The sequence below is a fragment of the Gaetbulibacter sp. PBL-D1 genome, assembly GCF_050509525.1.
Lineage (GTDB): Bacteria > Bacteroidota > Bacteroidia > Flavobacteriales > Flavobacteriaceae > Gaetbulibacter_B > Gaetbulibacter_B jejuensis.
Window position 1 is genome coordinate 2,501 of the sequence record NZ_JBNWKB010000016.1, and the last position, 57,671, is coordinate 60,171.

Annotated in this window: 47 protein-coding genes, 2 tRNA genes and 2 rRNA genes (2 of these 51 running past the window's edge); 21 read left to right on the forward strand and 30 right to left on the reverse strand. The window is 34.2% G+C overall.

Going from position 1 to position 57,671, the window contains the following annotated elements:
- From ACQ0RB_RS12930 to ACQ0RB_RS12970, 9 genes are all read right to left on the reverse strand, one after another.
- Positions 1 to 482 (reverse strand): 23S ribosomal RNA (locus tag ACQ0RB_RS12930); it reaches 2,334 nt to the left of the window's first position.
- Between the two features lie 127 nt (positions 483 to 609).
- Positions 610 to 683: transfer RNA gene (locus ACQ0RB_RS12935), tRNA-Ala, on the reverse strand.
- 80 nt (positions 684 to 763) lie between these two features.
- Positions 764 to 837, reverse strand: a tRNA-Ile gene (locus ACQ0RB_RS12940).
- A gap of 83 nt (positions 838 to 920) precedes the next feature.
- Positions 921 to 2,446, reverse strand: a 16S ribosomal RNA gene (locus ACQ0RB_RS12945).
- The 16S and 23S rRNA genes sit together here with 2 tRNA genes alongside, the layout of an rRNA operon.
- A gap of 561 nt (positions 2,447 to 3,007) precedes the next feature.
- On the reverse strand, positions 3,008 to 4,972 hold the full coding sequence (locus tag ACQ0RB_RS12950; RefSeq protein ID WP_430498940.1) for a putative porin: 1,965 nt from the start codon (positions 4,970 to 4,972) through the stop codon (positions 3,008 to 3,010).
- A gap of 121 nt (positions 4,973 to 5,093) precedes the next feature.
- Positions 5,094 to 5,960 (reverse strand): hypothetical protein, encoded by an 867-nt coding sequence (locus tag ACQ0RB_RS12955; RefSeq protein ID WP_430498942.1) that lies wholly within the window; start codon positions 5,958 to 5,960, stop codon positions 5,094 to 5,096.
- A 22-nt stretch (positions 5,961 to 5,982) separates the two neighbouring features.
- Positions 5,983 to 6,798, reverse strand: coding sequence for a hypothetical protein (locus ACQ0RB_RS12960; protein ID WP_430498944.1), 816 nt, complete (start codon positions 6,796 to 6,798; stop codon positions 5,983 to 5,985).
- Positions 6,799 to 6,815: 17 nt separating this feature from the next.
- A complete protein-coding gene (locus ACQ0RB_RS12965; protein WP_430498946.1) occupies positions 6,816 to 8,234 on the reverse strand; it encodes a RagB/SusD family nutrient uptake outer membrane protein in 1,419 nt (472 codons plus the stop codon).
- Between the two features lie 12 nt (positions 8,235 to 8,246).
- The gene (locus ACQ0RB_RS12970; RefSeq protein ID WP_430498948.1) at positions 8,247 to 11,279 is read right to left on the reverse strand and encodes a SusC/RagA family TonB-linked outer membrane protein; all 3,033 of its coding nucleotides are present in this window, start codon (positions 11,277 to 11,279) and stop codon (positions 8,247 to 8,249) included.
- Positions 11,280 to 11,476: 197 nt separating this feature from the next.
- On the opposite strand from ACQ0RB_RS12970, the gene ACQ0RB_RS12975 reads away from it, so the two are divergent.
- The 6 genes from ACQ0RB_RS12975 to ACQ0RB_RS13000 all read left to right on the forward strand — a co-directional run bounded on the left by ACQ0RB_RS12975 (position 11,477) and on the right by ACQ0RB_RS13000 (position 17,836).
- Entirely contained in the window at positions 11,477 to 12,079 is a 603-nt protein-coding gene (locus tag ACQ0RB_RS12975) for a ribonuclease HII (RefSeq protein ID WP_430498950.1), read from the forward strand.
- 27 nt (positions 12,080 to 12,106) lie between these two features.
- Positions 12,107 to 14,545 carry a DUF3352 domain-containing protein gene (locus ACQ0RB_RS12980; RefSeq protein ID WP_430498952.1) on the forward strand — a complete coding sequence of 813 codons (2,439 nt, stop codon included), beginning with the start codon at positions 12,107 to 12,109 and terminating at the stop codon, positions 14,543 to 14,545.
- A gap of 258 nt (positions 14,546 to 14,803) precedes the next feature.
- Complete coding sequence (locus ACQ0RB_RS12985) at positions 14,804 to 15,853, forward strand: nucleoid-associated protein (RefSeq protein WP_129761007.1); 1,050 nt, start codon at positions 14,804 to 14,806, stop codon at positions 15,851 to 15,853.
- Between the two features lie 103 nt (positions 15,854 to 15,956).
- Positions 15,957 to 16,493, forward strand: a complete 537-nt coding sequence (locus ACQ0RB_RS12990; protein WP_430498954.1) for a hypothetical protein — start codon at positions 15,957 to 15,959, stop codon at positions 16,491 to 16,493.
- Positions 16,494 to 16,862: 369 nt separating this feature from the next.
- A complete protein-coding gene (locus tag ACQ0RB_RS12995) occupies positions 16,863 to 17,213 on the forward strand; it encodes a hypothetical protein (RefSeq protein ID WP_430498956.1) in 351 nt (116 codons plus the stop codon).
- A 128-nt stretch (positions 17,214 to 17,341) separates the two neighbouring features.
- Complete coding sequence (locus ACQ0RB_RS13000) at positions 17,342 to 17,836, forward strand: hypothetical protein (RefSeq protein WP_430498958.1); 495 nt, start codon at positions 17,342 to 17,344, stop codon at positions 17,834 to 17,836.
- A 55-nt stretch (positions 17,837 to 17,891) separates the two neighbouring features.
- Here ACQ0RB_RS13000 and lipB read toward each other — a convergent pair whose 3' ends face one another.
- The 3 genes from lipB to ACQ0RB_RS13015 all read right to left on the reverse strand — a co-directional run bounded on the left by lipB (position 17,892) and on the right by ACQ0RB_RS13015 (position 19,588).
- Positions 17,892 to 18,605, reverse strand: a complete 714-nt coding sequence (gene lipB / locus ACQ0RB_RS13005) for a lipoyl(octanoyl) transferase LipB (protein WP_430498960.1) — start codon at positions 18,603 to 18,605, stop codon at positions 17,892 to 17,894.
- Positions 18,606 to 18,609: 4 nt separating this feature from the next.
- Complete coding sequence (locus ACQ0RB_RS13010) at positions 18,610 to 19,365, reverse strand: hypothetical protein (protein ID WP_430498962.1); 756 nt, start codon at positions 19,363 to 19,365, stop codon at positions 18,610 to 18,612.
- Between the two features lie 64 nt (positions 19,366 to 19,429).
- On the reverse strand, positions 19,430 to 19,588 hold the full coding sequence (locus tag ACQ0RB_RS13015; protein ID WP_129761015.1) for a YqaE/Pmp3 family membrane protein: 159 nt from the start codon (positions 19,586 to 19,588) through the stop codon (positions 19,430 to 19,432).
- A 276-nt stretch (positions 19,589 to 19,864) separates the two neighbouring features.
- Between ACQ0RB_RS13015 and ACQ0RB_RS13020 the strand changes: the two genes are divergently transcribed.
- The 6 genes from ACQ0RB_RS13020 (at position 19,865) to ACQ0RB_RS13045 (ending at position 28,356) form a co-directional block, all read left to right on the forward strand.
- Complete coding sequence (locus tag ACQ0RB_RS13020) at positions 19,865 to 20,923, forward strand: helix-turn-helix domain-containing protein (protein ID WP_430498964.1); 1,059 nt, start codon at positions 19,865 to 19,867, stop codon at positions 20,921 to 20,923.
- Between the two features lie 107 nt (positions 20,924 to 21,030).
- Positions 21,031 to 21,462: a DUF1573 domain-containing protein gene (locus ACQ0RB_RS13025; protein WP_430498966.1), complete on the forward strand. Its 432-nt coding sequence runs from the start codon at positions 21,031 to 21,033 to the stop codon at positions 21,460 to 21,462.
- A gap of 109 nt (positions 21,463 to 21,571) precedes the next feature.
- Complete coding sequence (gene lysS / locus ACQ0RB_RS13030; protein ID WP_430498968.1) at positions 21,572 to 23,263, forward strand: lysine--tRNA ligase; 1,692 nt, start codon at positions 21,572 to 21,574, stop codon at positions 23,261 to 23,263.
- A gap of 187 nt (positions 23,264 to 23,450) precedes the next feature.
- On the forward strand, positions 23,451 to 24,713 hold the full coding sequence (locus ACQ0RB_RS13035) for a hypothetical protein (protein ID WP_430498970.1): 1,263 nt from the start codon (positions 23,451 to 23,453) through the stop codon (positions 24,711 to 24,713).
- A gap of 157 nt (positions 24,714 to 24,870) precedes the next feature.
- A complete protein-coding gene (locus ACQ0RB_RS13040) occupies positions 24,871 to 27,366 on the forward strand; it encodes a zinc-dependent metalloprotease (RefSeq protein ID WP_430499024.1) in 2,496 nt (831 codons plus the stop codon).
- Between the two features lie 90 nt (positions 27,367 to 27,456).
- The gene (locus ACQ0RB_RS13045) at positions 27,457 to 28,356 is read left to right on the forward strand and encodes an endonuclease/exonuclease/phosphatase family protein (RefSeq protein ID WP_430498972.1); all 900 of its coding nucleotides are present in this window, start codon (positions 27,457 to 27,459) and stop codon (positions 28,354 to 28,356) included.
- Positions 28,357 to 28,429: 73 nt separating this feature from the next.
- Here ACQ0RB_RS13045 and ACQ0RB_RS13050 read toward each other — a convergent pair whose 3' ends face one another.
- The 7 genes from ACQ0RB_RS13050 to ACQ0RB_RS13080 all read right to left on the reverse strand — a co-directional run bounded on the left by ACQ0RB_RS13050 (position 28,430) and on the right by ACQ0RB_RS13080 (position 33,471).
- Positions 28,430 to 30,067 carry a dipeptidyl-peptidase 3 family protein gene (locus ACQ0RB_RS13050; protein ID WP_430498974.1) on the reverse strand — a complete coding sequence of 546 codons (1,638 nt, stop codon included), beginning with the start codon at positions 30,065 to 30,067 and terminating at the stop codon, positions 28,430 to 28,432.
- A gap of 52 nt (positions 30,068 to 30,119) precedes the next feature.
- The gene (locus ACQ0RB_RS13055; protein ID WP_430498976.1) at positions 30,120 to 30,671 is read right to left on the reverse strand and encodes a GDYXXLXY domain-containing protein; all 552 of its coding nucleotides are present in this window, start codon (positions 30,669 to 30,671) and stop codon (positions 30,120 to 30,122) included.
- Between the two features lie 3 nt (positions 30,672 to 30,674).
- Positions 30,675 to 31,964, reverse strand: coding sequence for a DUF2157 domain-containing protein (locus tag ACQ0RB_RS13060; RefSeq protein ID WP_430498977.1), 1,290 nt, complete (start codon positions 31,962 to 31,964; stop codon positions 30,675 to 30,677).
- Between the two features lie 31 nt (positions 31,965 to 31,995).
- Positions 31,996 to 32,259, reverse strand: a complete 264-nt coding sequence (locus tag ACQ0RB_RS13065; RefSeq protein WP_430498979.1) for a hypothetical protein — start codon at positions 32,257 to 32,259, stop codon at positions 31,996 to 31,998.
- A gap of 68 nt (positions 32,260 to 32,327) precedes the next feature.
- The gene (locus ACQ0RB_RS13070) at positions 32,328 to 32,810 is read right to left on the reverse strand and encodes a hypothetical protein (RefSeq protein WP_343799308.1); all 483 of its coding nucleotides are present in this window, start codon (positions 32,808 to 32,810) and stop codon (positions 32,328 to 32,330) included.
- Between the two features lie 35 nt (positions 32,811 to 32,845).
- Complete coding sequence (locus ACQ0RB_RS13075; RefSeq protein ID WP_430498981.1) at positions 32,846 to 33,313, reverse strand: hypothetical protein; 468 nt, start codon at positions 33,311 to 33,313, stop codon at positions 32,846 to 32,848.
- 8 nt (positions 33,314 to 33,321) lie between these two features.
- On the reverse strand, positions 33,322 to 33,471 hold the full coding sequence (locus ACQ0RB_RS13080) for a hypothetical protein (protein ID WP_161566759.1): 150 nt from the start codon (positions 33,469 to 33,471) through the stop codon (positions 33,322 to 33,324).
- A 151-nt stretch (positions 33,472 to 33,622) separates the two neighbouring features.
- Between ACQ0RB_RS13080 and ACQ0RB_RS13085 the strand changes: the two genes are divergently transcribed.
- The 3 genes from ACQ0RB_RS13085 to ACQ0RB_RS13095 all read left to right on the forward strand — a co-directional run bounded on the left by ACQ0RB_RS13085 (position 33,623) and on the right by ACQ0RB_RS13095 (position 36,161).
- Positions 33,623 to 35,134 (forward strand): hypothetical protein, encoded by a 1,512-nt coding sequence (locus ACQ0RB_RS13085; protein WP_430498983.1) that lies wholly within the window; start codon positions 33,623 to 33,625, stop codon positions 35,132 to 35,134.
- Positions 35,135 to 35,213: 79 nt separating this feature from the next.
- A complete protein-coding gene (locus tag ACQ0RB_RS13090; RefSeq protein ID WP_430498985.1) occupies positions 35,214 to 35,684 on the forward strand; it encodes a hypothetical protein in 471 nt (156 codons plus the stop codon).
- Positions 35,685 to 35,822: 138 nt separating this feature from the next.
- Entirely contained in the window at positions 35,823 to 36,161 is a 339-nt protein-coding gene (locus ACQ0RB_RS13095; protein ID WP_131508973.1) for a hypothetical protein, read from the forward strand.
- Between the two features lie 33 nt (positions 36,162 to 36,194).
- Here ACQ0RB_RS13095 and hemL read toward each other — a convergent pair whose 3' ends face one another.
- The 3 genes from hemL to ACQ0RB_RS13110 are packed head-to-tail and all read right to left on the reverse strand — an operon-like array spanning position 36,195 to position 39,197.
- Positions 36,195 to 37,481 carry a glutamate-1-semialdehyde 2,1-aminomutase gene (gene hemL / locus ACQ0RB_RS13100; RefSeq protein WP_134200982.1) on the reverse strand — a complete coding sequence of 429 codons (1,287 nt, stop codon included), beginning with the start codon at positions 37,479 to 37,481 and terminating at the stop codon, positions 36,195 to 36,197.
- A 3-nt stretch (positions 37,482 to 37,484) separates the two neighbouring features.
- Positions 37,485 to 38,300, reverse strand: coding sequence for a glucosaminidase domain-containing protein (locus ACQ0RB_RS13105; RefSeq protein WP_262733770.1), 816 nt, complete (start codon positions 38,298 to 38,300; stop codon positions 37,485 to 37,487).
- 6 nt (positions 38,301 to 38,306) lie between these two features.
- Complete coding sequence (locus ACQ0RB_RS13110) at positions 38,307 to 39,197, reverse strand: 1-aminocyclopropane-1-carboxylate deaminase/D-cysteine desulfhydrase (protein ID WP_430498987.1); 891 nt, start codon at positions 39,195 to 39,197, stop codon at positions 38,307 to 38,309.
- A 155-nt stretch (positions 39,198 to 39,352) separates the two neighbouring features.
- Between ACQ0RB_RS13110 and ACQ0RB_RS13115 the strand changes: the two genes are divergently transcribed.
- Positions 39,353 to 43,414: a T9SS sorting signal type C domain-containing protein gene (locus ACQ0RB_RS13115; protein ID WP_430498989.1), complete on the forward strand. Its 4,062-nt coding sequence runs from the start codon at positions 39,353 to 39,355 to the stop codon at positions 43,412 to 43,414.
- Positions 43,415 to 43,494: 80 nt separating this feature from the next.
- Here the strand turns inward: ACQ0RB_RS13115 and ACQ0RB_RS13120 are convergent, their stop codons facing one another.
- Complete coding sequence (locus ACQ0RB_RS13120; protein ID WP_430498991.1) at positions 43,495 to 43,818, reverse strand: hypothetical protein; 324 nt, start codon at positions 43,816 to 43,818, stop codon at positions 43,495 to 43,497.
- Between the two features lie 50 nt (positions 43,819 to 43,868).
- On the opposite strand from ACQ0RB_RS13120, the gene ACQ0RB_RS13125 reads away from it, so the two are divergent.
- From ACQ0RB_RS13125 to ACQ0RB_RS13140, 4 genes are all read left to right on the forward strand, one after another.
- Positions 43,869 to 44,030: a DUF5522 domain-containing protein gene (locus tag ACQ0RB_RS13125; protein WP_161566758.1), complete on the forward strand. Its 162-nt coding sequence runs from the start codon at positions 43,869 to 43,871 to the stop codon at positions 44,028 to 44,030.
- Positions 44,031 to 44,047: 17 nt separating this feature from the next.
- Entirely contained in the window at positions 44,048 to 46,042 is a 1,995-nt protein-coding gene (locus ACQ0RB_RS13130; RefSeq protein WP_430499026.1) for a urocanate hydratase, read from the forward strand.
- A 26-nt stretch (positions 46,043 to 46,068) separates the two neighbouring features.
- Positions 46,069 to 46,614 (forward strand): DUF4136 domain-containing protein, encoded by a 546-nt coding sequence (locus ACQ0RB_RS13135; protein ID WP_129761035.1) that lies wholly within the window; start codon positions 46,069 to 46,071, stop codon positions 46,612 to 46,614.
- 125 nt (positions 46,615 to 46,739) lie between these two features.
- On the forward strand, positions 46,740 to 48,416 hold the full coding sequence (locus tag ACQ0RB_RS13140) for a SulP family inorganic anion transporter (protein WP_430498993.1): 1,677 nt from the start codon (positions 46,740 to 46,742) through the stop codon (positions 48,414 to 48,416).
- A 33-nt stretch (positions 48,417 to 48,449) separates the two neighbouring features.
- On the opposite strand, the gene ACQ0RB_RS13145 is transcribed toward ACQ0RB_RS13140, so the two are convergent.
- The 3 genes from ACQ0RB_RS13145 to ACQ0RB_RS13155 form a co-directional block, all read right to left on the reverse strand.
- Positions 48,450 to 50,525 (reverse strand): alpha-ketoacid dehydrogenase subunit alpha/beta, encoded by a 2,076-nt coding sequence (locus tag ACQ0RB_RS13145; protein ID WP_430498995.1) that lies wholly within the window; start codon positions 50,523 to 50,525, stop codon positions 48,450 to 48,452.
- Between the two features lie 324 nt (positions 50,526 to 50,849).
- Positions 50,850 to 51,917, reverse strand: coding sequence for a branched-chain amino acid aminotransferase (locus tag ACQ0RB_RS13150; RefSeq protein WP_430499028.1), 1,068 nt, complete (start codon positions 51,915 to 51,917; stop codon positions 50,850 to 50,852).
- Positions 51,918 to 52,032: 115 nt separating this feature from the next.
- Positions 52,033 to 53,313 (reverse strand): dihydrolipoamide acetyltransferase family protein, encoded by a 1,281-nt coding sequence (locus tag ACQ0RB_RS13155; RefSeq protein WP_430498997.1) that lies wholly within the window; start codon positions 53,311 to 53,313, stop codon positions 52,033 to 52,035.
- Positions 53,314 to 53,510: 197 nt separating this feature from the next.
- Here ACQ0RB_RS13155 and ACQ0RB_RS13160 point away from each other — a divergent pair, with 197 nt between their 5' ends.
- Positions 53,511 to 53,984 (forward strand): Lrp/AsnC family transcriptional regulator, encoded by a 474-nt coding sequence (locus ACQ0RB_RS13160; RefSeq protein WP_299097417.1) that lies wholly within the window; start codon positions 53,511 to 53,513, stop codon positions 53,982 to 53,984.
- Positions 53,985 to 54,063: 79 nt separating this feature from the next.
- On the opposite strand, the gene ACQ0RB_RS13165 is transcribed toward ACQ0RB_RS13160, so the two are convergent.
- From ACQ0RB_RS13165 to ACQ0RB_RS13180, 4 genes are all read right to left on the reverse strand, one after another.
- A complete protein-coding gene (locus tag ACQ0RB_RS13165; RefSeq protein WP_299097416.1) occupies positions 54,064 to 54,657 on the reverse strand; it encodes a transferase hexapeptide repeat family protein in 594 nt (197 codons plus the stop codon).
- A gap of 39 nt (positions 54,658 to 54,696) precedes the next feature.
- Complete coding sequence (locus tag ACQ0RB_RS13170; protein WP_278006163.1) at positions 54,697 to 55,071, reverse strand: four helix bundle protein; 375 nt, start codon at positions 55,069 to 55,071, stop codon at positions 54,697 to 54,699.
- A 57-nt stretch (positions 55,072 to 55,128) separates the two neighbouring features.
- Complete coding sequence (locus ACQ0RB_RS13175; RefSeq protein WP_430499000.1) at positions 55,129 to 55,881, reverse strand: enoyl-CoA hydratase/isomerase family protein; 753 nt, start codon at positions 55,879 to 55,881, stop codon at positions 55,129 to 55,131.
- Between the two features lie 102 nt (positions 55,882 to 55,983).
- Positions 55,984 to 57,671: the 3' portion of a CHAT domain-containing protein gene (locus tag ACQ0RB_RS13180; RefSeq protein WP_430499002.1), read on the reverse strand. The gene runs 1,129 nt beyond the window's last position; 1,688 of the gene's 2,817 nt are visible here — the last part of the coding sequence; the start codon falls outside the window, past its right edge; it ends in the stop codon at positions 55,984 to 55,986.

The following is a 57,671-nucleotide window of genomic DNA, read 5'->3' on the forward strand; positions in this document are numbered from 1 at the left end:
ACTAGTTCACTATCGGTCTCTCAGGAGTATTTAGCCTTAACGGATGGTCCCGCCAAATTCATACAGGATTACACGTGTCCCGCACTACTCAGGATACCACTATCAATAACGTTTTTTACCTATACGGGATTATCACCCTCTATGATTGCTCTTTCCAAAGCATTCTAGTTCATTACGCATTAAATATCGTGGTCCTACAACCCCAGCATTGCCTTAACAATGCTGGTTTGGGCTGTTCCGCGTTCGCTCGCCACTACTAACGGAATCACTTTTGTTTTCTTCTCCTCCGGGTACTTAGATGTTTCAGTTCTCCGGGTTCGCCTCCTTACGGATAACATGTCTTCAACATGCTGGGTTGCCCCATTCGGATATCTGCGGATCAATTTGTATGTGCCAATCCCCGCAGCTTTTCGCAGCTTATCACGTCCTTCATCGCCTCTGAGAGCCTAGGCATTCCCCATACGCTCTTATTTAGCTTATTGTACTTTTTGTCTTTTTAATGAGTTACAATTATTGCTCGTTACAATAATTTAATTTTATTAAATATTTCTATCTAATTTTCATGTATCTTTTTCAATATGTCAATGAACTTTTTAGCTTTCGCTATCGTGGAGAATATCGGAGTCGAACCGATGACCTCCTGCGTGCAAGGCAGGCGCTCTAGCCAGCTGAGCTAATCCCCCATATACTAGTCGTTAGTACATAGTAGTTAGTAGTTAGACTATAACCACTACTCAACTTCCAGAATTTCCTATTAATTTAGTAGTCTCAGGCAGACTCGAACTGCCGACCTCTACATTATCAGTGTAGCGCTCTAACCAGCTGAGCTATGAGACTCTACTATAATAGATCATTTAAATTAACAGCAAAAGAACAGACTATTCCTTTTTTGAACTTCCTTATTAGTCGTCTTTCTCTAGAAAGGAGGTGTTCCAGCCGCACCTTCCGGTACGGCTACCTTGTTACGACTTAGCCCTAGTTACTAATTTTACCCTAGGCCGCTCCTTGCGGTGACGGACTTCAGGCACTCCCAGCTTCCATGGCTTGACGGGCGGTGTGTACAAGGCCCGGGAACGTATTCACCGGATCATGGCTGATATCCGATTACTAGCGATTCCAGCTTCACGGAGTCGAGTTGCAGACTCCGATCCGAACTGTGATAGGTTTTTAGGATTCGCTCCTGCTCACGCAGTGGCTGCCCTCTGTACCTACCATTGTAGCACGTGTGTAGCCCAGGACGTAAGGGCCGTGATGATTTGACGTCATCCCCACCTTCCTCACGGTTTGCACCGGCAGTCTTGCTAGAGTTCCCGACATTACTCGCTGGCAACTAACAACAGGGGTTGCGCTCGTTATAGGACTTAACCTGACACCTCACGGCACGAGCTGACGACAACCATGCAGCACCTTGTAAGTAGTCCGAAGAAAGATCTATCTCTAAATCATGCAACTTACATTTAAGCCCTGGTAAGGTTCCTCGCGTATCATCGAATTAAACCACATGCTCCACCGCTTGTGCGGGCCCCCGTCAATTCCTTTGAGTTTCATTCTTGCGAACGTACTCCCCAGGTGGGTCACTTATCACTTTCGCTTAGCCACTCAGACCGAAATCCGAACAGCTAGTGACCATCGTTTACGGCGTGGACTACCAGGGTATCTAATCCTGTTCGCTCCCCACGCTTTCGTCCATCAGTGTCAGTACATTATTAGTGATCTGCCTTCGCAATTGGTATTCTATGTAATATCTATGCATTTCACCGCTACACTACATATTCTAACCACTTCATAATGACTCAAGATAACCAGTATCAAAGGCAATTCTACAGTTGAGCTGCAGGATTTCACCTCTGACTTAATTATCCACCTACGGACCCTTTAAACCCAATGATTCCGGATAACGCTTGGATCCTCCGTATTACCGCGGCTGCTGGCACGGAGTTAGCCGATCCTTATTCTTACGGTACCGTCAAGCTCCCTCACGAGGGAGTGTTTCTTCCCGTATAAAAGCAGTTTACAACCCATAGGGCAGTCTTCCTGCACGCGGCATGGCTGGATCAGGCTTGCGCCCATTGTCCAATATTCCTCACTGCTGCCTCCCGTAGGAGTCTGGTCCGTGTCTCAGTACCAGTGTGGGGGATCCCCCTCTCAGGGCCCCTACCTATCGTTGCCATGGTGTGCCGTTACCACACCATCTAGCTAATAGGACGCATGCTCATCTTTTACCGATAAATCTTTAATCAAATGCCGATGCCGACTCTTGATACTATGGGATATTAATCCAAATTTCTCTGGGCTATCCCCCTGTAAAAGGTAGATTGCATACGCGTTACGCACCCGTGCGCCACTCGTCATCAGAAAAGCAAGCTTTTCTATGTTACCGTTCGACTTGCATGTGTTAGGCCTGCCGCTAGCGTTCATCCTGAGCCAGGATCAAACTCTTCATCGTTAAATCTTAAATATTATTTAACAACTAATATGGAATTTTATTCAGTACTCAAAATGGTCTATTCTTTTGTTTAATTAACATCGTTTCCAATGCTAATTTTACGCTGTCAATTCAATATGTTAATGAACTTTTATCTTCTCTTCTAAACCGTCTTATCGGTTAAGCGGGTGCAAATATAAAACCCTTTTTTTTATCCCACAATCTTTTTTGATTTTTTTTTGAAAATTTTTTCGAAACAATTCAAAACCCTTTTCTTAATCAGTATTTCTTGTGAACTTTTTGCCTCAACGTTCCCGTTTTTAGCGGCTGCAAATATACAACCTATTTTTTCTTTATCGCAAACTTTTTTTTACTTTTTTTTTAATGTTTTTCTCGAAAAATTTCGCCCACTCTATAAACCAATACTTTACATGTAATATTCTTATCATTTATACTTCCTGAAAAACTACATTAAACAATAATACACACTTTAAACATATATACATAAACTTAAAACATACCAAATAACACAACACTATTAATCACTATTAACTTTATGTATAGTATAGGTGTAATAAAAGTTTATAAAAAGAAGTTCCACACAATACCAAATCTTACTGTGAAGTCTCGGTATGGATAGTTGGGAGCCGAGTAATAATTATAACCTGTCAAAGCTGAGTTAAAATGTTCTGCTTTTAAATAGATTCTTGTTTGACGAACTTTTGCATTGATAAAAAAGTCTAGCCTTGGAAAGTTTCCTATTTTAGTATTGTTTTGAACGTAAAATTCAGCAAGTACTGGATCGTAAGCATTCATATTATATTCGGAGAAATAATTAAATATGACTCCTGTTTGTAAATAGAGTGCTTTTTTAAAGAAGTGATTAGAATAGTATAATGTATTCCTAGTTATTATTTTTGGTACATTTAATATGTTTTCTCCATTTAGTACTTCTTGATACATGATGGTGTTGTCTAATGCAAATTTCCCATACTTAATTTCTTTATTAAGTTTTAATCTAAAATAATTAATTGAGGAATTAGCTTGATATGGTTTTACAAACGTAGTGTCAGTTTCTTTTTGAAAATAGGTGTAATTATCAATTATAGTATAATCAAAAGAAAGGTTTGCAATTTTTTTAGACTGTAATTGAAAAGCTATTTGTTGTGTATTAATATTTTTAAATAAGCTAGTGTTATCCCAATTATAGTTTAAATAGTCGCTTTGGTATAATTGAAAGTTATAATTTGGTGCTCTAGAACTTGAATTGAATGTTGCTAAAGCTTTAGTATTGTCATTAATTTTATAGGAGGCTTTAGCTTTAAAAAAGTTTCCCTCAAAATCTCCAGAAACGTTAACCCCTAGTTCTCCTTCTATACTAAACTTGTTGAAAGATTTATTATATGCTCCTCCTACAGATAAAACATCTCCCTTTATTCTATTAGTGATACTATTGTCATCTAAAAACACAACTGTATCATATCCATAGTTAAAATTATTGTAATCGAGATTTAATCTTAAATGACCAATATCTTTATTATGATAACTTGCATAAAACCTATTGTAGAAATCTTCTAAAGTTACTTTGTCATTAATACTACTGCTTAAAAAAGCGTCACCAAAATAATCGTTTTGGGCAGTTTGTGTAAATTGGTAATATTTATCTTCAAAAGAAATATTGTTACCGATTATTAGGGTATTATTTGCTAATGAGTCTTGAACTTTGGTGATTTGGTATTGGTGCTCTAGATGAAACCTCTTACCTTCTAGTATGCTTTCAGCATTTTCAAAATTTGGATCAAATACAGAACGGTCTAAAAACTCTTCATCTCCAGTTTCAAAATTTACTAAGTCTTCATCTTGCAAACCTCCATTTTCTTGGTTCATTAAATCTTGCATGACAATGTGAGCTCTAACCTTGTATCTTCTATTTTTTGTAGTGTAATTGGTAGTAAACCTAAAATTACCAGTACTTGTTAATATGTGCTGGTATTTTCCTAACGAACGAAGTCCTTTGTATGCAATAGAAAAATTTAGTTGTTCAGAAGTATTAACTGTAAAGAAGGCGTCTAATAGTTGACCTTGTTCAAAAGCAGATTTATAAAGAAGTTCTGTAAAAGGGGTTGGAACGTGATAATAATTAATATCTTCAATTTCCATATAATTAAAATGTCTTGCTCTTGCTCCAAAAAGAGGCATTGTTCTCTCGGAGTAAAAATTAGAACTTAATGTATTATATGTCTGTCCAAGATTTGAAAAGTTAAGTAACTCAAAGTTATCCTTTCTTAAATAGTTAAATTTATACTCCTTTTTTATTGTTAAACTAGTATCAACAATAGTGGTGTCGTTTTCAAAAGATATTATTTTATATAAGTCAATTGTAGCATCTTGGTTTTTTATATTTTTATTTGAAGTACTCTTATTTGAACTTCGCATTGTATCATTGACAACTTGATTTCTCTTTAATGCAGCTTTATCAACAGAAATTTCTTGAGCTAATCCTTTTAAACTAAAAAAAAATAATACAATACAAAGAAAGTTTTTCATATGCTTTTGATATACTTGATGCAAAAGTAAATATTTAAAACGAGAATTATGGGTGAATATTATGTATAAAAAAACCCACTTTAAAAGTGGGTTTTTTTATACATAATATAATAATTTATTATTACAATTTTGTTAAGCTAAACGATGATTCAAATGGACCTCCACAAGAACTATCTGGATCTTCAATATAGGAAATAACAAAACTCTGATCATCATCCAAATCATAAGTAGATATGTTATCTGGATCAGTAGAGAATATGTAAGCAGGATTTGCTCCTCCAGGTTGACATGAGAGCCCTGGAAGCACATCTGACATTGAAAAACTTCCACAAGATAAATATAAAGTGACTGTTTCGATTTCAGAATTAAAAGCAGGTAATACAGAAGCACTGAAAACTCTAGCTGTAGGATCTGTCGCACTTGTTGAAATTGTAACTGTACTACTTGAAAAGTTTTCGGTTCCGTTTCCTGGTCCTACCGTAGCTGCCACATCTGAAATGGCATACTCACCTACCATATATGTTTCAGGTATAGGACAGTAACGAATTACAACTAAACTATAAGTGATTCTTGGACCAATCACACTTGTATCTTCTACTTCTACTAAATTTATTTTAACAGTTTTACCTGATAAACTTGAAGCTTCATAATCACCAGATGTTACATTAAAAGATCCTACAAGTGAATTTGCCGGAATTTGAAAAGTTGTATTTGGTAATAAAAAGTCTTCTCCCTCTATTGCACTTGAAGTTGGGTCTATAGAGACAGTAAAACTTCTATCATACGGTCTTGATTCAGACACACCTACAGTTATTTGAGCATTCCTAGTAACACCTTCTTCAACTAAAAGTGTTCCACTATTTCCTGGCACAAAATATGCCACAGGAGTTCTATCATTTAAATAACTTGTATCATCATCTGTACTATCACAAGATACAAACCCAATAAATGTTAATAGAACTAAACTTATTTTTAATATTTTCTTCATAATAATAGTGTTAAATTAAATGTTATTGAGGAGTATATACTGAAACTCCATTTTCTCCATAACCTGTGCAATACCAAGAAATTGTAATGACACCTGTTTCTTCATCAACAGAATTAGTTCCACCATCTAATGGAATAATATCACCCCAAGGATCAGTTTGACCTTCCCAACTTATGTTTCCACAGAAATCTGTAAAAACTAATGTGTTATCTGCAGTATCTGTTAAATATTCATCGGCATAAGGACCTTCGCTATACAATCCACCAGAGAAATCAGATACAGAATAAACACCAGCATCAACTTCAGTAATATCAGCATCTATTGTATTTGGGTTATAATCTGGTAAAAAGTCATGATAACCGTAAGTAGTAGTTACAGAATAAGAACCTGATAAATCAGACTCACATTGCTTAAAGATGTCTAAGTTATAAGAATTACTAAAACCTGCTACTTCAGCATTTTCTGAATCTAAGTTTAATATCAGACGTGTTCCGTCAGGATCAGCACCATCATAAAGACCTTCTATAACTAGTGTCCCAGAGTATTCTCCAGCAGCAATAGTAATTGAGTTAGTCACTAAATTGAAATCAACACCTTCTTGCGCAGTTGATTCTGCGTCAACAGATACAGAGAAAGATCTTGCTGCATCACTTAAACTAGTTGCAACTAATACAACTTCTTTAGTTGCTCCTGCAGTAGGAACTAATAATGAAGAAGTAGTTGCTCCATCAAAATATACAATACTGTTACCAGTATATTGGTGTACGTTATCATCTTCATCACATGATACTAATACCATTGACAAAAGAATGACTGATAAATAAAATATTTTTTTCATTGCTTTGATTTTTATAATTAGTATCCTGGGTTTTGCTCCATATTAGAATTAACATCTATCTCAGCTTTAGGGATAGGCAATTGAAATCTATGATCAGAAGCAGTAAGCGTTAGGAATAATGGAGGTGTTCCTGTTCCGTCAAAAAACTCACCAGCATTAGTTCTATTGATAGGTAAACCTTGTCTCTTAATGTCAAAGAAACGGTGACCTTCAAAAGCTAACTCAAGTCTTCTTTCTAACTGAATAGCATCTTTAAGTGCTTGTCCAGTTTCTCCACCACTAACAAAACCAGCATATCTATTAGATCTTACTAAATCTAATGCAGCCAAAGCAGCAGCATCTTGTCCTGTCATTGACGCTAAAGCTTCTGCTTTGTTTAATTGAACTTCAGCAGCTCTAATTACCTTAGAATCTACTACACCAGAACCAGTGTTAACAGAGCTAGATAAATACTTAGCTACGTGGTTGTAAATACCAGCAGAACCATATGGACTAGTATCAATATAGGCAAATCTACGGATGTCAGATGGCTGATATAAGTTGTTTAATCCAAATTCAACTACGTACTCAGAGTAAATTCCGTCAGTTAATGTTTGACTGTAAGGTACACCAGTTGATACATTAGTATCGGTATCAAAGTTTTTTAATTCGAAAAGTACACCGTCATCACTTGAGTCATCCCAAATACCTGGAAAGTTTGCAGTTGTACTAACACTTGCACTAACTTGGTTAGCTGCAGTTACAACATCTGGCATATTTCCTGCATATAAATGAACTCTAGATAATAATCCATAAACAGCATCTTTATTGAATCTTTCAATTCCATTAGAAGAGCTTATTAAATTAGCAGCTGTTTGTAAATCTGTTATGACGTTAGCATAAACTTCATCAACAGTATTTCTAGATGGATACTGACGAACATCTGAAGATGTCATATAAGGCATCCCTAAGGCTGAACCAGAATCAGCTGACTGTGTTGGTATCTCACCAAATAAATTACATAAATTAAAGTGAGATAACGCTCTTGCTGCTAGAGCTTGAGCTCTTACATTATTTTTCTCTTCGCTTTCTTCAATGCGATCAAGATTCTCTAATATAAAATTAGCTTGTTGAATCACTCTGTATGCTTGAGCCATAAAAGCTCCTTGTGTAGCATTTGCATTATATCTCCATTCAAAAGTAGTTCTTTGTGTTTGTCTACCACCTGGGTTATAAATCAAATTATCAGCTAGAACATCAGGGAATGACATATAATTAGCACCATAATAGTTTGCTGACTCCATCATAGTATACATACCATTAATGGCATTCTCAAAATCCCCTAGAGTAACTAATGCTTCACTAGCACCTACTGCATTGTGTGGATTTAGGTCTAATCTTTCATCACAAGAGAAAAAGATTAAACTTAATGTTAATAAATAAATATATTTTTTCATATCAAATATTTTTTAAAATTTTAAATCGATTCCTAAAGATAGGTTTCTTGTTGTTGGGTAACTATAAAGAGAGAACTCTCCAGGAATTACATCAGTTCCTTGTGTTTCACCTGAACCAATACCAACTTCTGGGTCACCTTTAAAGTGAGGTGCATATGTCCATAAGTTAGTTCCAGAAACATAAATTCTTAAACCATCGATTGACATTTTTTCTGTAAACTTACTAGGTAAATTATATCCTAATTGTAAACTTCTTAATCTTATATAATCTCCTTTTTGTAAGAATCTATCAGATGTTTGATTAGTGTCATTATTTGGTCTAGGAAGTACGTTAGTATCGCCAGGAGTTGTCCAATAGTTAAATGCATCTACTCTTTGGTTTGAATTAGCATTATCACCATCGCTTAACATGTTCATTTCCATTATATTATAAATGTAATTACCTTGCTTAAAGTAAAAGTTAGCAGATAAATCCCATCCTTTATAATCTAATGTTGTACTAATGCTTCCGTCTAATTCTGCAAATGGAGACTTACCAGACAATGCTACTTCATTACCTGCAGCTTCATTAGTAATATTACCATCAGTATCATAATATAAAGCATCACCATTTGCTGGATTCACTCCTGCATATCTAGGAATGTAGAATGTGTTAACTTCTTCTCCAACTCTAAGAATTGTGTAATAGTTTGAAGTCGTAAATAAATCTTCTCCAGAATTTGTTAACTTAGTAATTTCATTATCATAAAGGTTTAAGTTACCAGATACTGTCCATCTAAAGTCTTGGTTACGGATAATATCAGCTGATAATTCAAATTCCCAACCTTTATTAACCATTTCTCCAAGGTTTCCTGTTACAGAATAACCTCCTGTAGTATAGGATAATTGCTCGTCTAGTAATAGCTCTGAGGTAGTTCTATTATAATAATCGATTAAACCTCTTACTCTATTTTTAAACAATCCAAACTCAATACCAACGCCGTAGTTAAAGTTCTCCTCCCAACTTAAGTTTGGATCACCAACGTTATATGGCACTATACCTGTTGACGCGTTATATGGAGAAGACCCATAAGTTGTAATAGATTCATAACGTCCAATTTGGTCGTTACCAGAAGTACCTGCAGAAGCCCTAACTTTTAAGTTACTTATAACATTATTATTTGCTAAGAACTCTTCGTTAGATACGTTCCAAGCAACACTACCACTAAAGAAAGTACCGTATTTTGTGTTCTTACCAAATCGAGATGAACCATCACGTCTAATAGTACCTGTAACGATATATCTATCATCGTAGTTATAGTCAACGTTACCTGCTACAGAAAATATAGAATACTCTGATCTAAATCCACCAACAGCATCTGGAGTAGCCGCAGCGTCTAATACAGAAGGACCTCCAACTGTAAACCCATCACCTGAGGCAGAATAAGATCTATAATTGTTAGCAATATATTCAGTTAATGCAGTAACTTCTAAATTGTGTACTTCATTAAATGTATTGTTATATGTTAACTTGTTTAACCAAGTATATGTGAAGTCAAAACTTCCATTATCTGTTTTACTACCAGTTGGCTCACCACCATTAACAATTAAATCTAAAACAGATCCTGGTTGTAAATAATTTTCTCTTCTGTATTGCTCATAAACACCTGAACCTTGAGTTCTAAATGTTAAGTTATCGTGTAATCTTAAATCTAAGAATAAGTTACCAATCACACGATTGTAGAATCTTGAAGATATATTTTGAGTAAGCTCAGCAAGAACAGGATAACCTGCAGAAGTTGCGTTAAACTGTGGCTGACCATTAGCATCTAAAATTAAATTACCTTCATCATCCTGTACATATACAGTTTCATAAGGATTATAATCATACATAGCTCTAAATGGGTTTTGAGCATTGTTTCTATCTCTAGGATCTGTTGTTTCTATAGATGAGAAAGATAAGCTTGTTCCAATAGTTGCCCATTCTTTTGCGTCGTAATCAACATTTAAACGACCAGAAAGTCTGTTGTAGGCATCTAAAGTTTCAATAATACCAGTATCTTCATCATATCCTAACGAGAAAAAATATCTAGTTTTGTCTTCTCCACCTTGTGCAGAAAAACTAATAGATTGTACAACACCATCTTGTAATAAATCATCTTGCCAATCATGTCCTAAAGCTACTAAGCGATTGTACTCTGCATTAGAACTAATAGAAGAACCTTCACCCACGTTTAAACCGTAAGCTCCTAATTCTCTTTCATACTGAAGTTTTTGAGCTGCATTCATCATTTCGAAATTGTCTTTTAACTTTCTGTTAAATCCAATTCTTGAGTTAATTCTAAAAACAGCATCTTTGTCTTTACCACCTCTTTTAGTTGTGATAAGTACAACACCATTACCACCACGAGCACCATAAATAGATGTAGAAGCAGCATCTTTAAGAACACTGATACTTTCAATCTCGTTAGGGTTAATAGCATTTACATCTTCTTCGTTAATCTGAGCACCATCCACAATATATAATGGTTGGTTACCAGCGTTAATTGATCCAATACCACGAACACGTATAAATGCCGTTTGACCAGGCTTACCGTTCTGAGCTGTTACTTGAACACCAGATGCCTGACCCTGAAGCATATTATCAATACTTACAGAAGGTGCAATTCTTTCAAGGTCTTCAGAAGTTACGTTTGATACTGCTGAAGTTAATTGATCTCTAGATTTCGTATTGAAACCTACAACAACAACTTCTTGTAATACCGCAACATCTTCTTCCATTGATAAATTAATAGTATTACTTGCTCCTACTTTTAATTCGGTAGTTTTCATACTTACAAAAGAAAAGACTAAAGTTTCTCCAACATTAGCTTGAATAGAATAATTTCCATCAAAATCTGTTTGAACTCCTCTAGTAGTTCCTTTTACAATTACATTTACACCAGGCAATGGCAAGCCATCTGCTGCTGATGTAACTGTTCCAGTGATAGTCTTCTCTTGTGCAAAAGAAAACTGCATCACAAACGCCATAAATAGCGTCATTAACCATGTTAACTTTAATTTCATAAAACAATTATTTGAGTTAGTCTAGCGCAAACATCTTAATAATATATTAAATATCCAAGTGTTTCTCACAAAAAAATGTTAACAAAACCACCATGAAACTTAATGTTTCAGCAATTTTAACATTTGTATTAAGTTTTTAGCATTTTTAATTTTATTGGATTTCTTTCTAATGTTTTATTTTTAACAAAAATTTACTTTTGAGTCTTATACACACCTTTTCAAAACATACTCTTGAATGTGGAACTGACGAAGCAGGCAGAGGCTGTCTAGCTGGTCCTGTTACAGCTGCTGCTGTTATACTTCCTAAATCATTTAAAAACTCATTACTTAACGATTCTAAACAGCTATCGCATAAAAACCGATTTAAACTCAAGTCCATTATAGAGCAAGAAGCTCTTGCTTTATGCTATACTCACGTTTGGCAAGATGAGATTGATAAAATCAATATATTAAATGCATCTATTTTAGCAATGCACAAATCTATTGAAGGACTAAGTGTTGAACCAGAATTTATAATTGTTGATGGCAACAAGTTTAAACCTTATAATAGTATTCCGCACGAAACTATTATAAAAGGAGATAGTAAATACCTTAGTATTGCTGCTGCTTCAATAATTGCTAAAACCGAAAGAGACTTGTACATGGAGCAAATACACGAAGAATTCCCAGAGTACAATTGGGCACAAAACAAAGGGTACCCAACAAAACAACATAGAGAAGCTTTAAAAAAATATGGTATAACAAAGTACCATAGAACCTCGTTTAGATTATTACCTGAACAATTAAAATTAGACTTATAACTTTTTATATTTGCAAAAACCCTCTTAATGAAACACCTATTTGCATTTTTTATGTTTGCTGTATTATTTTCAAGTTGTGACAACAACAGTAATAAAGCAAAGAAACTTGTTGATCTTATTCCTAGCAATGCTACTCTTGTTATAAAATCAAAAAACATTGAAGGTTTAAAAAGCGGACTAAAAAGCAATACGTTAATTGATAAGCTCTCAAGTTATTCTGAATTTAAAAATTTAGAGCAAAACTTCAAACCGCTGGATTATTTCAATCCAAACAGCGATGTTTTAATTTGCCTTAATAAAGATGCTAACGATAGTTTAGAATTTTCTGTTATTAGCAGATTTCATAAAGATATTTTTAAAACCGACTCTATTCCTAATATAATTTCAGAAACGGTTTCATCAAAAACTAAATCTATAACTAAGTCTACTATTTACAATAAGGTTATTTACAGTACAATTGTTGATAGTACTTTTATTGCATCCAACAGACTTAAGATTTTAGAGTCTTCTATTGAAAACAACAATACTGTTGATGACGAGTTTAAAAAAATTTACTCAACAACCGACAACTCTAAAACCTTTTCAATAATTTCAAAATCTAAAGGGCAACACTACTTCCCAAAAGCTTTTGTTTCTGACTCCTTAAACAATTTGCAGTTTAGCAATTATTTAATGTTAGATGTTGATGTATTGCAAGACGATATTTTAAGCAACGGAATTACAAAAGCAACCGACTCATCACAAAGTTTAATAAACAGTTTTAAAGGCACATTTCCGCAAGAAAATTTGATTAGTAAAATTAGTCCAAAAGATACTGATGCTTTTGTGAGCTACACGTTTAATGATATTAAAATTTTTAAAGAGAATTTAGATAAATTCTACCCTAAAGATTCCACTGAAATTGAAACCGAAATTTTTGACAATATTATAGAGGTTGGTACACTATATTCTAACAATAAAACAGCAGTGTTTTTCAACTCACTGGATCCAACCACAACTGCTGCTAATTTAGATACATCTATTCCTATTGAAACCTATAGAGACATTGATGTTTACGAGTTTAAATCACCAGAATTAATTAGCAATTATTTCTCGCCTTTAATCACCAATTCTTCGGCTTCAAATTATGTAAAAATTGAGGACTTTTTTGTGTTTTCAAATGACATTGATTTTTTAAAAGAAATCATTTCAAATTATCAAAATAACACTACGCTTTTTGAACAGGATCATTACAGTCGTATTATGCAAAATTTAAGCGACGAAGCTTCTATTTTAATCTACGGAAATGCTTCAAGACTTAACACTGTTTTGAACACCAATTTTTCGGAAGAAAAAACCCTTGACTTATCAGGTTATCAATCGTCTGCAATTCAATATATTTATGACACCGATTTTGCGCATGTAAACGCCATCATTAAAAAGCATAAAGCAAAGCGTATTTCCAATAGTATTTCTGAAGAAACCACGATTACTTTAGAAGATGATTTACTTACCAATCCGCAATTAGTTACCAACCATACCAACAATCAAAAAGACATTGTTGTACAAGATGTAAAAAACAATCTTTACCTCATTTCTAACGACGGTAAAATTTATTGGAAAAAGCAGCTTGAAGGAAAAATACTTGGTACTATTGAGCAAATTGATAGTTATAAAAACGGTAGACTTCAACTGGTATTTGCTACCTCAAACAGAGTTTATGTTTTAGATAGAAATGGTAAAGACGTTTCTGGTTTTCCGTTGAAGTTTAATGACCAAATAACGCAACCGCTTTCTGTATTTGACTATGATAAAAAGAAAAACTACCGTTTGCTGGTTACACAAGGCAAATCGCTTTTAATGTATGATAAAGACGGAAAAATAGTTAAAGGCTTTACGTATAAAAAAGCACCAAGCACTATCAATACACAACCGCAACATTTTAGAATTGGAAACAAAGATTATATTGTGTTTTCGCAAGGTAAAAAACTCGAAATCCTAGACAGAACAGGAAAAACAAGAGTTAAAGCAAGTACTGATATCGATTTTTCAAACAACAAAATTTACCTATACAACAACAAGTTTACCACTACAACAAACAATGGTGTTTTAGTACAAATTGACCAAAACGGTAAATTTAGTAGTGCCAATCTTAACTTAAAAGAAAACCATAAGCTTACCACAACCAGTAAGACCTTAGTTACTTTGTCTGAAAATAAACTGGATATAAAATCTAAAACGGTTGAGCTAGATTATGGCGAATACACTGAACCACAAATTTTCTACATTTACGATAAGATTTATGTCACCACTACCGATCTTCAATCCAAGAAAATTTACTTGTTTGACAGTCAAGCAAAGTCCATAGCCAATTTCCCTATTTATGGTAATTCAGCTATTGTATTGGATAATATTGATAAAGACCGAAATCTTGAAGTGGTAACCAAAGGCGACACCAACAGCATTATTTTGTATCAAATCAATTAATTAGCGTCATTTTCTTTGTATATAAAAATCAATTTTGTACTTTTAAAAACGCTATTAATCAACCAATTACAATACAATTTTTTCAAACACCTTTTATTAACTATACAGCGGACAATCCTCATGTAGGTGATGATTTGTTATGAGATTATAGCAACCAAATCTCAAGTCCCTGAGTCTTCATTGCGCCAAAGGAAACTTTGGCGCTTTTTGTTTAAAATAGCTCTAATTTTAGTACTATTGTATCCTTAAAAAAATACTATGATAAAGCGCAACAAAGCATCTATTTCAAAATGCATCTTACATAAAGTCGGTAATAAGTTCAACAGCACAAAAAATGCGTTTTCTGAGCAACTTATAGATTTTGACGAAGTCAGCTACGACCTTATTGTACCTTATCTTTTAAGACCTTTTACTAGCGTAGCCGAAACCTATAGGTTCAATCATCATTCTAATATTGAGCTTAACGAAATCAACACCTACTCGTCTCAATTACTTAACGATGACAGCAACTTTATTGAAGTATCAAAACACATTGTTACACATTTGTTTGAGCAAAGTAATTCTGCACAAATAAAAACAGGAGATGTTATTGTGTGCATGCTTCATGATATACAATATGAAGACTATGTGTGTGACGCTGTTGGTATTTTTAAAATTGAAAACAAAGCGCATTTTTTTCAAACCTATTTAGAAAACAATAGCTACGATATTATTGTACAAAAAGGAATAGCCACCAAAAAGGTTGATAAAGGCTGCATAATACTTAATACTGCTGATACCGAAGGCAAAATTGTGCTAAGTGTGGACAATAACAACTACGACACGCAATACTGGATTAAAAGCTTTTTAAACGTTAAATATCCTGACGACTCTAACCAGCATACTAAAAACTATATCGAAATGTGTCGTGAGTTCTCTAAAGATGTGATGCAACCACAGTTTGGAGGTCAAGAGCAAAGTAACTTTTTAGCTAAAACGGTTGACTTTTTTAAGGAAAACGAAATTATAAACGTTGAAACCTTTAAAGAAGATGTCTTTGATGACGAAGATAGAATACAGCTTTTTGAAGACTACAAGAAAACCTATGAAAGTGACCACAACCTTGTACTGAGAAACCAGTTTGATGTCTCTGAAGTCGTACTTAAAAAGCAAAAACAAAAAATAAAAACCGAAATAAAGCTAGACACCAACATACAAATAAAACTAGATGTTGATGCACCTGATGCTTCTGCCGAATATTTAGAAAGAGGCTATGACGAAGCTAAAAAAATGCACTATTACAAAGTATTTTTTAACGAAGAAGGCTAAGCTTGGCTTTGTGAAAATTTTCAGCTAACTTCGTCTAACGGTCGATATAGTTTATTAAAACAATCCATATCTTTATGAAGTTGCAAAACATTTGAAACATACTATGGGAATAAAATTAGGAGCACACGGACAAAAGCCTGAATATAATACAGACGAATATCTAAAAAAGTTTATTCCTTTAGTTATTAAACACGCATCTGAATTTGATAATTTTTCTTTAAGAGATTTGACTGATAAAATGAAATTATCAGATAAAGATAAATTAGTATATAACGACAATGATTTTATATATGATTTAAAAACAAAATTAAAAGAAATTGGACTAGCTAATGTATTACCAAATGGTTCACTTTCATTAACCGACAAAGGGAGAGACAAAAAAAACGGAACTGAACCACACAATAGACTAACTAAATATCAGAAAATATATCTACCTCTATTCATAGTTTTTGGATTATCTACTTTTTGTTTAGGTTGGTCAAATTATCTCTCAAATAAAGAAGTTAATTTTCAGAAAGAGAAAAACAGTCGTTTAGAATCTGACTTTGCTCATTATAAAGATTCAGTAAATGAATATATAAAAACAATAAAATCAAAAACAAAACTAAACGTAAATGACTCTTTACAAACCAGAAATTAGAACGATTTAAAAAAAAGTGTACCAAAAACGTATATAAAAATTGCTTAGTTCTGTTTATTACTTTAAATTTTCCAATTATTTTTAGTTATTAATCGGAAAGTAAATGCACTTTAACAAGCAACTAATCTTACATAAACACGTTAGACCAAACTTCTAAAAAACACTGTTTTATTGTCTTCTTCATTAACAACAAGCAAGTAACCCTTTTTAACTTCTATTTCAACACTAAAAACCACTATTACCCTGAAAACATTAGTGTTATATTAACAAAAAATAATAGCACTTTTTAGTATATTCGTATTTCAAATTGTATATTTTAAGAAATCAATAAAAAAAACAATAAATAACACTAATTCAATACTTTACATTATGAAATCAATTCTTATTTTAGTTTTAGCACTTTTTTCGTTTAGTATTCAAGCTCAAGACACTGTTAAAGAAGGCGACGTTTTACGTATTGGTAAAGCTAGTGGCGAAACCTACTCACATGTAGATTTTCCACGTCTAAACACTTTAGTAAAAAGAGGTAGTGTAGCGTCTTACAAAAATGTAGTTGGTGAATTGGCAGTAGTGGAATCTGTAACTAAAGACAAAGACAACACTGTAAAAATCACTTTGAAATTAAAAAGCGGAAAGAAGTTTTTTAACTATTTAAACTCAGTTTCTGCCGATTATGATAAAGCTATAGCTTCAGGCGAGCTTAAGCAAGCAGCATATTAAACTAAAAGTAAATCAAGAACATTACACGCTAACAAAAACAACTTAAACAACATGTTTTCAGATAATTAATTTGCAAAAAAAAAAAAAAAAAGAAGTACATTTGATTAAACATTAATAAACTCTCTATTATGAAAAAAAGTGTATTTGTTCTATTATTATTTATTCTAGTGGGTTATTCCTGTAATGATTCAGAAACTAACGACAACATGTCAAATGATGACCTTCCGAATACAATTGCAAGAATTAGTTCTAATAATGATATAGTTTTTGTCAATAAAAGCAGTTTAAAATCTCAATTGGAAAATGCTCAAAAAAAATCTGGTTTAGCTACAATTAAAATTGAGCAGTTATATATTGACGTTAGTAAAGCCGTAGACGACGAAAATGTAGAAATCAAACAATTAATAGCAAGTAATGCAGATGGAAGCATTAAAATCGCTTATTTTCTAAAAGAAAACAATGGTAGTTATTCTTTGGACAGTTCATCTACAATATTAAAATGTGAAGGTTGTAGAGATGGCTGTAGCCCAAGAAGACACGCTAATGGTGACGGTTACTGTACAAAATGTGTAGGAGATTATCAAACATGTACTAAAACAGAAACATTAGAACCAGTTGAGTAAACCAACTAAAAGAATATTTTCTCCTTAAGTTTTCCCTAGTCAGACTCTTGCGTTTTCAATTAATTTTTTGAAGCTTAAATTCTGCCTCAAATAGAGTTGAAAAATGTTTTAACAGTTTCTCCTTTACTTGAGGCATACTTATACGCTCTACGCCCAACTCTACATTAAGCGACGTTACAGCCTTTCCTCTTATACCACATGGTATAATGTTATCAAAATAGCCTAAATCAGCATTGACGTTAAGTGCAAAACCATGCATAGTTACCCAACGACTCGCTCTTACTCCCATTGCGCAAATTTTTCTTGCAAATGGCGTACCTACATCCAACCAAACACCTGTTTCACCTGGACTACGCTCTGCTTTTAAACCATATTCGGCAAGCGTAAGAATAATCATTTCTTCTAGTAATCTCAGGTATTTATGAATATCGGTAAAAAAGTTGTCTAAATCCAAAATAGGATAGCCTACAATTTGACCTGGTCCATGATAGGTAATATCTCCTCCTCTGTTTATTTTATAAAACGTAGCTCCTTTGTCTTTTAGCTGCTCCTCGTTTAAAAGCAGATTAGACATATCACCACTTTTTCCTAAGGTGTACACATGAGGATGCTCTACAAACAAAAAATAATTACTTGTAGGCTCATTAGTAGCTTCTCTTCTATTGCGAATCTTTAGGTCTAAAATGCTTTTAAAAAGCTCTTCTTGGTAATCCCAAGTGTCTTTATAGTCTTTTAAACCTAAGTCTTGTATGTCTATTGTTTTGTTCAAAAAATTAGTCTTCTAAAATTACTTCAACATCTAAAAGTGCAGGGTTTTTTAACGACTCCATAAAGTTAACTTCTAGAGTAAAACTTTTACGGTCATCACTAAACATTGCTGCTTCGTTTGATACTGATTTTATAGGTTTAGGGAAATGATAATTCAATGTATAGTTTGAAGTTGCAAACATCATTTCCATTGAGCTTAAACTATCCATAGCTTGTTGGTGAAGTTCTGTATCAATAATTTTAGCAGAACGCTTAAAAACACCTTTCTTGAAAGTATATTTAATATCTGTAGCACTATTACTTCCTAAGCTAGAAAACGGATTTGAAGCATCGGCAGGTTTCATTCCACCTTCACCTTGCATGTTACTAACACTGTTCATAGCTTGAAACATATCTTGCAGCTCACCAGCATCTTTAAAATCGGTTAGTAAATCAAACTTCATAACGCTAGTTTCAGTATCCATAAGCATGTGCATTTTAAAGTTCTCTAAAGCCTTAAGCTTATCTTGGTCTTCTTGCGGAAGCTTAGAAATACTATCTCTTTTTTCGTCTAAAAAGTCTTTAAACACAATGGTAGAATCCATTCGTTCAGTACCATCTTCTTTCATTTTTTCACCAGCCATTTGCATCAACTCTGAAGCATCCATTGAAAACTCCATTTTACCGCTTCCGTCTTCATTAATGTAAATGTTTTCAGAAAATTGACAACTTGTAAGGCAAACCATTGCCAGAGATACCACTAGTAGGAAAATTCTATTCATTGTATTGAATTTAGATTATGATTAGTGATACAAAGATAGGTTTATTCTGCTTTAGAAAAAAGGCTTATCGATCAGGATTATTTAAGATAACCAAAGCTGCTATAACTCCAGGAACCCAGCCACAAAGCCATAATAAAAACACGATAATTATTGAGCCACAACCTTTGTCTAAAACTGCCAAAGGCGGACAGATTATGGATAAAATTACTCTCCAAATACTCATTGATGATTAGTTTTAATGATTGATGTACTTATTTGACGTGCTATTTCAGCATTTGTTACAAATCAGTTATCCTTCATTCTTAATTTTAAGAAAAATATAAAGAAGTGTCAGTTCGAGTAATTTTTAGTTTATAAAAATTGTATCGAGAACTATTTATTAGTACAAATTCTAATTCTCGATACAAATTTTACAATTTATTATTGCAAAATTCACTCGAATTGACAAATTTGCCCTTAAGCGCAATAAGGTTTAATTTTTTTATAGTAGATTCGTGACATGAGGTTTAAAGCACTTTTTGTAGCCTTCGTTTTGATGTCGTTTTATGGTAAAGCGCAACATTTATTTTCTGGTCAAATTGATAAAGCTCATTGGCACGAAAATGTGTACTTATCTGTTATTGAAGACTACAGAAAAATTTCAGGCGTATATCCTGAACAAATTATAGCTAAGGTTACAGCAGATTCTTTAGGTTATTTTCAGTTTACAGGAAATCAACTAGAAAGCGAACATCGCATTTACAGAATTCATGTTGACAATTGCATTGAAAACGAACAAGACGCCAACCATTTTAGCGGACATTGCGATGATAGCAAAGAAATTGTATTTATCGCTAAACACAACGACACCATTAATTTTCCGTTTTCTTTTAATAAACAAATGTTTTGCGATGTAAAATCTGACAACGAACAAGCTAATGCGTTTATAAAAATTGACTCGCTTAAAGAAGACATGCGTTTTGCTTTTGGTGAATTTAGAAGTGAAGCCAACCGTAAACTGAACAACAAAAAGTGGTTTAAAACACTACAGGATTATGGCAAACAACTTAACGAGCCAATTGCTGAGCTTTACATTTATGCATTCCTCTCAGAAAGAAGTAATAGTGTACATAGTTACTATCTTGAAGATTTAAAAAACAACAGCTACTACGACGATTTATTGACTCGTTTAGAAGCGCGTTATCCAAACTCACCTTACACCAAACAATATAGAAGTGAGCTAACTTCAGATGAATACATACTATCCAACACCAGCGATAATTCTAGCTTTAATTGGACTCACTTGCTCTATCTTTTATTAGCGATTTCTATCCTTGGGAATTTATGGTTTTGGTTAAAACTAAAAGCCAATAAAAACCAATTCAATAAAACAACTAAAGAACAACTTACCAATCAAGAGCAAAAAATACTTGAACTTTTGCTTAACGATAACACTAATAAAGAGATTGCTGAAAGCCTTTTTGTGAGTTTGAGTACAGTAAAAACACATATAAACAACATTTACCGAAAGCTAAACGTACAATCTAGAGACGAAGCTAAATCACTATTTAACAAATAGTTAATAAAATTCAAACCAGGTACTAGTACTCATTTCAAACCCTAAAAATGTTCTTTTTTTAATTGTAATGTTGATGTTTGCGTAAGTATTAATCAAAAACAAACATTATGAATTATTCAACATTACAAAACAAGAACAACAGTTTAATTTTAAAATTATCATTAGTTGTTTGCTTGCTTATCTCAGGATTCGGTTTTGCACAAGAGACTGCAAAAGCTGGTCAACTTACTTTTGAAACAGAAGAAATCGACTACGGAACAATTGCGCAACATGCTGATGGAGAACGTACGTTTAAATTTACCAATACAGGTGAAGCTCCAATAGTGATTTCAAATGTAAAAACCTCTTGTGGTTGCACAGTTCCTGAGTATTCAAAAACTCCTATTTTACCTGGTGAAACAAGTGAAATTACGGTAAAATACGCTACTAACAGACTAGGAGTATTCAAAAAAACAATTACAGTAATGTCTAACGCAGATCAACCTACTAAAGTCCTTAAAATTAAAGGTGAAGTTCTAAAGAGTGATACTGAAGGATAATTATTAAAAACCGTTTGACACTTTTTAGAGTCAAAATGTTAAATCAACCTAAAAAGTTGCGTGCTAGTTGTGTTAAAAAATGTAATTTTGCATTTCAAAATCAAATAGCATGCAGCTTTCAGAACAAGAATTAGTAAGAAGAGAGAAACTCAACAAACTTCGCGATTTGGGAATCAACCCATATCCAGCCGATTTATATCCAGTAAACCATACCTCAAAACAAATAAAATCTGATTTTGAAGAAGGTAAAAAAGTAATTATTGCTGGTCGTTTAATGTCTCGTCGTATACAAGGAAGTGCTAGTTTTGCTGAATTACAAGATAGCGAAGGTCGCATCCAAGTTTATTTTAACAGAGATGAAATTTGCTCTGGTGACGACAAATCAAAATATAACGACGTTTACAAAAAGCTTCTAGACATAGGAGATTTTATTGGTGTTGAAGGCACACTTTTTAAAACCAAAGTAGGCGAAAAAACTGTAATGGTAAACGACTTTACCTTACTTAGTAAAGCGCTTAAACCATTACCACAACCACGTGTAGATGCTGACGGTAAAGTTCATGACGCATTTACCGATCCTGAACAACGTTACAGACAACGTTATGCTGATTTAGTAGTAAATCCTCATGTAAAAGAAGTATTCGTTAAGCGTACAAAATTGTTTAACGCTATGCGTCAGTTTTTTAATAACGCTGGTTATTTTGAGGTTGAAACTCCTATTTTACAACCTATTCCTGGTGGTGCAGCTGCAAGACCTTTTGTAACACATCACAATAGCTTAGACATTCCACTATACATGCGTATTGCTAACGAGTTATACTTAAAACGTTTAATTGTTGGTGGTTTTGAAGGTGTATATGAGTTTTCTAAAAACTTCCGTAACGAAGGTATGGATCGTACTCATAATCCTGAGTTTACAGCTATGGAAATCTACGTATCATACAAAGACTACAACTGGATGATGGATTTCTGTGAGCAATTACTAGAGCATTGTGCTGTTGCAGTAAATGGAACTCCTGAAGCTACTTTTGGAGAGCACAGCATAAGCTTTAAAGCACCTTACAAGCGTATTACAATGCGCGATTCTATCTTAGAATTTACAGGTTTTGATATTTATAATAAGACTGAAGACGAGATTCGAACTGCTGCAAAAGGCATGGGAATTGAAGTTGACGATACCATGGGTAAAGGTAAGTTGATTGATGAAATTTTTGGTGAAAAGTGTGAAAGCAACTACATACAACCAACCTTCATTACAGACTATCCAAAAGAGATGAGTCCATTATGTAAAGAACACAGAGAAAACCCTGAGTTAACTGAGCGTTTTGAGCTTATGGTTTGCGGTAAAGAAATTGCAAACGCTTACTCTGAATTAAACGACCCAATTGACCAAAAAGAACGTTTTGAGCATCAATTAAAGTTAGCTCAAAAAGGAGATGATGAAGCCACTGAGTTTATAGATTACGACTTTTTACGTGCGTTAGAATATGGTATGCCACCAACTTCAGGAATGGGAATTGGTATGGACCGTTTAATCATGTTCTTAACCAACAATCAAAGTATTCAAGAGGTATTATTCTTCCCTCAAATGAAACCTGAAAAAAAACAGGTAGAAATGACTGAGGAAGAAAAACTCGTATTCAATATTCTAAAATCTAACTCACCTATTGACCTTAATGAGTTAAAAACCCAGTCTGCACTTAGCAACAAAAAATGGGACAAAACTATTAAAGGGTTAACTGGTAAAAAGTTAGCTAAAGTTAATAAAACTGATGACAGCCTATTGGTTGAATTAGCTTAAAAAACTAACACTATAATTTATTAAAAAGAACCGTTTATTAGCGGTTCTTTTTTTATGTATAAACTAAAAAAAACATTTTAACAGCTCTTTTTGAGGAAAAAAACTAGCACAACACCGATTTAAACTGCTTATTAACAACTTTTTTTATTACATTCGCTCAGCTATTAATCAATTTTTAACCCAAACAATGAAAAAACTTAGTCTAGCTTTAATGCTTATGTCATTATTTTTTTCGTGTAATAATGACGATGACCAAATTACAGTTCCTGAGTGTATAACTCCCTACAACTTAACCGAAACCAATATTACATATCAATCAGCTATAGCTCATTGGGAAGACGACAATGTAGATGCTGTTTACAAAATTGAATTTGGTGTTAGTGGATTTCAATTAGGCACAGGACAATCATTTACAATTTATGATAACTCCTACTTATTTACAGGCTTATCAGCTAATACAACTTATGATTACTACGTAAAAACCATTTGCGACATCAGTAACGAGAGTATTTTATCCAGTGTAAAAAGCTTTACTACGCTAACTAATCCTGTGATTCCTGAGTTTAAACCTACACTTTCTGAATTAAATCTTTTTAGTGGAAATTTATCCAATTTACAACCTAGCACTTATACTTTTGAGTACGAATTACATTCAGCACTTTACACTGATTACGCTCATAAACAAAGGCTAATAGCTTTACCGCTTGGTGAAGAAATGATATACAACGGAGACGGTTTACCACTTTTCCCTGACAATACTGTTATTGCAAAAACCTTTTATTACAATGTTGACGACAGAGACGAGTCGCTAGGAAGGAACATTATTGAAACTAGAATTCTTATAAAGTTAAATGGCGAATGGGAAGCAGGTAATTATGTTTGGAATGAAGCACAAACAGAAGCTTATCTAGACAATGATGGTTTAGAACTTCCTGTAAGTTGGATTGACAATAACGGAGACACTAAAAATGTTAATTATAAAGTACCATCTTATGATGATTGCTTTACTTGTCACCAAACTTATGGAGCAATGACTCCAATAGGACCAAAATTAAGAACACTTAATTTTAGCGTTGATGATGTTAACCAACTTCAAGCATTAAAAGACAGAATGTTTCTTGCAGGTCTTTCTGACCCAAGTACAGTAAGCACATTACCTAATTGGGAAGACACTTCTTTATCAACTCAAAAGCGTGTTAGAGCTTACTTTGACGTAAACTGCGCGCATTGTCATTCAGCTGGTGGTTTCCATAACGAAAGTTATTATGAAGCATTAAACTTAGACTACGAATCAGATTTTGAAGATACTTTTATTTACGAAAGACGCTATAGCATAATGGCAAGAATTCAAACTTCAATTGAAGGCTACAGCATGCCTTTTATAGGTGTTACAACACCTCATCAAGAAGCGTTAGATTTAATTATACCATATCTAGAAACCCTAGAATAAAAATAAACTTCACAAATAAAAAAGCAGCTATAAATCAATAGCTGCTTTTTTTATATAACACTAATTTAACGTTAAAAAAATACTAAAAAACTCTAAAAGACCTCTAAAAATTTTCAAGTATTCCGTATTTTCACGCATCTTAATTTAAAACCAACATATTTTGAAACGATTTTCTATTAAATTGCTTTTTGTTGCAACAGCGTTCCTAGCGTTCTCTTGTTCAACAACAAAAAAAGCAAGCAAATCAAAAACCTCAGCAAGTGCTTCAGCCAAAGCACCTTCTAAAAAACCAGGAAAAAACGACCCACAACCTTACAGTAAAGTAATCACAAAAGATGCTAAAAGTGATGCTGGTCTATTTACAGTTCATCAAGTTGATGAAAGTTTCTTTTATGAAATCCCTGATTCTCTGTTTGAGCGTGAAATGTTAATGGTAACAAGAATAGCTAAAACTGCTAGTGGACTAGGTTTTGGTGGTGGAAAACAAAACGAACAGGTATTACGTTGGCAAAAGAAAGGCAACAAAGTAATTTTAAGAGTAGTATCTTACAATGTTGTTGCTGCTGACTCACTTCCTGTGCATGAAGCTGTAGTAAACTCAAACTTTGAGCCTGTATTATTTACGTTCCCTGTAAAAGCTATTGGAAAAGACTCTACAAGTACAGTAATTGACGCATCTCCTTTATTTGAAAAAGATGTAAAAGCTTTAGGACTACCACAGTTTAGAAGAAGTGGTTATAAAGTTTCTAGAATGGAAAGCGACAAATCTTTTATTGAATCTATTAAAAGTTACCCTCACAACATTGAAGCTAGACACGTAAAAACGTATGCAGCTGGAAATCCGCCTTCAAACTCTAGCACAGGAACTATTTCATTAGAAATCAACAACTCAATGATTTTGTTACCAGACAACCCAATGAAGCGTCGTTATTTTGACGAGCGTGTTGGATGGTTTACAAGCACTCAAACAGATTACGGACTTGGTGACCAAAGAAGTAAAACTCTTGAATACTTAGACCGTTGGAGACTAGAAGTAAAAGACGAAGACATTGAAAAATTTAAAAGAGGTGAATTAGTTGTTCCTAAAAAACAAATTGTTTACTACATAGATAGAGCAACTCCTGTAAAGTGGAGAAAATATATTAAACAAGGAATCGAAGATTGGCAAGTAGCTTTTGAAGCAGCCGGTTTTAAAGAAGCTATTATAGCAAAAGATCCTCCATCTGTTGAGGAAGACCCAGATTGGAGTCCTGAAGACGTTAGATATTCTGTAGTACGTTATTTAGCTTCTCCAATTCCAAATGCGAATGGACCTCACGTAAGTGACCCAAGAACAGGAGAAATTTTAGAAAGTGATATTAACTGGTACCACAACGTTATGTCTTTATTACGTGGTTGGTTCTTTGTACAAACTGCAGCTATCAACCCTGACGCTCAAAGCCCAGAGTTTAGAGATGAAGTTATGGGACGTTTAATTCGTTTCGTATCTGCTCATGAAGTTGGCCATACATTAGGATTACCTCACAACATGGGAAGTAGTGTTGCTTACCCAGTTGAAAAATTAAGAGACGCTGAATTTACTCAAAAGTATGGTACTGCTCCTTCTATTATGGATTATGCACGTTTTAACTACGTTGCGCAACCAGGAGATGAAGGTGTTGCATTAATGCCAAACATTGGTGTTTATGATAAATATGCTATTGAATGGGGTTACAGACCTATTTTAGATAAAACTGCTGAAGAAGAAAAACCAATCTTAAACAGTTGGATTACAAAGCATGCTGGTGACCCAATGTACAGATTTGGACACCAACAAGTAGGTGATATTCACGACCCAAGCTCTCAAACAGAAGATTTAGGTGACGACGCTATGTTAGCAAGTGAATATGGTATTAAAAACTTAAAACGTATTGTACCAAACTTAATCACATGGACAACTGAAGCTGGAGAAGATTATGATGACTTACAAGAAATGTACGGTCATGTAGTGTCTCAGTTTAACCGTTACATGGGACACGTATCTAACAATATTGGTGGCGTATATGAGCATTACAAAACTGCTGAACAAGATGGTGTTGTTTACACTGCAGTACCTAAAGACCACCAAAAACGTGCAATGAAGTTTATACAAGAACAATTATTTGATACTCCAGATTGGTTAATTGACAAAAACATTTTTGATCGTATTGAGTATTCAGGTTCTGTTGATCGTGTTAGAGGAATACAAGTAAGAACATTAAACAACATTATGAGCTTAGGTAAAATGCAACGTTTAACCGAAGCTGAAACATACAATGGTAACAATGCATATTCGTTAACAGACATGATGAAAGATATGCGTTCAGGTATTTGGAGTGAATTACGTACAGGTAGAAAAATTGATACTTACAGACGTAATTTACAACGTGCTCATATTGATAGACTAGGCTATTTAATGACTGCTGATAGTCAAAGAAAAGCTCCTGATTTTGGAGGATACCAAAAGTCTACTGCTGTTAACACAAGTCAGTCAGATATTAGAGCAGTTGTAAGAGCTGAGTTAAAATCACTTCGTAGCCAATTACGTTCGGCTCGTGGTGCTGATGAAATGAGTAGAATTCATATTGCTGATGCCTTAGAGCGTATTGATGCAATTTTAAATCCGAATGGATAATTTACATTAGTAATTAATAACTGAAAAAGCTCCAGAATTATCTGGAGCTTTTTTTATACAATAATAGCATAAATCAACAGTTAAATAGTAATGATGAAGCTTATCAAAAAGTATCGTAACTTCCCTTTAATAGTCTTTGTTATACTGCTTTTAATTCATTTTGTTTTAAAAGACAATTTCCCTTTAATCAGCACTGTATTTTACAGCACTCCTCTTATAACCATTATTTTTTATGGTATTGTTTTATGCTTTATTTTTTGTAGAAAAAGAAAACTAGTTCTACTTCTTTCTGCTTTATTAACTCTACTAACCTTCTATTTTTTCAACAACTACTACTTCAGTAATAAGGCAAGCATTGAAAATACCACATCTTTAGTATTTTGGAATGTGGCTAAAAAAGAACATTTTCCTATTGAAATAATTTCTAATATCATTCGCGAACATAACCCAAATATTCTATCATTTGTTGAAGCTGTAGATGTTTCAAACGAGGATTTAAATACTCTTAACAAATTACATTCTGAGTTTGAATTTAAAGTTTTGAAAGGAAACATGCTCATTGGAATTAAAGGTTCAATTATTGAAACCAATTATCTTTCTAAAAGTGATAACTACAGATTCAACTTTATTAAAGCCTTAGTGAAAAATAAAGAGTTTTCTATTTTAATGACTGATCTTTATGCAAGTCCGTTAAAAGACAAAACAGAAGCGTTTGAACAAATAGCGCTTTACAACAAAAGACACTCATTTGATTTCATTCTAGGTGATTTCAATACACCTTATGAAAGCATTCATTTTGAACAGCTTAAAAACAACTTTACTAGTTTCCACTCAAAAAGCAATGGTTTTACAGCTACATGGCCTTTTGGTATTCCATTGTTGGAGTTAGATCAAATTTGGATTTCAAAGAAATTCAACCCTATAAAACTAAGTAAACACTACTTTCAAAATTCATCTGACCACGCTTTATTAGTTGCATCATACCAATAAATAAAACTTAAGTATTGAAACAAAAAAAGCTCTAGGTTTCCCTAAAGCTTTCTTTTATGTTAATGAGTTTAAATTACAACCCTAATACATCTGTTCCTTGTTCGTAAATAACATCTACAGGAATATTAGCAGAACTTAAACGGTCTAAATCTGATTGTAATTCCTCTGAGATTTTACCTTTTTCAGCAACAAGTTTTGCTACACCATCATAGTCGCCATTTCCTTGAAGTGTTAAAATAAGACTAGATAAATCTTTCATAGCAACAATCATATTTGCATAGTCAATTTTATAAGTTCCGTCAGCATTTCTCGTAAACGCACCTTTGTCTTTAAAGAAATTAAAACGAATCATGTTTGCTTTTCCATGTGCAGATGATGCTCCAAAACGAACAGAACGGAAAATACTAGCCATAAACGTAGTCATGTAGTCTTTCATATCGCCATCAATTTCACCTTTTTCATGTAACTGTTGTACCATATAAAGTCCTAACACGTCTGCTTTTCCTTCTTCTAAAGCACTTGCAAGCTCTTTTAACGACGTTCTAACTGTTCCTTTACCGTTTATAGTATTTTTTATACCAAGACCATGTGCCACCTCATGAAACATTGTATTAGCAAAAAAAGCATCAAAAGTGATGTGTTGCCTTTGGCTTTCATCTATTAACACATCTGAAATTGGTACTAAAATTTTATCAAACTTAGCACGCATAGCATTTTTAAGCTGAAGACGTCTAGTTCCTTTTTGCAACTGTACTTCCTCATCGTTAGGTAAGTTAATAGCAATTGTTTTACTACCAGAGTTACAATCTCCAGCATAATACACTACATCGTAAGCATTTAAATCGCTATCTGTTCCTGGAGTTTCTTGTTTGTAAGCATCAGCTACAGGAATTCCTTTTTGAAGTTCAGGTAAAAAGCTAGCAAAACGCGCTAATTTAGCACTCCACTCTTGGTCTTTAATTAACACATAACCTTCGTGTGCTGCTTTATTACCAAACATTTGGTCTTCATAAGTTTCAATAGGACCAATAACGATATCAAGCGTATTGGTTTTCATGTCCATCCAAGCTAAATCACTTGGTTGATAGTTATCATCTAATAACGCTTGTGCTCTTAGCTCTAAGTATGTTTTTAAACCTTCATCTTCTGCTAGTTTAGCTGCTTCTTTTAATAATTCAGAAACCTCCTTAACTTCATTTTCAAATTGTTTGTGATAAGGAATTGAATACAGTTTTCCATTTTCGTCTCTACGCACAAAGTTGTAGATGCTTGATTTATCTTCAATATCAGCAGCTTCAAATTCTTTTTTGGTCATATCCTTTGGATAAAAATTTGCACCTAAAGGCTTCTCTCCTACACCTTCAACAAATGGTTTGTTACCATCTAATCTATCCCAAGGACCATAATTGATTTTTACAAAGGTTTTAGTGTCTTCGTCTTCAATTGAGTTCAACAACTCTGTTTTGTCTCCATAGGCTTCATACCAAAATAAGTCGTTCATTTTTTCAGCAGCTTTAATAAGCAAAGGCAACATTTGTTGTTCTTTTTCGGAAAGCTTATTTACATCTGAAGTTAGTTTAACGCTTACGTATTTACCTAAGTTTTTTTGCATTTCGGTTTGCGTTGGTCCTTCACTTACTACTTCTTTTTTGTCTTCTTTACAAGACGATACAATCACCATAAGTGAAAGCATTGCGAGTATATTCTTCATAAAATTTAATGAGTTAATTTTGATTGTTTCAAAGTTAGTCATTTCAAATATACTATTCAACATAATCAGCAATAGGAATCTCATCAATAAACACATTACCCAACACTGGTTCGCCTTCTTTTATAAACACTAAAGCGTAAGTGTTATTGGGTATTGAATCATTTTGTGCATTGGCATGAGCAATTTCAGCGTCATAGGCTTTGGTTTCGTTCATATAAAACTCGTTAAACGGATAGTCTAAACGAAGTGTTTTATCATAACTGCTATAATAACTCACTTTTGCGCTTATAAAGTTTCCCTTACCAGGTTTAGTTCTAGTTACTTTATCAATCTTAGCAAACCCTAAACTATCCTCAACAACCGACACGAAAACCGGTTCATGTCTTGACCAAGTAGAATCAGTAGTTTTTATAGTATTAGCTTCGAAATTTAAGTAAATATACTTGCCCTTAAATGGGTTTGAAGGATCTACAGGTTGGGTTTTAAATTTAAAAGCTGTTCCTGTTTTTAAAATATCTTCTTGGTTAAAAATCATTTGAGCTGGCAGTATCAATTGCGCAACAGCAACCAAAATAAACACGATGAATATATGTATTGTTTTCATGATTTAATGTTTAGAATTAAGTTTAGACTTTTGCTTTTTAAGCATTACATAATTGGTTATAAAAAATCCAGCGCCAACACTCACAAAAAGCAAACCTCTAATAACGTAGCTCATATCTGTATCAAAAAATCGACAGACAACCAAGGCTGTTATAATAAGTAAACCGTAGTTTAAAATTCCGAAGTGAAATTTATCTGTTCCTATTTTTACGGTTATTAATCCTAAAGCAAAAATGATACAATTAATGGCAATGGTTGGTATAATACTGTTGCTTGTTCCTATAAAAAACAGAACAGTAAACATAATAAACACGATGTGGAACAAATTGAAACTTTTAATCCATTTTTTTGAATACGAATACCCTAAAACCATTGCTGTTACTACAAACAAAAACAAGGCTATAAAAAACTCTTGAGAGGCAAACGTTAAATTGTTTTCGTTGAATTTCCAAATCCAGTTAAAACTTGTCCATAACAATAAAATTACCGTTCCTAAAGAACCAAAAATCAAGTACCCATTACGCCTCAATTTTTGATCATCAAAAAACGGAATCTTGCCAATGTTATAAAACAAACCAAACAAGATAACATACATTAAATACCCATAATCACCTTGATTGTTTACAAAAGCACCTAAAGTGATAGTGCAACTTAAAGGTAATATCCAGTTAAATATTGAAGTAACATTGGCTTTTGGATGGTTTTTTAATAGTTGCCAGTAATGTGGCAATACCAAAGCCATTAGCCCTAAATACAACCAAGGTGTTTGTTGCATTGTAAAATAACCGTAACCATAGTTGCATGCATAATATGTTGCAAATACTATGTGAAGCATTGCCAACGCATTAGATTTGAGCAAATAAATTAGTGGTAAGCACAATACAATCCAAGTGAGTAAAAAAGAACTTAAATCACCTGGTATATTATAAATTTGACTTACCAAAGCTATGCTAGAACCTACTGCAAAAAACAGGAATGTTCCTGAGGCTTCTTTCCAAGTGGCACTCTTATTTTTTAAAATAGAATAGCCTACAAACAACTGACCTATTACCAAAGGTAAAAATGCAAAAATGGTTTTTGTTGCTCTTGTAAAATTGTCCCAATTATGTGCTAAAATGAGAATAACACCTAAGCCGACCAAAATGGATCCCAACACACCAAATACTGTAAATAATTTATTTGGTTTATCGTCTTGTTTCGATTGGTAATAGACCTCAATATTACGAGCCACGTCTTCTGAAATGACTTGGTCTTTCACCAACTGTGGTAATTCTTTTATGAGTTTTGAGTTCATTTTATTATAGTTATAAATACTAAATTAATTTTTATTGAAAAGGAAAAAGCAAAAGAGTCAGGAAAATCATAAAAACCATCATTAATACAAACACATGATTTCTATTCGATTTATTTTTCTTTATGTAAATAAAGTAATAGACTATACTTAAAATTATTCCTAAAGCTATTAAAAACGGAATTGTCAATACTATAATTAATGAACCTCCACCATCTGCCATAGGAATGATAGGAATCAAAATAAATGTAATGAAACCGCTTAAAATAAGTAAAATGACTTTTGAGAAATCTTTCATTATTGAACTTTTTTAAAACCTCGCAACCAAAAATTTAGCTACGAGGTTTGAGGTTAACTAACCAATCATCAAAACAAAAAAATCATATATACGATGATACCTTCGGCAATTCCTGTTACGATGCTCATTCCTAAAATGTCCTTAATCTTGGTTTTTAAAAAGAATACAGTACTTAGTATCGCTATAATAGCTGCCAATAAAATTTCTAAAGCACCTATTTTAGACAGTAAAAATGTAATACCAGTAAAAGCTGCAGTAATTGCTACTGTAATGATGCAGAACTTTATTATTTCCTGTTTACTATAATTACCTTCAATAAATCCTTTGCGTAAGTCTCTTAATATTGAGAGTATAAAAAGCAATGGCACTACTGATAAAAATGGTGCAAAAATAACTTTGATGCCTTTCACTATAGACAAATCGTTGTAAAAGAAAAACGCAATTGCGGTAAACGCTAAAAGACCTGTAACAATTATAGATTGAAATGTGAATAGCAGTTCTCTTTTTCCTGAGTTACTTGTTGGTTTTGGAGTATTCATAATTGGATTCATAATATTAAATTTTGATGATTAAACTTTGTTTTGATTTAAGCTGATAAAAAGAATATGTGTATCGCTAATGATAACAACACACCACTTAAAATACCGTTAGCTCTTAAGTTGTTATACAGAATGTAATTAAGCACATAGCTACTAATGGTTGTAGAGTTTATTAAGTGCGCAAAAATTAAATTATCTTCAAGTTTTTGACTTGTTATTAGTTCTACTAACTGCATAAACAGTACACCTATGACAATAGTAGCAACCAGCAACACTGTTGCTGGTTTTTGGTTTTTTGCTTTGTATTCGTCTGTGTTTTGCGGTAAAAAATGTTCTATTAAAATAAAACGCACAAAAAACAACATTGGAATTGGGAATAGTATTGATGCTATAATTTTAATAACATCTTTTAAGGTTTTTATTTCGTCGTATCCCAAAAACACCAAATAAATAAACACCACTACCGAAATTCCTGTTGTAACAATAAAAGCTGTATTTAAATTTTTGAGTTTCATTACAGCCACTATTGGTTAATACTTGCAACAGTATTATTTGCCATAAAGGTGACACAGTTATTGTATTGGGTTACAACTTCTTTTGAAATAGATTTTGAAAAGATTGTAATTGTACCGAATACGATTACAAATACACTTACTTTTAAGAATGATTTCATAATATTTTGTTTTGTTGATTACACAGCAAATCTGCAACACATCACAAAATATCAAAACACGTTTTTAAAATATTACTGACGATATATTTTATAATTTACAGTTAAAAATTACTATATTTAGTATTATAAATAATTATTTACTGACGATTAAATGACTGACTTAAAATCTATTATTTCTACATTTTCAAGCGAAGACCAACAGCGTTTTGTATTGTATTTAGAAAAAAAGAACAAACGCAACGACACTAAAAACATTCAGTTATTTAAGCTATTAACTAAGGACGGTTTAACATCTAAAGACATCTGCATAAAACTTTATAAGAGCAACAAAGCAGATGCCTATCATGCGTTGCGCAAGCGTTTGTTTCAATCTTTAATCGATTTTATTGCGAATGCAAATCTAGAAGAAGAAAATTCTGTAGATATGCAAATTATAAAATACATTTTAGCTTCTAGAACTTTCCTACTACACAACAACCCTAAAGTTGCTTACAAACTATTAGACAAAGCCGAACTATTAGCACAAGAGCATTATCTATTCCCTATTCTTAATGAAATTTACCATACCAAAATACAGTATGCTTACACCAACCCTACGGTAGATATCAATACACTTATAACCAAGTTTAAAATCAACCAAAAAAATCACTTTTTAGAAGAAGAACTCAATATTGTGTATGCAAAAATTAGACAAACATTACACAACATTACCTACAAAGGTGAGATTGTCGATTTTCAAACCTTATTAAATTCAACACTAAACGAACACAACATAAGCGTTTCAGAATCTATGTCGTTTAAATCGTTATATCAACTCATGACCATTGTAAGTATTTCAGCTTTTGTCACTAACGACTATCTAAAAATTGAACCGTTTATCATCAATACCTACCAAAACATTAAATCGCACAAAACTAAAAACAAGCAACCGTTTTATCACATTGAAGTACTTTATTTAATAGCGAATACACTGTTCAGAAACAAAAAATTTAATAGCTCATTAGAGTATTTAAACCTGATGCATGAACAAATGTTACAGCATAAAAAGAAACACTACAATAATTTTAAACTGAAATACAATTTGCTTACTGCTTTAAACTATAATTACACCAACCAACAAGACAAAGCCATAGCATTACTAGAAGGTTTTAGAGTGCCAAAACACCCTGATATAGAATCGTTATTAGACATCTATTTAAGTTTAGTGATGTTTTACATTCAAAAAAACGAATTCAAAAGTGCTTTAAATATCTTTTCAAAATTTTACCATACTGACAATTGGTACATGCAAAAAGCAGGAAAGGAATGGGTTATTAAAAAGAATTTAATTGAAATTATTTTACATATTGAACTCAAAAATATCGATCTAGTAGAATCGCGTTTATTAAGTTTTAAAAGAACGTATCGTAGTTACCTAAAAAACATCAACCAAGAACGTGTAATTACATACTTAAATCTTGTGGAGTTTTACTATAAAAACCCAGAGCAAGTCACCACAACAACGTTTAAAAACAAAGTAGAAAACTCATTTGTTTGGCTAGATGCAAAGCAGGAAGACATCTTTGTTATGAGCTTCTATTCTTGGTTAAAAAGTAAGATGGAACACCAACCACTATACACTACAACGCTTAACTTAATCACTAAGGCTCAAACTGTTAATTAGTAGTTAAATTTCATCTCAATATTAAACCTTTTAAAACAACAGAAGTCAAAAGAACAAATAACTTTAAAAATAGAACACGATGAAAAAAGCAATAATCATTGCGTTGGCACTAGTAGCTTTTCAAGTCAATGCACAGGAAAGAAAAAAAGATTTTAAAAAAGGAGAAAGAAAAGAACGAATGGAAATGATGAAGGATTTAACTCCTGAAGAATTTGCAACATTACAAACTAAACGCATGACACTTGAGTTGGATTTAACTGAAAAACAGCAAGAGCAAATGCAAGCTATTCATCTAGAAGAAGCACAACTTAGAAAAGCACAAATGGAAGAACGTCAAAAACTAAAAGATAGTGATGATGCAGAAAAGCCTTCTAAAGATGAAATGGTAAAACGAATGAACGACAGATTAGATCATCAAATAGAAGTAAAACAAAAAGTAAAAAACATTTTAAACGCTGAACAGTTTGAGAAATGGGAGGAGTCAAAAGCTAAGCATAAAGACAAAAGAGGAAAGCGTAAAATGATGAAAAAAGAACACAATAGAGATTAACATTTTTGATTGGTTGAGTATAGTTTTTTTGTTAATTGAAGCATCGAGATAAAACTCGGTGCTTTTTGTTTGTGATTATATCACAAAAATCATTAATTTAGTCAATCTATTTTTTTAAATACTTTAATCTTATCTATAATGAAAAAAATAATTACGCTTTGCTTATTTGCTTTTGCAATGTTACTTGGAGCACCTCAACTAAGTGCACAAAACAAACTTCAAATAAATCAAGCAGCTTCTGAAAAAGCAAAGGAACTGAAAAAAACCCTCAAGTTTGATAACATTCAACAAGAAGAAGTGTATCAAGCATTTCAAGAGTACGAAAAAGTATATCAAAGAATAAGCTCTGACATGGAAAACAATAAAGAGCTTAAGCAAAAGATTGACTTAGTATTGGCTCAAAAAATGAAAAAAATACTAAACGAAGAACAATACACGAGATACAAAGAACTCTACAACGTAGAAGACGAAGAATAAAAAAAAAGCGGTTTAAAAACCGCTTTTTTTATTTTATAATGTTTTAGCTACTCTACTAACAGCCTCAATAGTTTTATCTAAATCTTCATAAGATAAAGCATCACATAAAAACCAAGTTTCAAAAGCACTTGGGGCAATATAAACACCTTCGTTTAACATACCATGAAAAAAGGCTTTAAAACTAGCGTTATTTCCTTTAGCCGAAGTTTCAAAATCATAAACCTCATCTTTACAAAAATGAACCGAAATCATTGAGCCCACTCTATTGATTACATGATCTATGTTATGCTCTTGGAGTATTTTTGTCATACCTTTATGAAGGTATTCTGTTTTTTCAGCTAAACGTGTAAACAGCTCATCATCTAAATTAATTTCGGTTAACATTGCTAAACCAGCAGCCATAGCTAGTGGATTTCCACTCAATGTTCCTGCTTGATAAACAGCTCCTAAAGGTGCAAGGTGATTCATTATTTCATTACGCGCAGCAAAAGCGCCTACTGGTAATCCGCCTCCAATAACTTTTCCAAAGCAAACAATATCTGCATCCACATTAAACAGCTCTTGAGCACCACCTTTAGCAAGTCTAAAACCTGTCATAACCTCATCAAAAATCAATAGAATATTATGAGCATCACATAATGTTCTTAGTTTCTGTAAGAAGTTATCTTTTGGTGGAATACAACCCATATTCCCTGCAACAGGCTCTAATATAATACACGCTATTTCATCTGCATTTGCTTTTATAAGCGCTTCAACATTATCAATATCATTATACCTAGCCAACAAGGTATCTTTTGCTGTACCTTCAGTTACTCCAGGACTATTAGGACTACCAAAAGTTACTGCTCCACTTCCTGCCTGTATTAAAAACGCATCGCTATGTCCATGATAGCATCCTGCAAACTTTATTATTTTCTCTTTTCCTGTAAACCCTCTTGCAAGTCTTACCGCACTCATACAAGCTTCGGTACCTGAGTTTACAAATCTAATTTTATCAATATTTGGCACCATACTAATTGCCAATTCAGCAATTTTAGTTTCAATCTCAGTAGGCATACCAAACGACGTTCCTAGTTTCGCTTTTTCAACCACAGCATCTACAACTGGTTTATGTGCATGACCTAAAATCATGGGTCCCCAAGAATTAATGTAATCTATATATTGATTATCATCTTCATCAAAAACATAAGCGCCTTTTGCTGATTTTGCAAAAATTGGAGTTCCTCCAACAGCTTTAAACGCTCTAACAGGTGAGTTTACTCCTCCAGGAATTACATCTTGAGCTTCTTTAAATAAAGCACTACTTCTTTTATATAACATAAATTATTCAGATTTTATAATAAGCACCTGACCTATCGCAAGGTCATTATTACTCATATTATTCAACCGCTTAAGAGTTTCAACAGTTGTATTGTATTTTCTAGAAAGTGAATAAAGCGTATCTCCTTTTACAACTTGATGTGTAAGATGTCCTTCTTCAACAACATCATCATATTTGTTTGAAGGCCTACCAAGCACTTCTTCGTCATAACGATAAAGCTGATAGCGCTCAATTAAACTTATCAGTTTTTCTGGATATTTTCTATCGGTTGCATACCCTGCAGCTCTTAACCCTTTAGCCCAACCTTTGTAATCATCAATCTTTAACTGAAATAATTTTGAATAACGACTTCTTGATGTTAAAAACGTAGAATGATCTTCAAACGAAGAATTTGCATGATTGTATTTTCTAAAACATTCCTGAGAAGCATCGTCATCATGGTAAATTTTAGCACCAGTCCATCCGTGACATTTAATACCAAAATGATTATTTGCTTCAACTGCCAAACGTCCTTTTCCTGATGCTGACTCCAGTATTCCCTGAGCTAAAGTAATACTTGCTGGTATTTTATATTTCCGCATCTCCTCCATTGCTATTCCGCTATAAGTTGCAATATATGCATCAGTAGGACTAGCATAAGTTTTTGGAGAAGTATCTTCCTTTTCAGACGGATTAACTACAGTAGGTTCTTTTTCTGTTGGCCTTGAAACTTGTTCTGTTCTTGTAGTATTTCGTTTCTTTTTTGTAACAATTTTCTTTTTTGAACCACAGCTTAAAGCAATGGAACATAATAATAGTACAGCAAGTAGTTTTCTCATAAATTCTTAAACGATTAAAGGCCTATTTTGTTGCTTTAACTTTTGGTTCATTCCTTCAATTCCTTGTAAACCTCCAGTATGAATTGCTAATATTTTGGAACCTTTAGGAAAATAGCCTTCTTCAATTAAATCGTAAATACCAAACACCATTTTACCTGTATAAATAGGATCTAAAGGCACATTATGTTTACTCTTAAAGTTATTGATGAATTTTATTAAATCATCATTAGTCTTTGCGTAACCTCCAAAATGGTAATCGGTTATTAACTCCCAATTATTTTGTGTTGCAAATTTAGCAATTTCTTCTTGTAAAAAATCACCTTTTAACGCAGGAAATCCTAGAATCTTTTGATGTGAATTGCTAGAATTAATAACCCCAGAAATAGTACCTCCTGTTCCAACAGGACAGCAGATGTAATCAAAAACGCTGTCTGCTTCAGTCAAAATTTCTTCACAACCTTTTACAGCAAGTTCATTAGTACCTCCTTCAGGAAGAAGGTAAAATTCCCCAAACTCTTCTTTTAGGTTTTTTATAAAATCCTCATTAGTCTTCTCTCTATACCGCTGTCTTGTAACAAACTTAAACTGCATGCCACAAGCGTAAGCAAAAGACAAAGTAGGGTTAGTCTTAAAATTAGTTTTAAGCTCCTCTCCTCTTATAATCCCTATAGTTTTAAACCCAAATTCTTTACCAGCTGCTGCAGTTGCTGAAATATGATTTGAAAAAGCACCACCAAAAGTCAGTAGTGTATCAATATTTTGGTGTTTTGCAAACTCTAGATTGTATTTTAGCTTTCTTAGTTTATTTCCAGACACAAATTTATGATTGAGATACTCAGCCCTCACAAATAAATTATTATCAACACTTAAAGTGTTTTCAATAAGTTTTTTTTGCATTTAAATAGTTTTTCAATAAAATTTTAAAAATAAACGTTAAAACTATAATTATTTTTTATAAATTTAACATTATAACTCACTCCAAATCTAGCATTTAAATAGTTAATCTAACATTTACAACAAGTAATGTTATGGCTAATTTAATGTTTAGGTTTATGATAAGAAAATTACTTTGTTTTACTATTTGTTTTTTATTATTTGTTATTAATGGTTTTAGTCAATCTGATGACTGCGGAAATAATACTAGCGCACAAATAACTGTCAATACTACATGCAATACACTAAATTGGAATAACACAAGTAACACTGACAACTCTTGGAATTATAATGGTGCTAGCTGTGGAGAAAACCCAAGAGATGATGCGTGGGGTTGGTTTGATGCGATTAGCACCTCTACAACCATAATTTATAATCCAATCCAAAATGGTAATGTTATACTAACTCTTTTCGAAGGCGCTTGCAATATCAACATGACACCTGTTGCATGTGCAAATGATAACGGAAACTTAAATGCGAATAATGAAGAAACCATTACTTATAACACAATCATTGGTCAACGTTATAGAATAAGAATTCAACGAGCTGGCGGAGATGGAAGCATAAATGGTACTATTTGTGTTTACGATTCAAGTCCTGTTTCAAACGACAATTGCACTGGAGCAATTACATTAACACCTGATACAAGTTGCATTCCTACTAGTGGTTCAACTATTGGAGCGACTCAATCACTAACTGGCTGCACTGGTTATGCAGACGATGATGTTTGGTACAGTTTTTTAGCAGTAGAGACTGCACATACTATTTCTGTAAATGCCGGATCAATTTATGATTTAGTCCTTGAAGTTTTCTCGGGCTCATGTAGTTCACTTACAAGTATTGAATGTGAAGATCTAAATTACCCGTTTTTTGGAGACCCTGACAACGAAACAATTAACCTAACGGGTTTAACTATAGGCAACGAATATTTTATCCGAGTTTATAGCTATGAACATGATTCAAACTTTAATGATAGAGGTACTTTTGACATATGTATTACAACTCCTGTAGACCCTTGCTCAACTATAAATACTATAGCTAGTTGTGGAAATACGGTAAACGCAACAATCGCTCCAGGAAATGGAACATATAATACAGGAGATTGCGGTTGGTCAACACCAGGAACAGAGTTAATTTATGAATTCACACCTACGATTGATGGAGATTATTACATAGACCAAGACAACTCATTCACTTACATAGATTACATGTACAAAACAGGAACTTGCGACGACAATAACTGGACATGTATCGATGCTATCACAGGAAACATTGATAGTTCCAGTTTCACATTAACCGCAAACACGACATATTACATAATGCTAGATCCAGAAACAACTTCTGGTGGAAATGTTACCTTCAGTATTGTTTGTCCTTGCGATCCTGGTCCAATAACTTCAAATAATCTTCCTGGATGTCCCTCAATAACTGCTGGTGGATTAAGTTTAAATGGAGTTGATCCGCCAGCCAGAAGTTGCACAGATAGCGGCTGCATAACCTTAGAAGCCTCTTATTTAGATTTAGGCGAAACAACAGATTATACTGTCGAGCATATTGGATACAATCCTCCTTACCAATTCAATAACTTGGCCAACCCTGTTAGTGTCAATATAGATGATGTATGGTCACCTGTTATCAACTTACCTTTTAACTTTTGCTTTTACGGAAATAATTATAATCAATGTGTTGTAGGTTCCAATGGAGTCCTTTCATTTGACACCTCAAGTTCTGATGGCGATTTTTGCGAATGGCAGTTTAATGACAACTTGCCTAGCACAAACTTATTTTTAAATACTATTTTCGGCACTTATCAAGATATTGACCCTAGTGAAGGCGGAGAAGTAGGATGGGAATTAGTAAATTTACCTACAGGATGCAGAGCACTAGTTGCTGCATGGCATGATGTTCCAATGTATCAAAATGCATTTGATGGAGATGGTTCAAAATTATACACAGGCATGATTGTGCTTTATGAAAACACTAATGTTATAGACATATATATTGAAGAAAAAGTTATTGATGATATAGATTGGTGGATTACTGGAGATGTATGGAATGAAGGAAATGCGATAGTAGGCATTCAAAACAGTAATGGAACTCAAGCCGTAATTCCTCCTTGTAGAAATGGATTAGATCAAAATTGGTCAACCACTACCGAGGCTTGGAGATTTATTCCTTCGGGCAACTCATTAACCTCAATAACTTGGTATGAAGGATCTGGAACAACAGGTCCTGTAGCAGGAACTGGAAATACAATTTGCGTGGATCCTGCTATTACAACAACCTACACAGCCGAAGTCACCTATAATTTATGTAATGGAACCATAAGAGAAACTGATGAAACCGTAGTTACTATAAACGATGTAAAAATATGGGATGGCTCTGAAGCTACTAACGATTGGATGGAACCACTCAATTGGTCTGATGACACTATTCCTACTTCAGCAGACTGTGTAGTAATTCCTATCACAGGAAATGACCCTGTACTTTACACCAATGACGATGGAGATGGATTAAATCTTACAGTACACGATGGAGCAACTTTAACAGTACAATCTGACGCCTCTGTCACAATTGTTGACTTTGTAGACATACAAGGGGCAGGAACAATTCAAATCAATAGTAGTGGTAGTTTAATTCAAGTTAATGATGTACCAACTGTTCCAAATACAGGCAACATCACAATGAACAGGGATGCTAATATAAGAGGTACTGATTACGTATATTGGTCATCTCCAGTCAATAATTTTAATGTAAATAATGTTTCCCCAGGCACATCAACAAATTATATTTACGAATGGATTACAACTATACCTAATGGTTTTACACCTCCTCCTGTTATTCCTATTTGTTTTGGAAACTGGTCAAATTCAGCAGGATCCTTAATGCAAAACGGGAAAGGATATATTGTAAGAGGTCCAGATGCTTTTACCAACACTCCTGCAACTTTTACTGCAACATTCAATGGTGTAGCCAATAACGGCATCATTACTAAAACCATTAATAGCGGAACCAACACAAGCACAAACGGTAATTTCACATACAATCCATATGGCAATGATTTATTAACCGTAACTCCATTTGATGACAATTGGAATTTACTAGGAAACCCCTATCCCTCAGCCCTTGATGCTCAAGCTTTTTTAACCCATCCTAATAACACCATTATTGAAGGCGCAGTTCATATATGGACTCATGGCAGCATTCTTGGAACTTATACCGATTCATTTTATGAAGACTATGTATTAAACTATAATATCTCAGATTATGTAACATACAATTTCTCTGGGACCAATACCTATCAAGACGAATCATTTAGTGGACAAATAGCCTCTGGTCAAGGGTTCTTTGTTTTAGCACTTAATGATAGTGAAACTGGTAGCGTTACATTCAACAATAGCATGAGGCAACTGTCAGCAAGCTATGACAACAGTCAGTTTTATCGAACACCATCAAGTGATAATGTAAACCACAACTCACAATCTAGCCTAGAAAAGCATCGTATTTGGTTAAACTTAGTATCTCCAAGTCAATTATCCTCTAGCATATTAGTAGGTTACATTGAAGGAGCTACAAATCAAAAAGACCGCCTTTATGACGCATACAATAAAGAGTTCAATGCATTAAACTTGTACTCTAAAATTGATGACAAAGGAATGATCATACAAGGAAGAGCTTTACCTTTCGATCAAAATGACCAAGTACATCTAGGTACAGTTTTAACTGAACCAGGGATTCACACTATAGCTATTAGCAATGTAGATGGCTTATTCACTAATGAAGACCAAAACATATATCTAGAAGACACTTACACCAATACAATACATGATTTAAAAATTTCGCCTTATATCTTTAGTCTTAGTCAACCAACAACATTTGACGACCGTTTTATCTTAAGATACACCAATGAAACACTTGACATCGACAAAGATGACATTAGAGGTCAATTAAGTATCTCTGCTCCTAACGGTGATTATATTAAAGTAAAATCCGAAACAAACACTATAGATTCTGTAATTATCTACGACCTATTAGGCAGAAAATTATTTGAGCAAAAGAATATTAACCAATTAGAATTTATCATACGAGATAGTAATCTTTCGGATGCCACATATATTGTAAAAGTTACTCTTACTGAATCTAAAAAACAAAAAATTCAAAGAATCATTTTAAAACAGTAAAAAATTAATATATAGCACTTCTCTAGAAAAGACCTATCCAATTACGTTAGGTCTTTTTTTTGCATCTAACTTGAATAAAATTATAAATACTTTAAAAAACTATACAACCTACGATGTTTCAAATAATTAAGCTGAGCTTCCTGAAAGTAAGCTTCTCGCTCAAAAGAAATATTTCTGTAAGCTAAACTCCATCTTTTATACTGCAAAAGTCTTATAAGAAACTCAAAACCATAAATCACAAAAAAAGGAATAATCAACAATTCTATTTGTTGTTGTAAATGAATTCGCTCATGATTTAAAAGCACAGTATCTTCTTTCAAAGCTTCATACTTTAAGAATACAAAAGGATAAATTGTAATTCCAACATAACCTTTAGGCACTATATATTTCGAAACCAATATCATAGTCTTGAAACTTCAAAAATCAATCCAAATTACATTATCTTTGTTAGATTATGAAAAAAATCATTCCTATTGAAGAAGGAGATTATTACTTAACTCCTGAAGGCTATCGCTGTTTCACAGAGCAATACCACCTAAAACGTGGCTATTGCTGCGAAAGCGGATGCAGACACTGCCCATACGGATTCAATAAAAAGCAATTAAAAAGAAACTAATGTCAACAACAACTAATATATCTTTTAAAGAACAAATACTACAAGGAATACCAAATACATTACCTAATCCTAAACCTTATGAAGCTTCTATTAATCATGCACCTAAGCGCAAGGAGATTCTTTCTGATGAAGAAAAAAAATTGGCCCTTCAAAATGCGTTGCGCTACTTTGAACCGCAACACCACTCAACACTTCTTCCTGAATTCAAAGAAGAATTAGAGACTTATGGACGCATTTACATGTATCGTTTTAGACCTGATTATAAAATGTATGCACGTCCAATTGATGAATATCCTGCCAAATCAAAGCAAGCTGCAGCTATCATGTTAATGATTCAAAACAATTTGGATTATGCTGTTGCGCAACATCCACATGAATTAATTACGTATGGCGGCAATGGCGCTGTGTTTTCTAACTGGGCGCAGTATTTATTAACTATGCAGTATTTAGCAACCATGACAGATGAGCAAACGCTTGTTATGTATTCTGGTCATCCTATGGGTTTATTTCCATCACATAAAAACGCGCCTCGTGTAGTTGTTACCAACGGAATGATGATTCCTAATTATTCCAAACCAGATGATTGGGAAAAATTCAACGCTCTTGGCGTTACACAATACGGACAAATGACAGCCGGAAGCTATATGTATATTGGACCTCAAGGCATTGTTCACGGCACAACAATTACCGTTTTAAACGGATTTAGAAAAATAAACAAATCTCCTAAAGGACATATTTTTGTCACCTCTGGTTTAGGCGGAATGTCTGGTGCGCAACCAAAAGCAGGCAACATTGCTGGCTGTATTACGATTTGTGCAGAAGTAAATCCTAAAATCACCCAAATCCGATTAGATCAAGGTTGGATTGATGAAAAAATTTCAGATTTAGATGAATTAGTAGCACGAGTACAAAAAGCGCAAACAAAGAAAGAAACAATATCAATAGCATACCTAGGAAATGTTGTTGAAGTATGGGAAAAATTTGATAAATCTAATATTCATATCGATTTAGGAAGTGACCAAACCTCATTGCATAACCCTTGGGCAGGAGGTTATTATCCTGTTGGATTATCTTTTGAAGATGCCAACAATATGATGGCAAATAATCCAGATTTATTCAAAACCAAAGTTCAGGAAAGTTTACGTCGTCATGCAACTGCTATTAACAAACACACAGAGAAAGGCACTTATTTCTTTGATTACGGAAATGCCTTCTTGCTCGAAGCTTCTCGTGCTGGTGCAGATGTTATGTCTGAAAACCCAACTATAGGTCGCGAATTTAAGTATCCAAGCTACGTGCAAGATATTATGGGACCAATGTGTTTTGATTACGGATTTGGTCCTTTCCGTTGGGTATGTACCTCTGGGAAACCTGAAGACCTTGCAAAAACAGACGCTATTGCTTGCGAAGTCCTAGAGGAAATCATGAAAAACTCACCTGAAGAAATCCAACAGCAAATGGCTGATAATATTCAGTGGATTAAAGGTGCTCAAGAAAACAAATTAGTTGTAGGCTCACAAGCCAGAATTCTTTACGCAGATGCTGAAGGTCGAATGAAAATTGCTAAAGCATTCAATGATGCCATTGCAAAAGGCGAAATAGGTTACGTTGTTCTAGGTCGTGATCACCATGATGTATCAGGTACAGATTCACCTTATCGTGAAACCAGCAATATTTACGATGGTTCTCGTTTCACTTCAGATATGGCTATACATAATGTTATAGGTGATAGCTTCAGAGGAGCCACTTGGGTAAGTATCCACAATGGTGGTGGCGTTGGCTGGGGAGAAGTTATTAATGGTGGATTTGGTATGGTTCTTGATGGTACTAATGAAGCAGAAACACGCTTAAAATCAATGCTTTTTTGGGATGTAAACAATGGTATTTCTAGAAGAAGTTGGGCAAGAAACGAAGGTGCTGTTTTTGCTATAAAACGCGCTATGGAACAAGAGCCTAATTTAAAAGTTACGGTTCCTAATCTCGTTGACGACAAACTGATGGACTCGTTATAAAACTCAAATAAAAAAAGAAAAAGAAGATGAAAAACACATTAAAACTATTAAGCTTTGTAGTTATTGCTACAATCTTCACCTCATGTAGCTCTGTGAGAGTTGCATCCGACTATGATAAAAGAGCAAGTTTTGACAACTATAAAACGTTTGCCTTTTTCAAAACAGGTATTGATAAAGCAGAAATTAATGACATTGACAAAAGACGTATTCTACGAGCTATTGAAAGTGAACTTTTAGCCAAAGGATACACAAAATCTGAAACCCCTGATATCCTAGTAAGTATCTTTACCAAATCAAGAGAAAAAGTAAATGTCTACAACAATGGTTGGGGACCTTATGGATATGGTTGGGGCTGGAACCCATGGTATTGGGGACCTTACAACAACACTTCTGTTTCAACTTCAACAGAAGGAACGCTCTATATCGATTTAATTGATGCCAACAAAAAAGAATTAGTTTGGCAAGGTATGGGAACTGGCTATTTGACTAAAAATATTGATAAAAAAGAAGAACGAATCAATGAGTTTGTTGCTAAAATCATGGAAAAATATCCTCCTGAGCTAAATCAGTAAAATCTTTTTACATAATTTTAAAAAGCATCAAACTAACGTTTGATGCTTTTTTATTTATTCTTCAATAACACCCATTTTAGGCTTAACCTATAAAAACTTATATTTGCGGCTTCAAAAAGTAAATTATGATTTTAGGTCAAACTACAAGAAAGAATTTTACCCAAAACCCTAAAGACGATATTTTATCAGGCCTTACAGTTGCATTAGCATTAGTGCCTGAAGCTGTTGCTTTTGCCTTTGTTGCTGGCGTAGATCCTTTAGTTGGATTGTACGGTGCTTTTATGATGGGAATCGTTACCGCTTTGTTTGGTGGTCGACCAGGAATGATTTCTGGTGCTACTGGTGCAATGGCTGTGGTTATGGTACACCTTATTCAAAAAGGAAATGAAGTTGGTCTTAACCTAGATACACCTATCGACAACCTTGGACTTCAATGGTTATTTATTACCTTATTATTTGTTGGTGGTATTCAAATTTTGGCAGGTGTTTTCAAACTAGGAAAATTCGTTAGACTTATTCCACATCCTGTAATGATGGGCTTTGTAAACGGTTTAGCCATCGTCATTTTCTTATCACAATTAAAATTATTCCCTAATGCTGTGCCGCAGGATATTTCATTTTTTGACAATACCTCTGAGTGGTTCTCAGCATTATTCTCAAATGCTGCTTTTTGGAAAATGATGGGCTTCATTGGATTGACAATGGGAATTATGTACGGACTACCTAAACTCACCAAAAAAATTCCTGCAGCTTTAGTTGCAATCCTTGTTGTAGCTTGTATTACGATTTTTGGTGGAATTGAAATGAGCACTGTTGGCTCTTTTATTGCAGAAGGTGGTGGTAAAGGTTTGGAAGGTGGATTACCAACATTTCAAGATCAAATTTTTGGGTTATTCGGAACACTGGCAGGACATTGGGATATTATTATTTCAACGGCATTTATTTTAGCTGCTGTTGGACTGATTGAGTCATTAATGACCTTAAATCTTGTTGATGAAATCACAGAAACAAGAGGAAATGGAAATCGCGAATGTATTGCTCAAGGAAGTGCCAATATGCTAAATGGTTTATTTGGTGGAATGGGTGGTTGTGCTATGATTGGTCAATCGATTATCAACGTCGATTCTGGTGGTCGTGGTCGTTTATCTGGCGCATTTGCCGCAGTAGCTTTGTTAGGATTTATTCTTTTTGCTGCACCATTAATTGAGCAAATTCCAATTGCTGCTTTAGTTGGTGTAATGTTTATGGTAGTTATCGGAACATTCGCTTGGTCTAGTTTTAGAATCATTCGTAAAATACCTATTGCTGATGCCATTGTACTTATTGCTGTTTCAGCAATTACCGTTTGGAAAGATTTAGCAGTAGCCGTTATCGCTGGTGTAATAATTTCTGCATTGGTATTTGCTTGGAAAAACGCAACAATGATTAGAGCACGAAAACGTATGCAAGCAGATGGCACAAAAACTTACGAAATTTGGGGACCGTTATTCTTTGGGTCTATTCAGAGTTTTAATTCTAAGTTTGATGTAAAAAATGACCCTGAAAACGTTGAAATAGATTTTGTTGAATCTCGTGTAAGTGATCATTCTGCTATGGAAGCTATTTTCAATTTGGTAAATAAATATGAAGCTGCAGGAAAAAGCTTAAAACTGAAACATCTTAGTGAAGACTGCAAAGCTTTAATGTATAAAGCAAGCCCTAAGTTTAAAGAGGTTATTGTCGAAGACATTAACGATCCTCGCTATTATTTAGCAGCCAATCCTGAAGAATTTACAAAACCGCTTTCGGAATACGATTTATAAAAGAAAAGCGACTCAATTGAGTCGCTTTTTTATTTAATAGTTCAATAAGGCTTCAATCTTAGCCTTCACCTTTTCAGTTGAAGGAATCATGGTTTGTTCTAATGTTGAATTCAATGGAATAGCTGGCATATTTTCACTACCAATCGTCATTACTGGTGCATCTAAATATTTGAAGCATTCTTCTTGAATTTTCCCAGATAATGCTCTTGCAAAACTGTTGTCACTTGGCTCTTCAGTTACCACTAAACACTTACCTGTTTTCTTAACCGACTTCATTATAGTTGACTCATCTAAAGGATACAATGTTCTTAAATCGATAACTTCTATTTGATCTTTTAAACCTAATTCTTCCGAAGCATTCATTGCCCAATGTACACCCATTCCGTAGGTTACAATCGTACAGGTTTCTGCATCATCTTGCTTCCAGATTTCTTGTAACACCCAAGCTTTTCCAAAAGGCAATACGTAGTCTTCAGCAGGTTCTACAGATGTTGCACCTTGTGTCCCGGGTACTTTAGACCAGTACAAGCCTTTATGTTCAAAAATAACTACTGGGTTTGGATCGTGATATGCTGCTTTCATTAAACCTTTTAAATCAGCACCATTACTTGGATAAGCTATTTTAACACCTCTAATGTTAGTGACTACACTTTCTACAGAAGACGAATGGTAAGGTCCACCACTACCATAAGCGCCAATTGGCACACGCAAAATCATACTTACTGGCCATTTTCCGTTAGATAAGTAGCAACTTCTACTAACTTCAGTAAATAATTGATTGAGTCCTGGCCAAATATAATCTGCAAACTGAACCTCAACAATAGGCTTTAAACCAACCGCACTCATACCAACCGTAGAACCCACGATAAAAGCTTCCTGAATTGGTGTATTAAAAACGCGGTCGTCACCAAATTTCTGTGCTAATGTTGCTGCTTCTCTAAATACACCTCCAAGTCGTCCACCAACATCTTGTCCGTAAAGCAAACATTCTGGGTGCTTGCGCATTAATTCTTCCACAGCGAATAAGGCACAATCTACCATCACTACTTTTTCTGCTCCTTCAGGCGAACGCTCACCCTTTTCCTCGGTAATTGGTGTTGGCGCAAAATCGTGCGTAAATAAATCTTCTGGTGTTGGATCTTCAGCTTTTAAAGCTTTTTGATATGATTTTTCGATTTCAATTTTGATTTCGGTTTCGATTTCCTCGATATCCTTTTGGGTGAAGCCATTATCTAACATTTGCTGTTTTAAAACAGGATATGGATCACGAGATTTTGCTTCTTCCAAGTCATCGCGATACCATTCCATACGTACACCAGACGTATGATGATTCAATAATGGCACTTTAGCGTGTACTAAAAATGGACGACGTTCTTCTCGTATGGTTTTTATAACTTTTTCTAATGCTTCGTAGCTTTCAATAAAGTTAGCACCATCAATAGAAATGGCCTCTAATCCGTGAAAACCATTTGCATATTCTGCAGCATTTTGAGCTCTGGTTTCGGCTTCATTGGCTGAAATATCCCAACCATTGTCTTGCACCAAATATAGAATTGGCATTTGCTTTAACGCTGCCATTTGAAAGGCTTCTGCAATTTCACCTTCGGTAACTGATGCGTCACCTAAACTACAAACCGTAATTGGTTTTAATTGCGATTCTTTGCTATCATTCTGAACAACATTTGAATTTTGAAGTCCTTGCTTTTCCAAATATTGCATTCCCATCGCGACACCAGTTGCAGGAATGGCTTGCATACCTGTTGCTGATGATTGATGCGGAATTTTAGGCTTATCGGCATCTTTTAAACTTGGATGCGAATAATAGGTTCTTCCACCAGAAAATGGATCGTCTTTTTTAGCTAACACCTGAAGCATTAAATCATAAGGCGTCATACCAAAAGCTAACAACATCGCATCATCTCTATAATACGGAAATGCATAATCTTGAGGTAACAATTGCATTCCTAAAGCGGTTTGAATGGCTTCGTGACCACGTGATGTGGCGTGCACGTATTTTGAAACTACTTTGAAGTTGGCTTCATACAATTCTGCCATTGTTTTGGCGGTTACTAAATTGGTAAATCCTTCTTTTAATATGTCTTTATTCATATTCTATTCTGTTTGTCATTACGAGATTTAAAACAACTTAATCTCTTGAAAAGATTCTTCACTTTCGCTCTGAATGACATTATATTAATATTTTCTGAAGACCTCACAGGTTTTTGAAACCTGTGAGATCTTTTCTGCGTTAGGGACTACTCATCCATTCTATTTTAATAAAAAGGAATTCGTGAGTGCTTCGCAATTGCAGTGACATTTTTTTTACGTCAGTTCGGGTGAAATTACCTTAATCAATTTTGTATCGAGAACTTTATAATCACTTCTCGATACAATTTGCTCATTCCTCACAAATCACTCGAAGTGACGTTATCTTTACACTAATTCCTTTTCAACCTTTATCATCCAGTTGAATTTATCTTCAATTTTTCCGGTTTTTATGGCATTTAGCGTGTCGTTAACCTCTAACCCTACCGGACTTTCGTCAGAGACGTGAATGTCGCCATTTTCTGTGCCAATACTCTGAATGTAAGCAATACCAACAGCTGTTCCTGTTCCGAAAGCTTCCTCTAAAAGGCCTTTTTCTGATGCTTCACGGATTTCGGTAAGCGTGATTGGACGCTCAATAACTTCAAAACCTTTATCTTTTAAAATAGCGATAACACTCATTCTGGTAATGCCATCGAGAATGGCGCCATCGCGACGTGGCGTGATGAATTTTCCATCGATTTTGAAGAAAATATTCATTGTTCCCACCTCTTGAATGTACTCGTGCTCAACAGCATCTAACCACAATACTTGGTCATAGCCTTTTGCTTTTGCTAGTTCTGTTGGACGAATTGCTGCTGCGTAATTTCCAGCCGCTTTTGCTTCGCCTGTACCACCATCTACCGCACGAACAAACTTCTTTTCTGCCCACAATTTTATGCGCTTGCTGAAAAATGGTCCTGCTGGTGATGCCATAATGATAAACTTGTAACTTGTGGCTGCACGCATACCGATAAAAGCTTCATCGGCATACATAAATGGACGTAAATATAAGGCACTACCATCTTGTGGTGGAATCCACGCTTTATCCATAGCCACGAGCTGTTTTAAGCCTTCTACGAATAATTCTTCTGGAACATTTGGCATTCCCATTCTGTCTGCACTAAAGTTTAAACGCGCTGCATTTTTATCGGCACGAAATAACATTGGTGTTCCTTCGGCATCCACAGTCGCTTTCATTCCTTCGAAAATGGCTTGTCCGTAATGCAACGCCATTGCTGCTGGATGCGTTGGAATTAAAGCTAACGGTTCAATTCTTGGGTTTTGCCATTCGCCATCTTTATAATCGCAGATAAACATATGATCTGTAAAAGAGGTTCCTAATGGTATGTTGTTGAAGTCGATGGTATCGACTTTTGATTTTTCTATTTTTTTGATTGAAATATTCATATTTATGTTTTTTGGTCAGTTCGAGTGAAATTGTCTTTAGCAATTTTGTATCGAGAACTATTTAACTGCTTCTCGATACAATTTGCTCGTTCCTCACAAATCACTCGAAGTGACGTAATTTTTATATTTTTCTATTCGTATCAAATTGCTCTAAATAATCAGCTACGCGACGCACAAAGCTTCCACCTAGGAAACCATCAACGACACGATGGTCGAAAGACAGAGATAAGTACATCATACTTCTAATAGCGATTTCGTCACCTTTTTCAGTTTCGATGACTTCGGCTCGTTTTTTTATGATTCCTAATGCTAAAATGGCAACTTCTGGTTGGTTGATTATTGGTGTTCCCATAACGCTACCAAATGTTCCTACGTTAGAAATAGTGAACGTGCTGCCTTTGATATCGTCGCCACTCAACTTGTTTTCTCTTGCTTTTCCAGCGAGCTCGTTTACGTTTTCTGCTAACGTTTTTAAGTCTTTAGTATCAGCATTTTTAACGACTGGCACAATTAAGTTTCCACTTGGTAATGCTGTTGCCATACCAATATTAATATCTTCTTTTACGATGATATTACTGCCATCAACAGACGCATTGATATTTGGAAAATCTTTGACTGCTTTAGCTACGGCTTCTACAAATAATGGTGTGAAGGTTAATTTTTCGCCATATTTTTCCTGAAAAATAACTTTATTTTCATTTCGCCAATTTACCATATTGGTTAAGTCGGCTTCAACATAAGCAGTTACGTGTGGTGACGTATGCTTGGAATACACCATATGATCTGCAATCATTTGGCGCATACGATCCATTTCTACAATCTTTCCTTTGCCTTTATCAAACGTTAATTGCGGAATGCGATAAGCCGTTGGATCTTGAACCACTGGCTGCGCAAACTTGTAAGGCCTTCCGTCTTCGATATAATTGAATACATCACTTTTTCTTAATCGTCCTTCGTTTCCGGTTGCTGGTATTCTTGCTAATTCTTCAAAACTTATGTGATGTTCCTTTGCAATGGAAATGATTAATGGTGAGAAGAACTTTGAATTCGAAGTTGAAGCTGAAGTTGAAACCGAATGAGATTCCTTGTTAATACTAGATGCTATTGAAGGACTCTTTTTGGTCTTCGTTTTTGATGTCTCGACTGCGCTCGACGTGACATCATTTTTCGATTTCGGTTTCGATTTCGATTTTTCTATTTCTAGAAGAGCGATAACCTCACCAACTTTTACCACATCTTTTGCTTGGTATTTGGTTTCTAGCAAAGTTCCTGCTGCTGGTGCAGGCACTTCGTTATCCACCTTATCTGTGGCTACTTCTAATATGATATCGCCTTCATCAAAAGAATCACCTTCATTGATTAACCAATTAATAATGGTTCCTTCTGTGATGCTCTCGCCCATTTTGGGCATTTTTAGTTCAAAAGTCATTAAACAAATTCAGTTTTATTTTAGAATTAAAGATAAGACATATTCAATATCACTTTTCTTAAAACCCTTGATTTTATTTTTTAAAAGAAAAAAAATCTTCAAAACAACTTACTTTAAGAATTTTAAACTTTAAATTGTTAATTTTGAGTAATCAAAAAAAATATTTTCTAATGTCTCATACACTAGATAAAATCGACACCCAAATTTTAGCGATACTCCAGAAAGACAGCAATCGCACTACAAAAAGCATAGCTAAAGAATTAGGAATGACCACTTCACCCGTTTTTGAGCGTATCAAAAAGCTTGAAAAAGAAGGCTACATCAAAAAATATGTCGCTGTATTAGATAACAAGAAAGTAGGTTTGAAATTAACTGTATTTATTGGCATAACCCTTCAAGGTCATACCAGAAGTTATCTAGAAAAATTTGTCACTGAAATAAATAATTTCCCAGAAATTGCAGAATGCCATCGCGTAAGTGGAAATTATGATTACCTACTGAAACTCATTGTTGAAGACATACAAGCTTATGAAACTTTCCTTATTTCTAAACTAACACTTCTTCCTTATTTGGGTAATGTACAGAGTTTAATAACCTTATCTACAGGAAAGGAAACCAATGAGATTGATTTGAGTAGGATTTAAAATCGAGGCTAAACTTGAAAATGACATTCTATCTATAATGAAAACACCCCTAAAGTCCCCTCAAGGGGGACAATCCATACTATTTGAAAGTTTCGCGAAGCGTTTTATAGACATCGTCTTGCATCTTCATATTTTCGGGAACTTCACGTAATGGCTCAACTTCTTTTAGACTGTTGTGGCAATCTTGCGGTAACTGCTGATATAACTGCGTTCCCTTGGTTTTCCAAGCAATCATCTCGTCGCTTACCTGCTTGATGACTTTTGCTGGATTACCAACCACCAAACTACGTGGTGGTATTTTAGTTTCAGCCTTAACAAATGCCATTGCGCCAACGATACTTTCATCTCCAATTTCGGCATCATCCATAATTACGGTATTCATACCAATGAGGCAATTACGACCCAAATTGGCTCCGTGAATGATGGCTCCGTGACCAACGTGCGCACTTTCTTTTAGGGTAATAGATTTACCTGGAAACATATGCACTGTACAGTTTTCTTGCACATTAACACCATCTTCTAAAATGATTTGTCCCCAATCTCCACGAATGGCAGCACCTGGACCGATGTAACAGTTTTTGCCAATGATGACATTGCCTGTTACTGCAGCCAATGGGTGCACGAAACTGCTTTCGTGTACAACTGGTGTGTATCCTTGGAATGCGTAGATCATAAGCTGTGAGTTATTAGTAGTTAGCCTTGAGTTTTGAGTTTAATTATTTTTTAATTTTTTACTTAATGATGAAATCATTTTACCAATTTCAGTTAACATAGCTCTATTTTTTTCAAACTGTTCTTTGTTGATATAATTTCTTAAATAGGCTTTTGTATTCCAAGTGACACATTCGTGACTACTATCCCAAGCCATTTTTAAATATCTATTGAAATTAGCATCAGTACTTGCTGAACCTTCTGAAATATTTGCTGCTATTGAGTCTGCTGCTCTACTAAATTGTGATGATAAACGGAACATCTCCTTTTTAGGAAATGTATCAACCAATTTATTTACTTCTTCTCCAAATAAAATAGCTTTTTGATAAACTATTAAATTTTCAAAACTAAAATGATATTGACTTTTAAATTCCATTTAACATATACATTTCTAATTGCTCAAAACTCAAAGCTCATTTCTCAAAACTATTATTTACTTATACGATTCTAATTTCTTCTTTGTAAAATCACTTAATACCAAGCGACCACTAACGGCTGCTCTTTCAGCTAAAAGTGTGTCCCAATCTTCGGTACCTTGCCAGAAGATTTTCTTCATTTCTTTCATTGCTTCTGGATTGTAATTGCAAAGATTTTCGACAAAGGTTTTAACTGCTTCATCTAATGCTTCTGTAGTATCAAACACTTGTGTAAATAAGCCTTTTTGTTTTGCCCATTCTGCTGGATAAAATGTATTGGCATCAATGGCGATTTGTGACATTCCGCTTAATCCTAACTTGCGCTCTACAGCTGGACCAACCACAAACGGACCGATACCAACATTTAGTTCACTTAATTTAATAGCTGCAAACTTGGTTGCCATACAATAATCAGTTGCCGATGCCACTCCTACTCCACCACCAACGGTTTTTCCTTGCACGCGACCAATGATAAATTTTGGACATTTACGCATTGCATTAATCACGTTGGCAAATCCTGAAAAGAAGACTTTCCCTGTGGCTTCGTCATTGATATTGATTAGTTCGTTAAAACTTGCGCCTGCACAAAAGGTTCTATCGCCTCCACTTTTTAGGACGATAACTTTAATGTCGTCATTATTGCCAGCATCGGTTATAGTCTGTGCTAGTTCAGCCAGAATATTTCCTGGTAATGAATTATGCGCAGGATGAAAAAATTCGATGTATCCTACTTGATTTTCTATTTCTAATTTTACGTATGGTTGGCTCATTTTTGAATTTTGATATGTTGTTTTCAAAATTACAATAAAACTTATCATTGTTAAATGATAACACAGAAAAAACCATCAAAAACTCACACTAGATTTAGGTATTTATTTACCACTCAACACAAATGGTGCCCAGATTTTTGGGGTTTGAAATTGCTCGCCATACACACCATTGAGCATTGTGCGTTTAGCTGTATTCACAGCATCTTCCACACTCATTTTTTTTACATAAAGATTGTTGTACGTTTCGGTCATTAATATCATAGTTCCTGCATCATTAACAGGCCACAAACTCAATAAGGTACTATTAGCACCTGCTACAAGTAATGCTGAATTTAGACCATTAACCCCTTCTCCATTATAATTTTTTCCTAATGCAGTTTCACAAGCAGAAAGCACAGCTAAATCTGCCTTTAAATCTAGTTGCGCTATCTCGTGAGCTAACAAAAATGTATCCTCAGACCCATCTCCATTAGCAGGCTGCGTCATCATTACACCAGAAAGTTCAGGAATACTATTACTTGCAAATCCGTGAGTTGCAATGTGTACATATTTATATTGATTCAACTCGCCTGATTTATTCAATCTTTTGATATCGCTTTCTTTCATCTGACCATCAATCAAAACAGTAGCTTCTGGAATTATTTTTTTAAGATTCTGAACCTCTCTCAAAGTTCCTGGTAGATAGTTAGCTCCACCAAAGCCCAAAGCAGCCAATTCTTTACTTAAATTAGACTGTTTATTATTGATTTTTGTGGTTAATTGGTCCTGCAACTCAAAGTAGCTTTGAGTTGACCTGCTATTAGAAGCACTACTTTGAGGTTCTTTATACGTAGCTCCTCCCATTGCTAAAAGCGGTTTTCTGTCCTCACTATAATTTCGGTTAGACAGACTTGCCCAAACACTTGCAGATGGCATATACTTAACATTAAAACGCTCTAAAACATACTTACCGTTACTATCCAAAAATGCTTCAAAAGGCATTGCATTCAACTCGCCTTCTGCACTAATAATCAACGTTGTTTTTCCGACTAATTTAGCCTCTAAAGGTTGTATCAAAAAATAGTACCAGTGCTTTAATATCTTTTGTTGAAGATCTAAATACTGAGCATCTGACACTTCCATTACTTCTCTAGACAAGGCAACAAAATCTCTATAATCTTCTGCTTTAAAAGCAGTTTTAGGGTCCGAATGACTATAAATTTGACCGTTAATTATTTCTTCATTTAACTTCGTTACATATCCATTGATGCTATTAGGCTTCTTCTGTATGTTATTGATGTATTGCTTTTTCATATTCAGCCAAGCATTAACCGGAAAATGCTCTACTATATCAGCACTATTCTTTGTAATAATAGTAGCAATCATTTGACCTGGTTCTCCGTTAGAATAGTAGATAACAGCTTCGTGTGGCTGAAGTTTTGCCTGGACTTGTGGCAGTGTAATTTGAGGCAAATTTTTATCCAATTTTTGACGTAGAATTCTACTTCGGTTCATATCCTGAACTTTAAAAAGTTCGTTTGTATTGCCTAATTTTTGAAGCGACATTATTAAGCCTGAATAGGCACTAGCGTGCAAATTACGAGCAGAAAGTTGCTCTTTGGTACTGAATTTAGGCAAAAATTGCTCCGTAATATCAACTGCTTTCTGAAACTGTTCTGCTGCATTAGCATAATCATTCTTCATATAAAACATAAAGCCTATATTATTGGCAGCAGTCTGTGCAGAAGACCAATTCTTAGTTTTTAGATGGTAGTCGTAAACTTCATTATTCAATTCTATGGCTTTAGATC

Bases quoted from the DNA above. Each gene is read 5' to 3' on its own strand.
- ACQ0RB_RS13035 (WP_430498970.1), top strand. From the start codon at position 23,451: ATGAAAAAACTTAGTCTAGCTTTAATGCTTATGTCATTATTTTTTTCG.
- ACQ0RB_RS13015 (WP_129761015.1), bottom strand. From the start codon at position 19,588: ATGAGTATTTGGAGAGTAATTTTATCCATAATCTGTCCGCCTTTGGCA.
- ACQ0RB_RS13060 (WP_430498977.1), bottom strand. From the start codon at position 31,964: ATGAACTCAAAACTCATAAAAGAATTACCACAGTTGGTGAAAGACCAA.
- ACQ0RB_RS13145 (WP_430498995.1), bottom strand. From the start codon at position 50,525: ATGAATAAAGACATATTAAAAGAAGGATTTACCAATTTAGTAACCGCC.
- ACQ0RB_RS12980 (WP_430498952.1), top strand. From the start codon at position 12,107: ATGAAACACCTATTTGCATTTTTTATGTTTGCTGTATTATTTTCAAGT.
- ACQ0RB_RS13110 (WP_430498987.1), bottom strand. From the start codon at position 39,197: ATGCAAAAAAAACTTATTGAAAACACTTTAAGTGTTGATAATAATTTA.
- ACQ0RB_RS13010 (WP_430498962.1), bottom strand. From the start codon at position 19,365: ATGAATAGAATTTTCCTACTAGTGGTATCTCTGGCAATGGTTTGCCTT.
- ACQ0RB_RS13165 (WP_299097416.1), bottom strand. From the start codon at position 54,657: ATGATCTACGCATTCCAAGGATACACACCAGTTGTACACGAAAGCAGT.
- ACQ0RB_RS13075 (WP_430498981.1), bottom strand. From the start codon at position 33,313: ATGAAACTCAAAAATTTAAATACAGCTTTTATTGTTACAACAGGAATT.
- ACQ0RB_RS12970 (WP_430498948.1), bottom strand. From the start codon at position 11,279: ATGAAATTAAAGTTAACATGGTTAATGACGCTATTTATGGCGTTTGTG.
- ACQ0RB_RS13020 (WP_430498964.1), top strand. From the start codon at position 19,865: ATGAGGTTTAAAGCACTTTTTGTAGCCTTCGTTTTGATGTCGTTTTAT.
- ACQ0RB_RS13055 (WP_430498976.1), bottom strand. From the start codon at position 30,671: ATGAAAACAATACATATATTCATCGTGTTTATTTTGGTTGCTGTTGCG.
- ACQ0RB_RS13155 (WP_430498997.1), bottom strand. From the start codon at position 53,313: ATGGGCGAGAGCATCACAGAAGGAACCATTATTAATTGGTTAATCAAT.
- ACQ0RB_RS13140 (WP_430498993.1), top strand. From the start codon at position 46,740: ATGATTTTAGGTCAAACTACAAGAAAGAATTTTACCCAAAACCCTAAA.
- ACQ0RB_RS12995 (WP_430498956.1), top strand. From the start codon at position 16,863: ATGAAATCAATTCTTATTTTAGTTTTAGCACTTTTTTCGTTTAGTATT.
- ACQ0RB_RS13085 (WP_430498983.1), top strand. From the start codon at position 33,623: ATGACTGACTTAAAATCTATTATTTCTACATTTTCAAGCGAAGACCAA.
- ACQ0RB_RS12990 (WP_430498954.1), top strand. From the start codon at position 15,957: ATGGGAATAAAATTAGGAGCACACGGACAAAAGCCTGAATATAATACA.
- ACQ0RB_RS13070 (WP_343799308.1), bottom strand. From the start codon at position 32,810: ATGAATCCAATTATGAATACTCCAAAACCAACAAGTAACTCAGGAAAA.
- lysS (WP_430498968.1), top strand. From the start codon at position 21,572: ATGCAGCTTTCAGAACAAGAATTAGTAAGAAGAGAGAAACTCAACAAA.
- ACQ0RB_RS13050 (WP_430498974.1), bottom strand. From the start codon at position 30,067: ATGAAGAATATACTCGCAATGCTTTCACTTATGGTGATTGTATCGTCT.
- ACQ0RB_RS13135 (WP_129761035.1), top strand. From the start codon at position 46,069: ATGAAAAACACATTAAAACTATTAAGCTTTGTAGTTATTGCTACAATC.
- ACQ0RB_RS13105 (WP_262733770.1), bottom strand. From the start codon at position 38,300: ATGAGAAAACTACTTGCTGTACTATTATTATGTTCCATTGCTTTAAGC.
- ACQ0RB_RS13090 (WP_430498985.1), top strand. From the start codon at position 35,214: ATGAAAAAAGCAATAATCATTGCGTTGGCACTAGTAGCTTTTCAAGTC.
- ACQ0RB_RS12960 (WP_430498944.1), bottom strand. From the start codon at position 6,798: ATGAAAAAAATATTTTATTTATCAGTCATTCTTTTGTCAATGGTATTA.
- ACQ0RB_RS13080 (WP_161566759.1), bottom strand. From the start codon at position 33,471: ATGAAATCATTCTTAAAAGTAAGTGTATTTGTAATCGTATTCGGTACA.
- ACQ0RB_RS13115 (WP_430498989.1), top strand. From the start codon at position 39,353: ATGATAAGAAAATTACTTTGTTTTACTATTTGTTTTTTATTATTTGTT.
- ACQ0RB_RS13170 (WP_278006163.1), bottom strand. From the start codon at position 55,071: ATGGAATTTAAAAGTCAATATCATTTTAGTTTTGAAAATTTAATAGTT.
- ACQ0RB_RS13025 (WP_430498966.1), top strand. From the start codon at position 21,031: ATGAATTATTCAACATTACAAAACAAGAACAACAGTTTAATTTTAAAA.
- ACQ0RB_RS13125 (WP_161566758.1), top strand. From the start codon at position 43,869: ATGAAAAAAATCATTCCTATTGAAGAAGGAGATTATTACTTAACTCCT.
- hemL (WP_134200982.1), bottom strand. From the start codon at position 37,481: ATGTTATATAAAAGAAGTAGTGCTTTATTTAAAGAAGCTCAAGATGTA.
- ACQ0RB_RS12950 (WP_430498940.1), bottom strand. From the start codon at position 4,972: ATGAAAAACTTTCTTTGTATTGTATTATTTTTTTTTAGTTTAAAAGGA.
- ACQ0RB_RS13045 (WP_430498972.1), top strand. From the start codon at position 27,457: ATGATGAAGCTTATCAAAAAGTATCGTAACTTCCCTTTAATAGTCTTT.
- ACQ0RB_RS13175 (WP_430499000.1), bottom strand. From the start codon at position 55,881: ATGAGCCAACCATACGTAAAATTAGAAATAGAAAATCAAGTAGGATAC.
- ACQ0RB_RS13095 (WP_131508973.1), top strand. From the start codon at position 35,823: ATGAAAAAAATAATTACGCTTTGCTTATTTGCTTTTGCAATGTTACTT.
- ACQ0RB_RS12985 (WP_129761007.1), top strand. From the start codon at position 14,804: ATGATAAAGCGCAACAAAGCATCTATTTCAAAATGCATCTTACATAAA.
- ACQ0RB_RS12965 (WP_430498946.1), bottom strand. From the start codon at position 8,234: ATGAAAAAATATATTTATTTATTAACATTAAGTTTAATCTTTTTCTCT.
- ACQ0RB_RS13000 (WP_430498958.1), top strand. From the start codon at position 17,342: ATGAAAAAAAGTGTATTTGTTCTATTATTATTTATTCTAGTGGGTTAT.
- ACQ0RB_RS13120 (WP_430498991.1), bottom strand. From the start codon at position 43,818: ATGATATTGGTTTCGAAATATATAGTGCCTAAAGGTTATGTTGGAATT.
- ACQ0RB_RS12955 (WP_430498942.1), bottom strand. From the start codon at position 5,960: ATGAAGAAAATATTAAAAATAAGTTTAGTTCTATTAACATTTATTGGG.
- ACQ0RB_RS13160 (WP_299097417.1), top strand. From the start codon at position 53,511: ATGTCTCATACACTAGATAAAATCGACACCCAAATTTTAGCGATACTC.
- ACQ0RB_RS13065 (WP_430498979.1), bottom strand. From the start codon at position 32,259: ATGAAAGATTTCTCAAAAGTCATTTTACTTATTTTAAGCGGTTTCATT.